54 protein-coding genes and 1 pseudogene (2 of these 55 only partly in view) are annotated in these 56025 nt (G+C 63.9%); 20 read left to right on the top strand and 35 right to left on the bottom strand.

What is annotated here, in order from left to right:
- The 4 genes from ACNA0R_RS12615 to ACNA0R_RS12600 all read left to right on the top strand — a co-directional run.
- On the top strand, positions 1 to 2036 hold the 3' portion of the coding sequence (locus tag ACNA0R_RS12615) for a P-loop NTPase fold protein (protein ID WP_415826340.1). It extends 409 nt beyond the left edge of the window; the window shows 2036 of its 2445 coding nt (coding positions 410-2445); its start codon lies beyond the left edge, outside the window; the stop codon is at positions 2034 to 2036.
- A 402-nt stretch (positions 2037 to 2438) separates the two neighbouring features.
- On the top strand, positions 2439 to 4049 hold the full coding sequence (locus ACNA0R_RS12610) for an RNA-directed DNA polymerase (protein ID WP_415826339.1): 1611 nt from the start codon (positions 2439 to 2441) through the stop codon (positions 4047 to 4049).
- Positions 4050 to 4138: 89 nt separating this feature from the next.
- Positions 4139 to 4753 carry a hypothetical protein gene (locus ACNA0R_RS12605; RefSeq protein ID WP_415826338.1) on the top strand — a complete coding sequence of 205 codons (615 nt, stop codon included), beginning with the start codon at positions 4139 to 4141 and terminating at the stop codon, positions 4751 to 4753.
- Positions 4754 to 5107: 354 nt separating this feature from the next.
- A complete protein-coding gene (locus tag ACNA0R_RS12600; protein WP_415826337.1) occupies positions 5108 to 5353 on the top strand; it encodes an integrase core domain-containing protein in 246 nt (81 codons plus the stop codon).
- Between the two features lie 150 nt (positions 5354 to 5503).
- On the opposite strand, the gene ACNA0R_RS12595 is transcribed toward ACNA0R_RS12600, so the two are convergent.
- From ACNA0R_RS12595 to ACNA0R_RS12560, 8 genes are all read right to left on the bottom strand, one after another.
- The gene (locus tag ACNA0R_RS12595) at positions 5504 to 6337 is read right to left on the bottom strand and encodes a hypothetical protein (RefSeq protein ID WP_415826336.1); all 834 of its coding nucleotides are present in this window, start codon (positions 6335 to 6337) and stop codon (positions 5504 to 5506) included.
- A gap of 160 nt (positions 6338 to 6497) precedes the next feature.
- Positions 6498 to 6788: a HigA family addiction module antitoxin gene (locus tag ACNA0R_RS12590; protein WP_415826411.1), complete on the bottom strand. Its 291-nt coding sequence runs from the start codon at positions 6786 to 6788 to the stop codon at positions 6498 to 6500.
- A 120-nt stretch (positions 6789 to 6908) separates the two neighbouring features.
- Complete coding sequence (locus ACNA0R_RS12585) at positions 6909 to 7919, bottom strand: Bug family tripartite tricarboxylate transporter substrate binding protein (protein WP_415826335.1); 1011 nt, start codon at positions 7917 to 7919, stop codon at positions 6909 to 6911.
- Between the two features lie 230 nt (positions 7920 to 8149).
- Complete coding sequence (locus ACNA0R_RS12580) at positions 8150 to 8578, bottom strand: cupin domain-containing protein (protein ID WP_415826334.1); 429 nt, start codon at positions 8576 to 8578, stop codon at positions 8150 to 8152.
- A 173-nt stretch (positions 8579 to 8751) separates the two neighbouring features.
- Positions 8752 to 9684: an allantoinase PuuE gene (gene puuE / locus ACNA0R_RS12575; protein ID WP_415826410.1), complete on the bottom strand. Its 933-nt coding sequence runs from the start codon at positions 9682 to 9684 to the stop codon at positions 8752 to 8754.
- On the bottom strand, positions 9681 to 10364 hold the full coding sequence (locus tag ACNA0R_RS12570) for an aspartate/glutamate racemase family protein (RefSeq protein ID WP_415826333.1): 684 nt from the start codon (positions 10362 to 10364) through the stop codon (positions 9681 to 9683). The genes puuE and ACNA0R_RS12570 overlap by 4 nt, the downstream gene beginning before the upstream one ends.
- Positions 10364 to 11422: an extracellular solute-binding protein gene (locus ACNA0R_RS12565; RefSeq protein WP_415826332.1), complete on the bottom strand. Its 1059-nt coding sequence runs from the start codon at positions 11420 to 11422 to the stop codon at positions 10364 to 10366. Before ACNA0R_RS12565 ends, ACNA0R_RS12570 begins: the two co-directional genes overlap by 1 nt.
- A 46-nt stretch (positions 11423 to 11468) precedes the next feature.
- Positions 11469 to 12488, bottom strand: a complete 1020-nt coding sequence (locus ACNA0R_RS12560; protein ID WP_415826331.1) for a polysaccharide deacetylase family protein — start codon at positions 12486 to 12488, stop codon at positions 11469 to 11471.
- Between the two features lie 289 nt (positions 12489 to 12777).
- On the opposite strand from ACNA0R_RS12560, the gene ACNA0R_RS12555 reads away from it, so the two are divergent.
- The 5 genes from ACNA0R_RS12555 to ACNA0R_RS12535 are packed head-to-tail and all read left to right on the top strand — an operon-like array spanning position 12778 to position 17612.
- The gene (locus ACNA0R_RS12555) at positions 12778 to 13848 is read left to right on the top strand and encodes an ABC transporter ATP-binding protein (protein ID WP_415826330.1); all 1071 of its coding nucleotides are present in this window, start codon (positions 12778 to 12780) and stop codon (positions 13846 to 13848) included.
- Entirely contained in the window at positions 13845 to 14726 is an 882-nt protein-coding gene (locus tag ACNA0R_RS12550) for an ABC transporter permease (RefSeq protein ID WP_415826329.1), read from the top strand. The genes ACNA0R_RS12555 and ACNA0R_RS12550 overlap by 4 nt, the downstream gene beginning before the upstream one ends.
- Entirely contained in the window at positions 14719 to 15552 is an 834-nt protein-coding gene (locus tag ACNA0R_RS12545) for an ABC transporter permease (protein WP_415826328.1), read from the top strand. The genes ACNA0R_RS12550 and ACNA0R_RS12545 overlap by 8 nt, the downstream gene beginning before the upstream one ends.
- 4 nt (positions 15553 to 15556) lie before the next feature.
- Positions 15557 to 16843 (top strand): Zn-dependent hydrolase, encoded by a 1287-nt coding sequence (locus ACNA0R_RS12540; RefSeq protein ID WP_415826327.1) that lies wholly within the window; start codon positions 15557 to 15559, stop codon positions 16841 to 16843.
- Complete coding sequence (locus tag ACNA0R_RS12535; RefSeq protein ID WP_415826326.1) at positions 16830 to 17612, top strand: GntR family transcriptional regulator; 783 nt, start codon at positions 16830 to 16832, stop codon at positions 17610 to 17612. Before ACNA0R_RS12540 ends, ACNA0R_RS12535 begins: the two co-directional genes overlap by 14 nt.
- Positions 17613 to 17860: 248 nt before the next feature.
- On the opposite strand, the gene ACNA0R_RS12530 is transcribed toward ACNA0R_RS12535, so the two are convergent.
- A complete protein-coding gene (locus ACNA0R_RS12530) occupies positions 17861 to 18241 on the bottom strand; it encodes a GNAT family N-acetyltransferase (RefSeq protein ID WP_415826325.1) in 381 nt (126 codons plus the stop codon).
- A 54-nt stretch (positions 18242 to 18295) separates the two neighbouring features.
- Here ACNA0R_RS12530 and ACNA0R_RS12525 point away from each other — a divergent pair, with 54 nt between their 5' ends.
- Entirely contained in the window at positions 18296 to 19303 is a 1008-nt protein-coding gene (locus ACNA0R_RS12525) for a Bug family tripartite tricarboxylate transporter substrate binding protein (RefSeq protein WP_415826324.1), read from the top strand.
- A 26-nt stretch (positions 19304 to 19329) separates the two neighbouring features.
- On the opposite strand, the gene ACNA0R_RS12520 is transcribed toward ACNA0R_RS12525, so the two are convergent.
- Entirely contained in the window at positions 19330 to 19905 is a 576-nt protein-coding gene (locus ACNA0R_RS12520) for a hypothetical protein (protein ID WP_415826323.1), read from the bottom strand.
- A gap of 166 nt (positions 19906 to 20071) precedes the next feature.
- Between ACNA0R_RS12520 and ACNA0R_RS12515 the strand changes: the two genes are divergently transcribed.
- Both ACNA0R_RS12515 and ACNA0R_RS12510 read left to right on the top strand, forming a co-directional pair.
- Positions 20072 to 20401, top strand: coding sequence for a YdcA family protein (locus tag ACNA0R_RS12515; RefSeq protein WP_415826322.1), 330 nt, complete (start codon positions 20072 to 20074; stop codon positions 20399 to 20401).
- Between the two features lie 200 nt (positions 20402 to 20601).
- Complete coding sequence (locus tag ACNA0R_RS12510) at positions 20602 to 21717, top strand: hypothetical protein (RefSeq protein WP_415826321.1); 1116 nt, start codon at positions 20602 to 20604, stop codon at positions 21715 to 21717.
- A 59-nt stretch (positions 21718 to 21776) separates the two neighbouring features.
- Here ACNA0R_RS12510 and alr read toward each other — a convergent pair whose 3' ends face one another.
- Positions 21777 to 22874, bottom strand: coding sequence for an alanine racemase (gene alr / locus ACNA0R_RS12505; RefSeq protein WP_415826320.1), 1098 nt, complete (start codon positions 22872 to 22874; stop codon positions 21777 to 21779).
- Positions 22871 to 24127, bottom strand: coding sequence for a D-amino acid dehydrogenase (locus ACNA0R_RS12500; protein WP_415826319.1), 1257 nt, complete (start codon positions 24125 to 24127; stop codon positions 22871 to 22873). Before ACNA0R_RS12500 ends, alr begins: the two co-directional genes overlap by 4 nt.
- A gap of 132 nt (positions 24128 to 24259) precedes the next feature.
- Here ACNA0R_RS12500 and ACNA0R_RS12495 point away from each other — a divergent pair, with 132 nt between their 5' ends.
- Entirely contained in the window at positions 24260 to 24724 is a 465-nt protein-coding gene (locus tag ACNA0R_RS12495) for an Lrp/AsnC ligand binding domain-containing protein (protein ID WP_415826318.1), read from the top strand.
- 21 nt (positions 24725 to 24745) lie between these two features.
- Here ACNA0R_RS12495 and ACNA0R_RS12490 read toward each other — a convergent pair whose 3' ends face one another.
- Positions 24746 to 25501, bottom strand: a complete 756-nt coding sequence (locus ACNA0R_RS12490) for an SDR family NAD(P)-dependent oxidoreductase (RefSeq protein WP_415826317.1) — start codon at positions 25499 to 25501, stop codon at positions 24746 to 24748.
- A 227-nt stretch (positions 25502 to 25728) separates the two neighbouring features.
- Between ACNA0R_RS12490 and ACNA0R_RS12485 the strand changes: the two genes are divergently transcribed.
- The 3 genes from ACNA0R_RS12485 (at position 25729) to ACNA0R_RS12475 (ending at position 27772) form a co-directional block, all read left to right on the top strand.
- On the top strand, positions 25729 to 26634 hold the full coding sequence (locus tag ACNA0R_RS12485; RefSeq protein ID WP_415826316.1) for a LysR family transcriptional regulator: 906 nt from the start codon (positions 25729 to 25731) through the stop codon (positions 26632 to 26634).
- Between the two features lie 125 nt (positions 26635 to 26759).
- Positions 26760 to 27119 carry a hypothetical protein gene (locus ACNA0R_RS12480; protein WP_415826315.1) on the top strand — a complete coding sequence of 120 codons (360 nt, stop codon included), beginning with the start codon at positions 26760 to 26762 and terminating at the stop codon, positions 27117 to 27119.
- Positions 27119 to 27772, top strand: a complete 654-nt coding sequence (locus tag ACNA0R_RS12475) for an AAA family ATPase (protein ID WP_415826314.1) — start codon at positions 27119 to 27121, stop codon at positions 27770 to 27772. The genes ACNA0R_RS12480 and ACNA0R_RS12475 overlap by 1 nt, the downstream gene beginning before the upstream one ends.
- Here ACNA0R_RS12475 and ACNA0R_RS12470 read toward each other — a convergent pair.
- From ACNA0R_RS12470 to ACNA0R_RS12450, 5 genes and pseudogenes are all read right to left on the bottom strand, one after another.
- Positions 27746 to 28447 (bottom strand): ABC transporter ATP-binding protein, encoded by a 702-nt coding sequence (locus tag ACNA0R_RS12470; protein ID WP_415826409.1) that lies wholly within the window; start codon positions 28445 to 28447, stop codon positions 27746 to 27748. The genes ACNA0R_RS12475 and ACNA0R_RS12470 overlap by 27 nt on opposite strands.
- 48 nt (positions 28448 to 28495) lie before the next feature.
- Positions 28496 to 29245, bottom strand: a pseudogene (locus ACNA0R_RS12465) (ABC transporter ATP-binding protein); the annotation flags it as partial.
- Positions 29242 to 31170: an ABC transporter permease gene (locus ACNA0R_RS12460; protein ID WP_415826408.1), complete on the bottom strand. Its 1929-nt coding sequence runs from the start codon at positions 31168 to 31170 to the stop codon at positions 29242 to 29244. The pseudogene ACNA0R_RS12465 and the gene ACNA0R_RS12460, both read right to left, overlap by 4 nt.
- A 9-nt stretch (positions 31171 to 31179) precedes the next feature.
- The gene (locus ACNA0R_RS12455; protein WP_415826313.1) at positions 31180 to 32436 is read right to left on the bottom strand and encodes an ABC transporter substrate-binding protein; all 1257 of its coding nucleotides are present in this window, start codon (positions 32434 to 32436) and stop codon (positions 31180 to 31182) included.
- A 226-nt stretch (positions 32437 to 32662) separates the two neighbouring features.
- Positions 32663 to 37138 (bottom strand): Lhr family helicase, encoded by a 4476-nt coding sequence (locus tag ACNA0R_RS12450; protein WP_415826312.1) that lies wholly within the window; start codon positions 37136 to 37138, stop codon positions 32663 to 32665.
- Between the two features lie 136 nt (positions 37139 to 37274).
- Here ACNA0R_RS12450 and ACNA0R_RS12445 point away from each other — a divergent pair, with 136 nt between their 5' ends.
- A complete protein-coding gene (locus ACNA0R_RS12445; RefSeq protein WP_415826311.1) occupies positions 37275 to 38171 on the top strand; it encodes a LysR substrate-binding domain-containing protein in 897 nt (298 codons plus the stop codon).
- A gap of 27 nt (positions 38172 to 38198) precedes the next feature.
- Here the strand turns inward: ACNA0R_RS12445 and umoC are convergent, their stop codons facing one another.
- A complete protein-coding gene (gene umoC / locus ACNA0R_RS12440) occupies positions 38199 to 38633 on the bottom strand; it encodes a UmoC family flagellar biogenesis regulator (RefSeq protein WP_415826310.1) in 435 nt (144 codons plus the stop codon).
- A 108-nt stretch (positions 38634 to 38741) separates the two neighbouring features.
- The gene (locus ACNA0R_RS12435) at positions 38742 to 39431 is read right to left on the bottom strand and encodes a 2OG-Fe(II) oxygenase (protein ID WP_415826407.1); all 690 of its coding nucleotides are present in this window, start codon (positions 39429 to 39431) and stop codon (positions 38742 to 38744) included.
- Positions 39432 to 39644: 213 nt separating this feature from the next.
- On the opposite strand from ACNA0R_RS12435, the gene yddG reads away from it, so the two are divergent.
- Positions 39645 to 40538, top strand: a complete 894-nt coding sequence (gene yddG / locus ACNA0R_RS12430) for an aromatic amino acid exporter YddG (RefSeq protein ID WP_415826309.1) — start codon at positions 39645 to 39647, stop codon at positions 40536 to 40538.
- A 23-nt stretch (positions 40539 to 40561) separates the two neighbouring features.
- Here yddG and ACNA0R_RS12425 read toward each other — a convergent pair whose 3' ends face one another.
- From ACNA0R_RS12425 to ACNA0R_RS12415, 3 genes are all read right to left on the bottom strand, one after another.
- The gene (locus ACNA0R_RS12425) at positions 40562 to 41407 is read right to left on the bottom strand and encodes an aldo/keto reductase (protein ID WP_415826308.1); all 846 of its coding nucleotides are present in this window, start codon (positions 41405 to 41407) and stop codon (positions 40562 to 40564) included.
- Positions 41408 to 41478: 71 nt separating this feature from the next.
- Positions 41479 to 41931 carry an I78 family peptidase inhibitor gene (locus ACNA0R_RS12420; protein WP_415826307.1) on the bottom strand — a complete coding sequence of 151 codons (453 nt, stop codon included), beginning with the start codon at positions 41929 to 41931 and terminating at the stop codon, positions 41479 to 41481.
- Between the two features lie 63 nt (positions 41932 to 41994).
- Entirely contained in the window at positions 41995 to 43458 is a 1464-nt protein-coding gene (locus ACNA0R_RS12415) for an MFS transporter (protein WP_415826306.1), read from the bottom strand.
- Positions 43459 to 43601: 143 nt separating this feature from the next.
- Between ACNA0R_RS12415 and ACNA0R_RS12410 the strand changes: the two genes are divergently transcribed.
- Positions 43602 to 44516: a LysR family transcriptional regulator gene (locus ACNA0R_RS12410; RefSeq protein WP_415826305.1), complete on the top strand. Its 915-nt coding sequence runs from the start codon at positions 43602 to 43604 to the stop codon at positions 44514 to 44516.
- Here ACNA0R_RS12410 and ACNA0R_RS12405 read toward each other — a convergent pair whose 3' ends face one another.
- From ACNA0R_RS12405 to ACNA0R_RS12355, 11 genes are all read right to left on the bottom strand, one after another.
- Complete coding sequence (locus tag ACNA0R_RS12405) at positions 44517 to 45533, bottom strand: Bug family tripartite tricarboxylate transporter substrate binding protein (protein ID WP_415826304.1); 1017 nt, start codon at positions 45531 to 45533, stop codon at positions 44517 to 44519.
- 44 nt (positions 45534 to 45577) lie between these two features.
- A complete protein-coding gene (locus tag ACNA0R_RS12400; RefSeq protein WP_415826303.1) occupies positions 45578 to 46669 on the bottom strand; it encodes an Ldh family oxidoreductase in 1092 nt (363 codons plus the stop codon).
- A gap of 164 nt (positions 46670 to 46833) precedes the next feature.
- The gene (locus ACNA0R_RS12395) at positions 46834 to 47580 is read right to left on the bottom strand and encodes a ribonuclease activity regulator RraA (RefSeq protein ID WP_415826406.1); all 747 of its coding nucleotides are present in this window, start codon (positions 47578 to 47580) and stop codon (positions 46834 to 46836) included.
- Between the two features lies 1 nt (position 47581).
- Complete coding sequence (locus ACNA0R_RS12390; RefSeq protein ID WP_415826302.1) at positions 47582 to 48382, bottom strand: GntR family transcriptional regulator; 801 nt, start codon at positions 48380 to 48382, stop codon at positions 47582 to 47584.
- Between the two features lie 117 nt (positions 48383 to 48499).
- Positions 48500 to 49255, bottom strand: a complete 756-nt coding sequence (locus tag ACNA0R_RS12385; RefSeq protein WP_415826301.1) for an amino acid ABC transporter ATP-binding protein — start codon at positions 49253 to 49255, stop codon at positions 48500 to 48502.
- A gap of 9 nt (positions 49256 to 49264) precedes the next feature.
- The gene (locus ACNA0R_RS12380; protein ID WP_415826300.1) at positions 49265 to 49915 is read right to left on the bottom strand and encodes an amino acid ABC transporter permease; all 651 of its coding nucleotides are present in this window, start codon (positions 49913 to 49915) and stop codon (positions 49265 to 49267) included.
- Complete coding sequence (locus ACNA0R_RS12375; protein ID WP_415826299.1) at positions 49912 to 50586, bottom strand: amino acid ABC transporter permease; 675 nt, start codon at positions 50584 to 50586, stop codon at positions 49912 to 49914. The genes ACNA0R_RS12380 and ACNA0R_RS12375 overlap by 4 nt, the downstream gene beginning before the upstream one ends.
- An 11-nt stretch (positions 50587 to 50597) precedes the next feature.
- The gene (locus ACNA0R_RS12370) at positions 50598 to 52070 is read right to left on the bottom strand and encodes an MmgE/PrpD family protein (protein WP_415826298.1); all 1473 of its coding nucleotides are present in this window, start codon (positions 52068 to 52070) and stop codon (positions 50598 to 50600) included.
- A gap of 1 nt (position 52071) precedes the next feature.
- A complete protein-coding gene (locus ACNA0R_RS12365) occupies positions 52072 to 52857 on the bottom strand; it encodes a transporter substrate-binding domain-containing protein (RefSeq protein WP_415826297.1) in 786 nt (261 codons plus the stop codon).
- A gap of 139 nt (positions 52858 to 52996) precedes the next feature.
- Complete coding sequence (locus ACNA0R_RS12360) at positions 52997 to 53410, bottom strand: RidA family protein (RefSeq protein ID WP_415826296.1); 414 nt, start codon at positions 53408 to 53410, stop codon at positions 52997 to 52999.
- A gap of 43 nt (positions 53411 to 53453) precedes the next feature.
- On the bottom strand, positions 53454 to 54425 hold the full coding sequence (locus tag ACNA0R_RS12355; protein ID WP_415826295.1) for an agmatinase: 972 nt from the start codon (positions 54423 to 54425) through the stop codon (positions 53454 to 53456).
- A gap of 194 nt (positions 54426 to 54619) precedes the next feature.
- On the opposite strand from ACNA0R_RS12355, the gene ACNA0R_RS12350 reads away from it, so the two are divergent.
- Positions 54620 to 55516 (top strand): LysR family transcriptional regulator, encoded by an 897-nt coding sequence (locus tag ACNA0R_RS12350; protein ID WP_415826294.1) that lies wholly within the window; start codon positions 54620 to 54622, stop codon positions 55514 to 55516.
- A gap of 80 nt (positions 55517 to 55596) precedes the next feature.
- On the opposite strand, the gene ACNA0R_RS12345 is transcribed toward ACNA0R_RS12350, so the two are convergent.
- Positions 55597 to 56025: the final stretch of a LacI family DNA-binding transcriptional regulator gene (locus ACNA0R_RS12345; protein ID WP_415826293.1), read on the bottom strand. It continues 642 nt past the right edge of the window; 429 of the gene's 1071 nt are visible here — the last part of the coding sequence; the start codon falls outside the window, past its right edge; the stop codon is at positions 55597 to 55599.

The following is a 56025-nucleotide window of genomic DNA, read 5'->3' as shown; positions in this document are numbered from 1 at the left end:
ATCGAATGTCGTTCCAGGACTCTTATGCACTGGTTTTTCCGACACTTCTGTCTGCGCTCTCGGATGATTTCCAAGAATTCCACGAGCTCTTGGCTCGAGACTCTGTGATCAACGGAAGCCTTGAGACAGCGCTTATCGGCCGTCAAGAGAATCAACTATCTGCTCGAACCCTTGGTAACTTGCTGGGCTCATCCGGACATACCCCACGACGCAATACGATATATCCGCTCATCCAACCGGGCATAGAACTGGCTTTTAGCGACGCCATCTCTGAGCTTGATGGTGATCTTTTAGAGAAGTCGTATGTTTCGACCCCTGAGCGCATTCGTTTTGACCAGCACATCGGCATGCATTTAGCACGCAAGGCGTCATTGTTCTCAGCTCAACCTCCGCGACCGATGAAGACGGGCGAGCAGTCTGCAATGGTGGATAAGTTGGCGAGTTCACTAAAAAGGTCTAGACCGCTCGCAGTTATCGTCCTGGGAAGCGTCGGTACGGGCAAAACGACTTTCCTCGATTATACCCGCAAGGTGAAAGCGTCGAAGTTTTTCGAAGAACGTAAGGGGGGGCCTTATCCACATTGGATCTACGTGGATTTTCGCGCCTTTACTCAGGGTGATAGTCCGAAGCAGTTCATCTTCGAACGCCTATTTGATTATGTCAAATCGAACTCCTTCCTTTCAGACTTTCACCAAGGGATTGAGCCAGCATACCGATCTGAAATTGAGGCGTTGAAACGAGGCCCCCTGTTCCTATATACGTCAAATGAAGAAAAGCTTAAAGAAAAAATCGTCGAGCTTATCGCGAACGATTATTCCGCAGTGCATCCATACGTCGAGAAACTCGTTCGCAATGCCGCCAAAAACACGCCAGTATTTCTGGTGGTGGATAATATTGATCAAGTCGAGGTTGATCAGCTTGAATCGCAACTTTTTGCAGATGTACTTGCGCTTGGCCAGTTATTGCAAGTGAACGTCGTGATCTCAATGCGAGACTCGACTTATGCTAAGTACAGAAGTGCCCCGGTTTTTGACGCATATGATTTCGATCCAATTCAGATCGATGTCCCAAAGATATCATCTGTACTGTCCAAGCGGTTTCAATTGGCGAAGTTTTTGCTTGCAGGTCATTCCGGAGAGTTTATAGCCGAGAATGGTGCCCGAGTGACGGTTGATGACTCTACGGTTTTTGTTGATATCGTGCAGTCATCAGTGCTCGGAACGGAGGTCGGTCGTATGATCGAGGTGCTGGCGAACGAAGATGTCCGCCTGGCATTGCGGATGACCCGTCAATTTCTAGAGACCGGATATACAAATCCTGGAAGAGCGCTCGAGCATTACAAAACAAATAGGCGATACACTCTGCCCAGGCACGAGGCACTTCGAGCTATTCTACAAGGCGGTGCTTCGGTTTATAAGGAGGCTTTAAGCACCATCGGTAATCCGTTTGACGCGAGACTCGGTCGTACAGAAGCGCAGATGTTACGCGTGTATATTCTCAGCGCGCTCGTGAATATGGCTAGCCTGCCTTCATTTAGATATGCTGAAGTCCAATCCATTTTGGAATCACTTAGAAGGATCGGGTTTGGCACCGAGCTGTCGATGCGTGCCGTCCGTGATATATGCGTGTTCCGTTTCGCCTTTAACGTCTCTCATACTGACGTATCTGAGTATTCGAGCTTGATGCCGAGCCGACTAGGCGGTTACGTCGTCAGAGATCTCATTACAGACTTTGTGTTCCAAGAAGCGATGATGATGGATACGTTTATCGCCGATGATGCAGTATGGGATAGTCTACGTCAATTGACACAGGAGATCGAGCAAGAGCGCGATACCGTCCGCCGTATCGAACTTCGTATCGCCCGGGTGCAGGCATTCTTCATCTTGCTCCATGGTATGACCGAACAGTTGACGACCGAGGCCACTCGTCGCGGTTTGCCAAAAGAATGGTGCATGAATCCGTTTGTGGTAACGGATATGGAACGGGAGCTCCAAACAGTTCTGGCATCAGCTAAGCGGAACTATGGCGGTTCCTAGGCGGTTAGCATGGCTCACCATAGATAAGCTAAGGCGTACGTTGGATATATCGGCTTTCAAATAACTAGTCTGTAAGGGGTCGCAGACGTCTTAGGTGCCGTCTGCTTTGGGGGGCAGGGGCCGACGTCAGCGATCGTCAGCCACTGGCAGAAGCCGTCATTCGAATCGTTGCCCCTCTACGCTAATCATAGAATACGATCTTGAATTTTTGGGTTTGTCCAAATAGCCCTGTTGTTATTATCGAAGCTCGTCTTTACGAATAAAGTATTTTTTATATAAACGGCAGCTGCCTTTTCGTGCTGTCTAAGCCTAGTGAGGCTCGGAGCCATCACCACCCAACTCGCATCAGCTCGGCTACAGCAGTACAGTCTCGAATACGAGTGACCAATAAAAGAACCCATCATGCCTATCGTTGACGATGCAGCACTGAAGCTTGCGGTCAAGAACATCGCCTCCTACGGGGATACCGACATCTTCCCCTTCCCGACTGAGAATCATATCTTCTTTGATAAAGCCAGTGAGATATGTGCTGTTCTGAGAGCGATCGACAAAAACTTTGAGGGATCGCTTATAACTATGCCAGTTTTGACGTCAAAGGAGCTTGTTGCTGTTGGATACAGCGGATTTAGGCAGGGGACGCAGATTGATCCAGTCTGGAATGCGTATCTCCTGGCTCTTGTTGCAACTATCGGAGAGGCTATCGAAGCGCGGCGCGTTTCAGCGAGCATTGTTTTTTCGTATCGATACAAGCCGGATAAAGAAACTGGTGCCCTCTTTGACAAAACAATAGGTTGGTCACAATTTCAGATAGCGGCTAAATTTTTAGCAGAGAAGCACGCATATGTGCTTCGATGTGACATCTCCGATTTCTATCCGCGCATTTATCATCACCGGCTTGAGAATGCACTTCGGCGGGCAACCGAGAAGGCTGATGTAGTCAATCGTATCCGCGACTTGGTTAGTGCGATTGCAGCGGGTCCGTCGTATGGTCTTCCGGTTGGCGGACCGGCGGCTCGTCTGTTGAGTGAGTTGCTGTTGAATAGTGTGGATCGCCTTCTAATAGCAGAAGGCATTATCTTCATCCGTTTCGTGGACGACTATCTCATCTTTGCAGAGTCTAGAGAAAAGGCGCACTCAGCCTTAATTCGTCTGAGTGAATTGCTCCTAACTAACGAGGGCCTCTCTCTCCAGAAGAATAAGACTCGGATATTGACGGCGGCCGAGTTCCTCACAACGTCGGACTTCGCCGAATCGCCGGATGGAGAATCTGCAGACGACGCCGAGGCGCGTACGTTCCGACGACTTCGAATCCATTACGATCCGTATTCGCCGACGGCTGCAGAAGATTACGAAGCGTTAGCCGAAGAATTGATCAAATTTGACATTGTTGGAATGCTTGGCCGCGAACTTGCCAAAAGCAGAATTGATGAGGGTCTGACGAGACGACTGGTTACCGCTATTAAACTGCTTCCGGCTTCTTCTCAAAATGACGCGATGCGGTCAATGCTCGACAGCCTTGACTTGCTTTATCCCATATTTCCTTCGGTGATGCAGCTCTGTCGATCACTGTCGCCCAATCTGGAACCTGAAGTACAGGGCACGCTCTATACCGCCTTGCGGCAACTGATTCAAAGCGATTCATATATTACCCAAGTCCCAGCTAATATCGCGTTCGCACTGCGCGTACTTGCAACGGACACCTCCGAGGAGACAGAACTTCTGTTCGCGTCTTTGTACAGGAAGACTTCCAGCATGATGGTCCGCCGAGATTTGATCATGTTGATGGCGCATCGACGAGCAGACTACTGGTTGTCGAATTGCAGAACCTCCTTCGCCATACTTACAGGGTGGGAGCGGCGTGCGCTGCTTATTGCCTCATACACGTTAGGTGATGAAGGAAAGCACTGGCGTGACTCTATTCGCGAGGAACAGAGTCCGTTTGACAGGCTGGTGCTGGACTGGGTGGCAGAGAGAAAACAGAAGCAGGGTTTGGCGTGGAGGGTTCCTCTGTGATCTCCGAGCATCAGTTTGCAACACACTACTTATCGGCTTGGCACGCAGTGACTCCGCTCGCCGACGGGTTCTGGACCGTGGAGAACTTAATGGTTGACCGCATCGCGCCGCCGCTAACGCCCAAGGCTCCGAAGGGTATGCGGGCAGTGGTGAATGAGACCGCATTCCTCGCTTTTTGCTCATTGCACAGCAAACCAAAGCCAGCCAAGCACGATGAAATACTCATGGCGATAGATGGGCAGCTTAGCGATTCAATAGCCTACGTTGGCCGCTTCTCATCAGCGTCGCCGCTGGCGGCTGAGGATTTTGATGACGAGTGTCGAAAAGAGGCGGAGAGTCTCGTTCTCCGCCTACTCCAATTTTTCCCGGGTGTAGAGACCACGACGCTTCGCCCCAGATTCAGCGGATGCGGTCTGGTCTCAGCGTGTGAAGGCGATCTCATTGAGGGATCGTGTCTCTATGAAATTAAGGCCGGAGACAGAGCCTTCCGAGTCGGAGACCTACGGCAATTGCTTACCTATTCGGCGCTCGCGTACGCGAAGGACAACCTCACCTTCAAGGAAATTGGCCTCTTCAATCCCCGCACTGGTGTCGCCTGGCGGAAAAGTCTTGAAGACGTCAGTCACGCCCTGTCGGGACTTAGATTAAGTGACACGCTTTCGGCGTTGGTTGAGCAGTTCTCCGGCGCGTCAGCTTCGCGATAACCTGCCCGGAGAGCTGCGCGTTGCCACATCGAGTGAAGCACTAAAACCCTAACCGCGGTCAAGCGGACGTCAACACTGGCCGTGGCTTCGCCATCTTCATGGCCAGTGTTGATGCGCTCCCCCCTTTCGGGCTCCGGTACCGGTCACTTAGGAGTTGGTATCTAACTGCGCCTTGGGAGCACGCTGTGAGCCGCGCTTCGGTACGCTGGGCGAGGTATGGGCGCCATTTTTTGCTGCGCTCGGGACGAAGGCGTGGTCTTCGCCAGTCTAGCTATACCACATTGGTCCGCTGCGCTATGGGTTGCGCCAGGAATTCATCACGCCACACTGCTGCGAACGGAATGATTGAAGGGGATGATTCGCGGGCTCAAGGAACAGTGTCCTCATCGGCACCGCTTCGAAGCCTCGCAGCATGCCAGCCGCGTGATCGGCGACCGGATACGCTCTTACAACCACCGGAACCCGCACCAAGCGCTTGGAAAAAAGGCACTGGCTGAGCCATTTGCATTAGCCGCTAATAACCTAATCAGGTTCTGCCGGGTAATTACAATTCCGCTTTGTGATAACAGGCTGCCAACGACCGGGATGTGTTGGGTATAGGTTCCCTTCACGGAAAGCGCCAGCATCGCGACTGTGATCACTACGGAAAAGCTTATGAAAACCCTCAGGGGCGGTGGAGCGGCGATGATCACATGCCTAAATACCTGAATCGGCGGGGTTGAAGGCGGTGTTTCGGAACATGACCGGGCGTCATCTGCTGATGGTCGAACGTTCGCCGACTGTCTGCGCTGCGCCACCCTGTCGCGCGAGTAGTATGAACTCTCCCTGTACGCCAGCGTGATATATGACTAAGTCCTTCAGGATATCCATGCCGATATGGCCGAAGCTTACGATGCCTTTGTCATCCAAAGTTGGCATCGGAATAACGGGATGCGACCTGAATGTCCGCCCATTAATTTCCAGGTCGACTAGGCGCATCGATCCTTCTCTCGGGACCTCGAGTCCAAAGACATCCGTTGTAGAGGGGCTTACCGGTCCCTCTGGCTTGGATCTCACTAGGGAAGAGAGGATCCTGGTGTCCGATGCGCCGGAGTCGACAATTAATGGAAGCTCGTGGTCGTCAAGCCTAACGGGGATAGCCATGATGTTGTGTGGATTTTCAACAGTCCTTCCTCGCCGTACTTGAAGGCTGTCGTCAGCACTGATCTCGAATGGCACACTCGTAAAGAGACAGTTTTTCTCGAAGTCCATCACGACCGCACCATGGCCCGCAAGCGCCTGCGGACTTAGGATGCCGGCGTAACCGTCTGCCGCGAGAGGGGAGTTGGCTAGCACATAGAAGTCCTTCTTAAGGGTGTTTCCATGATCATCACCCAATGTGACGTGAACCCTCTGCGCCTCGGCTGATCCGACATGCGCATCGATCTGATAGGGGCCTGGCCGCGGCGTCGCGTCCGCGAGAGCGGCGTCCAGCAAGATATTTACGTTGGAGCCCGAATCAAGCAACATCTTCGCGACCTTCCCGTCGATCCGAACCAGAACGGTAGGAAGGGTTTTACTTTGCGTGTCTTCGTAGCTGATCACGGCCTCAAACTGTGGGCGGTGAGTCGTCAAACCGGCAGTGCAACGTTCTGTACGTCCGTATGCGTGGATAGATGCACTGAGTGCTATGAAGGTAAGGAGCGCGCGAGCGATTTTCGAGATCTTCATCGGTCCGGCACAACGTCGCGAAGCGACTACCATGTCAGTGCGCGTCGGCCGGACCGGTCGACCGTTGTACCGGCGGGTGTTCATCTTGCAGCGCTTGCCACGAGTCATAGTTGGCCTGCATAGCAACCCATGCCTCGGCAGTACCGGCGCCGGCCCGCTCCAGGCGTACGGCTAGGTTGGGACTGATGCTCGCCTTGCCGTTAAGAATCCTCGAGAGTGCCGCCCGGGACATAGCCAGCCGTTGAGCGGCGTCGGTCACGGACAAACTAAGGGCGCCAATGACGTCTTCCCTGAGTATTTCGCCGGGATGCGGAGGGTTATGCATCATGCTGCGACTCCTAATGGTAAAGCTGGTAATCGATCGGTTCGACGCCGGATTTGCGAGGAATGTTCTGTGCTCGGCGATGGAGAGAGCCTCACCGTAGGCTCGTCCGACGATGGCCGCTCAGTGGAGCGGCTTTATATTCCGCATCTGCAGAATCCGGTTCCAACGATCAGTCTCTTCCGCGATCAATTCTTTGAATGCCATCGGCATGTTGGGTTGGAGCGGCATAGCAAAGCCGTGTTGCCCCATTGCGCCCTGCAACGCCGGGTCCATCAGCGCGGCGTTTATCGATCGGTTGAGTTTTTCGACCACATGGCCGGGTGTGCCGACTGGTACTACCAGTCCGCTCCAGCCCCCCAGTTCAAGCCCGGACAGTTCCGATACGCCAGCTTCATCAATCGTTGGCACATAAGGCATTGCCGGTATTCGTGAGGTAGACATTGCGGCAAGCGGCCTGAGTCTACTCGCTTGGATGTGCGGGAGCGCTTCCGAAACCGTCGCTATATAGATATCTATCCGGCCGCCGATTACGTCCGTCAGCGCCTGCGCGCCGCCGCTGTACGGGACATGCTGCAGATCGATACCGGCTTCCTGTTGTAGGAGCTCACAAAGCAGATGGGATGTTGTTCCAACCCCGGAAGATGCGCAGCTTAAAGCACCTGGATACGTTCGCGCCAGGCTCACCATATCCTGGACGCTGGAGATTGAGCTGTGGCTGCCGCTTACCATGACAAACGGTACCCTCGCGACTAGTCCCACGGGAACCAAGTCCCGTGCGAAGTCATAATTCATGGTGCCGTACATCGTCTTATGGATCGTATTCGGTCGGCTGCCAAGAAATACCGTGTAGCCGTCCGGTGTTGCGCGTGCGACATATTCGGCGCCGACATTACCGCCGGCGCCAGGTTTGTATTGAATGACGATTTTTTGCCCTAACGCTTCTCCCACGTAACGCGAGAGAAGGCGGGCCAGGGTATCGGCGCCACCCCCCGGCGGGTAGCCGATCACGAGGGCGACTGGTCTCTGCGGGTATATCGCCTCCTGGTCAGAGGCCATTGCTCCCCAGGGTAAGGCCGCGCTCACCAGAGCAATGGCCGCAAGCTCTCGCTTGAGATGGTATAGGCGGTGCATCTCGTCTCCGTTCTACTATTGTTGGCGACATGCCGGTGTGACTGCGGGAAGAGTCGGCGGCACGATCTTTAGAAGATGAATCTGTCCTGGTCGAGGACCGGCCGTAGGTAACGTTGACTGCAACCATGTTCCAAGCCAGTAGGTGGCTCGGAACGTTGTGCCGCTTGGGCTGGAAAGCGGTGTCGCCTCGTCGTGTCCGATGTGCGTGACGAATCAACCGGGCTGATTTTTCAGACCCACTGGTCGTTAGCCACGGTTAACGCACTGGGTGCGTGGTCGCCGGTGTTGGCTACTCCGCGCGGCTCGATGAGCAATAGCTTCACTTCGCCCACCGCGCAGGGCTTGTGTTCGACGCCCTTTGGTACGACGGCCATCTGGCCGGCTCGTAAGATGATCTCCGAAGTATTGCCGAAAGGTCCGCGCACTTCGATTCTCATCTCGCCTTCAAGGACGATGAAGGTTTCGTCCGTGTCGCCATGGCTATGCCAGATGAAGTCGCCTGCGATCTTCACGACCTTGAATTGGTAGTCGTTCATTTCCGCGACGACGCGAGGCTGCCAGTGGCCGTGGATGAGGTTGATCTTTTCGATGAGATCGATGGTCTGGCCTTGGCCGCGAGATGCGGGGGCGGAGCCGGATTGTTGGGATGGCTGGTTCATCGTCGCTCCAGTGGTTAGGGGAGAGCGGCGAGGATACGAGGCTGGCGTCTTTAGGTATTGAACGTTTGTGCGTGTGACGACCATTGACCGTGATCGGGGGATTTCTATGGCGGTCAAACCCTATAACACCAGAAATGGATATCAGATGCGCGTTTCGAGGCACACCATCCGGCTTACGCCGGATGCCGCCTCGCCCAATGCCGTGCGATATCGATGCGCCGGCATACCCACACCTTGTCATGGCGCTGCACATGATCCAGAAACCGCTGCAAGGCAAGGAACCGCCCCGGCCGTCCAAGCAGCCGGCAGTGCATTCCTACCGACATCATCCGCGGCGTTTCGGCGCCTTCGGCGTACAGCACATCAAAACTGTCGCGTAGGTATTCATAGAAGTGCGTTGCGGTATTGAACCCCTGCGGTGTTGCGAAGCGCATGTCATTGGTGTCCAGTGTGTACGGAACCACCAGATGCGGCGACACTTTCCCGTCCGCGCTTTTTACCCGCGTCCAGAAGGGCAGGTCGTCGCCGTAATAGTCGCTGTCATACTCGTAGCCGCCATGCTCGACCAGCAGGCGGCGCGTGTTCGGGCTGTCGCGGCCGGTGTACCAGCCCAGCGGCCATAGGCCGCCGGTCAGTTGGCGCAAGCTTTCCGTAGCCAACCTCATGTGCTCGCGCTCGGTGGTTTCATCGATGTTCTGGTAATGCAGCCATCGCCAACCATGGCATGCGATCTCATGGCCGAGTTCGACGCAGGCGCGGGCGACATCCGGGTTGCGCTGCAAGGCCAGGGCAACGCCGAAGAGCGTCAGCGGCAGTCCGCGCCGCTCAAACTCGCGCAGGATCCGCCATACGCCGACCCGGGAACCGTATTCGTATATCGATTCCATGCTCATGTGACGTGCGGGATAGGCCTCGGCGCCGACGATTTCCGAAAGAAAACGCTCGGATAAGGCGTCGCCATCCAGGACAGAGCTTTCAGCGCCTTCCTCGTAATTGAGGACGAACTGCACGGCGACGCGTGCGCCGCCGGGCCAGTCGGCCAACGGTGGCTTGGCCCCATAGCCGATAAGGTCGCGCGGGTAAGGGCCAACCTGAGAGCCTGTCATGGTTGTGATTCCCGATGCATCAGTTCGCGCGCCACGTGGAGTCCGCACATGACGCTATCCAGTACAGAGATTCCGTTGCGCCCCACGGGAGCAGTGGGCGCCAATCCGCCCAGTCCGGCGCCACCGACGATGACGACGTCGGCGTGGTCCTCGTCCGCGCAAAGCTGCGCGAGCCGCGTGATTTCGGCCTGCATGCGCAGCGGGTCGCCGGCGATGGCGGGATCCTGGGCTTCGAAGGTGCGCACGCTGACTAACGATCCCTGTACCCCTTGAGCCTTTATCGCCGTGGCAAACATATCGAACAGCAGCCCACGCCACCCCGCGCCGGCCGTGACGACGGCCCAGCGCTGGCCCGCCCGGGCGGCCAACCTGACGGAGGCGCCCAGCAGACTGACGGCAGGCCGCTCCGCCAACGCCTGCAAGCCCGCGGTGTCCAAGTCCGCAAAGCAGCCGAGCAACACCACGTCGAAGGGGCTGGCCTCGGCCATGACGTCCCGCAGGCGCGCACGCGCCGCCTGGGCGCCGACCGCCATGGCGGCGACATCGCCGATATAGGGCAGTCCGCTGGCGGCGGTCTCGACGCGGAGCTGTTCGCCCCGCGTCAGGCCGGACGACAACACCATGCGCAAGCGGGCGCTGACCGCCTCCGACGTGTTGGGGTTGAGGACGAGCAGGCGCATCAGCCGCGGCGGAATTCGCGGTTGAAGCGGTCGATCAGCTCGCGGCGCTGTGCCGCGATGGGCGCCCAGTTCATATTGCGCGACTTCAGCAATTCCTCCAGATTGGGCGCGATTTGCGCCAGCAGTCCGGAGAAGGCCACATCGCGGTTGCTCGGCACGTTGTAGTAAGGCTCCTTCGCCAACTGCGCCTGTACCGTGGCGTCGATCTGGGTGTTGATGTAGGCGGCGGCCTGCGCTTTGTTCTTCGAACCTTTGACCAGGTGCGCGATATTGCTGACGATTCCCCAGCCTTCCTTCGGCTTGGCCAGCGCGATGTCCACGCCGCGCGCACGCAGCGGCTCGACGACGCTGAGGAATCCCACCGCGATGTCGGCTTGCCCCTGCTGGAAAAGCGGCCCCACCGCGCCGGGATTCGGCGGGATGGTGGCGAGATTGGGCTTGAGCTTTTCCAGGGCTTTCCAGGCCGGTTCCAGGTTCGTTTCGCTGCCACCGTGCATTTTCGCCAGCGCCACCATCCACGTCGCACCGATAGTGGTGTCGGGCCCGTTGATCAGCACGCGGCCCTTGTATTCGGGGCGCCACAAGTCTTCCCAGGATGTCGGCACGTTCTTGACGGTGCGCGGGTTGTACGCGATGCCGAAGACCTGCAGCGCGGCCATGGCGCCGTAGCCGTCCTTGCCGACCAGGCCGGGCGGCAGCTTCGCCAGATTGGGCATCTGCGCGACGGGCAGCGGTTCCAGCAGGTCCTGGGCGCGCGCCACGATCTCGGCGGGCTCGTCGATCAGGATCACATCGTAGGGTGGGGCATTCTTGGACGCCGCCAATCGCGCCAGCGCATCTACCGCCAGCACGGGGCTGATCGTGACTTCTCCCTTCGCGGCCTTGGCATAAGCCGGCACGATGACGCTGCGCGCGGCCTGCTCCCAGGTGCCGGGAAACGTCTGCACGACGATCCGTGAGTCGGATTGCGCGCGCGCCAGCTTGGGCAACGCAGCGCTAAGGGCCAGGCCGGACAGGCCGGCCATCAAGTGGCGGCGGGACAGATTGATGTCTTTCATGAAGCGTTTCCTTGCAGAGAGAGGGACAGACGCCAAAAGATGCGCATTAGCGCGCGGGGAAATGTTCCTGCCAGTAACGGGCCAGGTCGATGCGACGAGGGGTCCAGACCTCGTCGCCATAGCTATCCAGCAAATCCAGGATGCGCTTGACGGCGGCAAAGCGCCCGGGGCGGCCAACGATGCGCAGATGCAGGCCGATATTGAGCAGTTTGGGCACGCCGCGGCGGCCCTCATCCAACAGCACTTCGATGGCGTCCTTGATGTAGCCGACCATGTCGTCGGCGCGGACGAATCCATTGGGGTGGAAGAACTTCATGTCGTTGCTGTCGAAGGCATAGGGGACGACCAGCAGGGGACGGTCACCCGCTGCGCCGGCGGTCGCCCAATAAGGCAGATCGTCGTCCAGTCCGTTGCTGGTATAGAGGAAACCTTCCTCGCGCAGCAGTTCGCGCGTCCAGGGGCTTTCGCTGCCACGGCAAAAAAAGCCGGCGGGAGCTGCTCCAGTGACCTCGCGCAGCACCTGCACGCAGCGCCGCAGGTCGGCTCGTTCGGCCTCGCGGTCCTGGTAGTCCGCGTGCGGCCGCCAACGCCAGCCATGGCAGGCGGCCTCGTGTCCGGCCTGCACGATGCGGCTGGCGATCTCCGGCGAACGCTCCACGGCCTGCCCGCACATGTAGAAGGTGGCGTGGCGCTTGTGCTGTTCCAGCGCGTCCAGAATGCGCCAGATGCCGGCACGCATGCCATACGCGAATTGCTGTTCGGTGCCCTGGTCCCAGCGGCCGGCCGGCACGACGCTATGGATTTCGGCGACGCGCTCGGCGGTGGCGTCGCCATCGGCGATGGCCCACTCCGCGCCTTCCTCGAAGTTCACGGCCAGCGAAACCGCCACGGCGGCGCCGTGGGGAAAGCGGGCCCGCGGTGGATTGCCGTTGTAGCCATGCAGGTCGCGAGGTATCACGCGCTCGTTCATTTTCTGTTCCAGATTCCAGAAGGGCAGGGCGGCGCGCAGCGTGGGCTTAACGAACCGCGGCAGCCAGATTGCATCCCAGGGTTGTATGCAATACATATGCCAGCTTCGGTTCGGGAAAACCCGCGGCGATGCCCAGCTATCCCGGCGCACGGTTTCCCTATGGAGAGAGGGTATTCCGCACGCCTGGCACACTTTCGGTGCGCCCAAAATCAGTGCACATCCATGGCAAAAATGTGCACATTTCTATCTAAGATGTGCACGATATTGGGCAAGAGTGATATGCCGCCCGCCGACTCGCAGGGAAGTAAAGGGCGCAAAAAATGGCATGGATATTGCATTGCCCTAGGCGCTTGCTTTCCACCCGCCATCTGAAAGGACGCCACGCATGGTGACCGACAGCGCCTTCCTCACCCTCGACGACATTCAAGTCCGCTACGGCGATGCCGTGGCCGTCGACCATATCGATCTGGAGATCAACGCGGGCGAATTCGTCGCCTTGCTCGGCCCCAGCGGCTGCGGCAAGACCACCCTGCTGCGGGTGATTGCCGGTTTTGTCCGCGCCAATGGCGGCGCCGTGCGCCTGGGCGGCGTGGATATTTCCACGCTCGCGCCCGAGGCGCGGCGCATCGGCATGGTGTTCCAGAACTACGCCTTGTTTCCGCACATGACCGTGGCGGACAACATTGCCTATGGACTGCATTCTCATCGGGCGCCCAAGGAAAGCATCGCGCCCAAGGTGCGGGAGATGCTCGACGTGGTGCGCATGAATGGTTTTGAGAAGCGCCTGCCGCGGCAGTTATCCGGCGGGCAACAGCAGCGCGTCGCCCTGGCGAGGGCATTGGCCATTTCACCGCGCCTGCTGCTGCTGGACGAGCCGCTGGGCGCGCTGGACAAGAACCTGCGCGAGGAAATGCAAAGCGAATTGCTGCGCATCCAGCGTGAGCTGGGCATTACCACCATCATGGTCACGCATGACCAGGAGGAGGCCATGAGCATGGCCGACCGCATCGCCGTGCTGAATGCCGGCCAGGTCATGCAGTTCGGTACCGCCACCGAAATCTACGACGCGCCTACCACGCCCTTCGTCAGTGGTTTCGTGGGCAATTCGACATTCCTGGATGGCGTACTGGGCAGGAGCGATGGCGAGCATTGGACGCTGCGCACATCCGGTGGTGTGGAGCTGCGCTTCCAGTCGGCGGGGCCGTGCCGGCGCGTGGGCGCGGCGCGTATTGCCCTGCGTCCTGAACAGATCGAGCTATGCGACGACGGCGCCGCCGCCGTGGTGCGCTATGCCAGACCCATGGGGCCCAGCACCCGTGTGGGCGTCACGCTGGATGATGGTACCGAACTGCAGCTTGCGGCGCCTCGCGCGCGCGGCGCCGATAACTTGTCCGCGGGCGCGCGCGTACAGGTGCGCATCAACCCGCGTGCCGTTTGCCCGGTGTTCCTGCCATGACCAGCGCCACCGTGCCCATGCCGCTGCCCACAATAATGCGTAAACGGCGACCGGATGCCGACGTCCTGCTGGTGCTGCCGCTGCTCGTGTATTTCCTGGTCTTTGTGCTGGCGCCACAAATCGTGTTGCTGGTCATGAGCATTCGTGGACAGGAAGGCGCATTGACCGCGGCGAATTTCGCGCGCGCGTTGTCCGATCCCATGACCTATGGCGTTTTGTTCGGCACGTTGCGGCTGGGTGTCTATGCCACCGTGGCGACCATACTGGCGGGTTTTCCGTATGCGCTGGCCATGGTGATGGTGGGGCCTCGGCTGCGTTCGGCCATGCTGCTTCTTGTGATCCTGCCCCTATTGGTCAGCGCGATCGTGCGCACTTTCGGATGGCTGGTGACCCTGGGCAACCAGGGTCCCATCAACGCGCTGCTGCTGTGGCTGGGGTGGATCGATCATCCGATCCGGATTCTCTTCACCGAATCCGCGGTCGTGATCGGCCTGACGCAGATCGAACTGCCCATGATGGTGCTGGCGCTGTATACGGTGCTGTCGCGTGTCGATAGCAGCCTCGCGCTGGCTTCGCGATCGCTGGGTGCGGGGCACTGGCGTACTTTCGTGCGGGTGCTGCTGCCCTTGAGCGTGCCGGGGCTGATAGGCGGGGCCGCGTTGGTGTTCGCCTCGGCCGTGGGGGCATTCGTGTCGCAGACCATCCTTGGCGGTGGCGGCCTGCTGTATATGCCGATGTACATCTACCAGCAATCCATCCTGAACCAGGATTGGGGCTTCGCGGCGGCGCTGGCGGTGATCCTGATGGTCACCGTAAGTGCCATCATCTTTGCCGGCACCGTGCTGGCACGACGGTCGCAGGGGTACATCCATGGCTGAATCCACCATCGGCGTCCACATTCGGCGACGCGTCGACGCCGTCACCTGGCGGTTCGCATCGTTCGCCACACTGGCGCTGGCGATCCTGTTGCTGCTGGTGCCGACCTTCATCGCGTTGGCGGCTTCCTTCAATGGCGGCGAGTCGCTGCGTTTTCCTCCGCGTGACATGTCCTGGCGCTGGTACCAGGCCTTGTGGAGCGAATCGGATGACATTTGGGATGCATTCGCCATCAGCCTGCGCGTGTCCCTGCTGGCGACTCTGGGAGCCAGCCTGATGGCGACGCTGGCCGCCTTGTATCTGTCCAGGCAGCGCACGGCGTGGGCCCGCGCACTGGAAACGTTCTTTCAGTCGCCGATGATGCTACCCGGCATCAGCTTGGGATTGGCCATGCTGGTCTGGCTGCAGACGATAGGGGTACCGTTGTCCTATTGGAGCCTGGTCATCGGCCATATGGCGATTTCCACGCCTTACATCATCCGTACCGCGCTGATCGGTTTCGGCCAGATCGATCCCAGCCTGCTGGAAGCCTCGCGCAGCCTGGGCGCCAATGGCGCGCGGACGTTCGTCCGGATCACCTTGCCGCTGGCCATGCCCGCCGTACTGGCGGGAAGCTTCATCGCTTTCATGTTCTCGTTCGATAACGTGCCGATCTCCCTGTTCCTGTCAGACGCCCGTAGCGAGGTACTGCCGATCCGGCTGTGGAACTTGATAGAGAATCTGCTGGATGTGCGTGCGGCGGCGGTCGCCGGTGTCCTTATCGTCTTCACGATTGTTTTCGCGCTCGTCATGGAACGGGTGCTGGGGGTTTCCCGCTATGTCCGCTGAGTCCATGGCTGCCGCGCTGAGTACGGACCTTGCCGCCGAAACCGCCTTGGCCGCGGAGCTGTTCGACGCCTTGCGCAGTGGTTCGCGCAGCGCCCTTGGGGTGACCAGGGCTTCTTACGGCGAAGGCGAACAGATGGCGCACGACCTGATGCGTGACCTGGGCCGGCGCCTGGGGCTGGAAGAACGGATCGATGCGGCTGGAAACCTCTATCTGACCTTGCCGGGAATGGAGCGCGACCTGCCCGCGATCATGACGGGATCGCATCTGGACTCGGTGCCGGATGGCGGCAATTACGACGGCGCGGCCGGCGTGGTCGCCGGCATGGCGATGCTGGCCCGCTGGCGCCGGGCGGGACGTCTGCCCCGGCGCGACATTACGGTGATGGGCGTGCGCGCGGAGGAACTCTCCTGGTTTCCGGCGCCCTATATCGGCAGCCGTGCGGCGTGGGGCCTGCTGGAAGCCGAGGCGCTGGACCAGTGCGTGCGGCCCGACACCGGCCGTACGCTGGGCGAGCATATGGCGCAAGCCGGTTTCGAGCCTGAACGCATACGCCGGCAAGAGCCCCAATTGCGTGCCGGGGACATCGCGTGCTTTCTTGAGCTGCATATCGAACAGGGGCCGCTGCTGGTGCAGGAAAGCGTGCCAGTGGGCGTAGTGACCGGGATCCGGGGCAATCTGCGCTACAAGCATTGCCATGTGATTGGGCGCTACGGTCACGCGGGCGCCGAGCCGCGGCGTTCGAGGCAGGACGCGGTGCTGGCGGCCGCCGAGTTCCTTAACAGGCTGGAGGCGATGTGGATCGAGTATGAGTCGCGCGGGCTGGATTTGGTCTGTACCGTGGGTCAGTGCCATACGGACGCGAAAGTGCATACGATGACCAAGATCCCTGGCGAACTATGGTTCAGCATGGACATCCGTAGCCAGGACAACGATCTGCTCATGCAGGTCGATCGGACTGTGCGCGAGATGGCGCAGGAAATCGGCGTCCGGCGCGGCGTAAGGATCGACCTGGGCGCGTACACCAACGCATTGCCCGGCCCGGTTGCTCCGGTTCACCGCGAGCGCCTGGTCCGGCTGGCGAGCGGGCTTGGAATCAAGCATATCCAGATGGCCAGCGGGGCCGGCCACGACGCCGCCGTCTTCGGCATCAGCGGCGTGCCCACGGCGATGATCTTTGTGCGCAATGAGCATGGCAGCCATAATCCCGACGAGGCCATGGAGATCGCGGATTTCGCCGAAGGCCTAAAACTGCTGGTTGCTGCCGTGGAGGATATCGATGCCAGTCAATGAGGGAACCAGGTCCAGCACCAGCGACGCCGACGAGACCGTCTACAACCAGATCCGGCGCGCCATTTTTTCCGGATTGCTACGCCCGGGTCTCAAGCTGCAGGAACCGCGCATCGCGCGGGTGCTGAATGTCAGCCGCGAGCGGGTGCGCAAGGCGCTGCAGCGTTTGACCCATGAGAAATGGCTGGACTCGATTCCCAATCGGGGGACCTTCATTCCGGTGCCTACGGTCGAGGAGTTGCATGCGATCTACGATGCGCGCAAGATTCTGGAGCTGGGCGTGACGCGCCAAGTCGCCGAACGGCGGCGTGTGTTGGCGGTGCATCGGCTTGCCGAGCACGTTGCCGCTGAACGGGATGCGGCTCAACGCGATGATCGGGGGCTGGCGTTTCGGCTATCGGCTGAATTCCATTTCCTGCTGGTCGAGCTGACTGGCAATCCTTATCTCGTCGATATGCATCGGGGCTTGATGCAGCGCTCTTCGCTGCATTTCTCCTTGTTCGCGCCCGCGTCGCTGCACGAATGTACATCGCATAATTGCGCGGGGCCGCACGAGCATGAGGGCATTATGCAGGCGATTCTCGACGGTAACGGCGCGCGGGCAGAGAAGCTCATGACGCATCACCTGGATGAATTGGAAACGCTGCTTGCGTTGCGTCGGCAAAAGTTCGATTTCCTGGAGATCGACGAGGCGTTTGCTCGCCTGGTGCTGCAGGATGAGGAACGCGAGGCCCAGAGTAAGCGCGGGCTGGACGTAAATCATGCGATATAGAAAGCCTTCCGCCGTGTCGTCTTGGCCGTCTTGGGCTTTGTCGCGAAAGCGCACTTCATGAGCGTTGGGGCGAGCCTCTATCGTGGACCGATGGAGGTCGGGGACCACAAACGAATGTGCAGGCTGTGCGACCCTTGGGGAGATTGTTTTCGCCTTTGCGGTTGAAGACTACTTTCAGGCGAGCGCGCCGCAATGTTCGTAAATCCTGCCGGCGAAGCGGTGGTCGCGGCGCGCTTACGACTCTTCTGCTATTCGCCACCGGCGATCGGCTTACCTGGGCAGATCGCCTCCGGGCGCCAGATGTACTTCCCGTAAGGTGCGATTTCTTTGCACCCATGCCTTATATAGAAGGCGACTGCACGGGTGTTCACCCGCCGGGTTTCCAGCCAAGCCTTCCGGTATCCCGCTTCGGCGGCCCGGGCCTCCAGATACTTCAGAACCGCGCTGCCCACGCCCTGCGTCCCCGGCTTTGCGTACATTCGCTTGATCTCCGCGATGTCGCCATGTAGTAGCCGGAAGGCGCCGCGGCCGACCGCCGCGCCATCCGGGGTCCGGCTGAAAGGGAGTGCTGCGCTTGGAGCCTGTGTCGTAATAGCGGAACAACTACGGTGTTTGCCGTTACAGAGCACGCCGGACCTGGGATTACATGCGACAGGTCAGTGTGGAGACAACTAAAAGCGGAGATGGAGATGCGCGTTCTGTGTAGGAAAGAAGTCCTGGCTTTTGCTTTGCTCAGCGCAACTGTGCCGATGAGCGTGATGGCGGGCGATGAAGACAGCAAACAGGCGTATCCCGAGCGTCCTGTCACGCTGGTTGTGGGTTATCCGCCCGGGGGAACTCCGGATACTCTTGTTCGCGTTCTCGCCGATTATCTCGAGAGGGAGATGGGGCAGAGACTGATCGTCGACTACAAACCCGGTGCGGCCAGCAATATAGGAGCGCAAGCCGTGGCGCGTTCAGTGCCGGATGGGTACACGGTCTTCCTCAGCGCTCGGCCGAATACAACGCACAAGGTCATGTATGGGAATCTGGATTATGACTTTGCACGTGATTTGGTCCCGGTAGGGCTCCTGGCGACGGCGCCGTACGTTATGGTAGTTAGCGCTGACGCCCCTATAGCTTCTGTAGGCGATCTTGTGCAACTGGCAAGAACCTACCCAGGGGCAATGACTTGTGCTTCAAGCGGGATAGGATCGACACCGCACTTGCTTTGCGAGTTGCTGCAGCAGGAAACCGACACCGCGATGTTGCATATTCCCTACCAGGGGTCTGCACAGGCTCTGCAGGATGTAGCCGGTGGCAGGGTGGACATGCAGATCACCAACGTTTCAGGTACGTTGCAACAGATCCAGGCGGGGAAGCTCAGGCCAATTGCCGTGATGTCAAGCACGCGGGTAAGTTCGTTGCCTCAGGTTCCGACCATCGCGGAAGCCGGGTTTCCAAGCCTGACTTCCGCTGCATGGTTTGGACTGATGGCTCCGAAGGGGACGCCGTCGTATGCCATCGAGAAACTTAACCGTTCGGTGAACGTGGCGATGATGAATCCCAATCTGCGTGAAGCAATGGCGCAACTGATCTACGATCTTCCGCCGCAACCTAATACGCCAACGGCGTTCGAAGATCTAATCGCAGAGGAAACCCAACAGTGGACCGCGTTGCTCCACGCTCGGAACATCAAACCTTTGCATTGATCTGCGTACGAGTCTTTAGTGGGGCGCTACGTAAAGAGCAGGACCGCTTTGTGTTGAATCGAGCGCTGGCAGCCATGTATTAGCCGGATCAGCCCGCAAGCCTCCAGTCCATAGATCTGCCAAGGTTCACCCCTGCCGGGAGGGTTCTCCGCATTGGTCCAGAATTCCTCGGCCTCATGATCCATGTCCGTGGGCAGGGAGATGGCTTGGGCCAAAGTCAGGCATTCTTCCAATAGCCGTACGGACGACCCGACCATGCCGCCTATGCCTGGGCGCGACTCTTCACTATCGAACAACACGTGCTCGAAATCCTGTGGCACATAGAAGCCGTCGGCGTCGGAATGACATAGCAGATGTTCGTAGGCAGGCGTGGCTGGCGTTTTGGATTTGAAGGAGAAGCGGAAAGGCCTGCGCTTTGCATGGCGCCTTTTGTATGCTTCCAGAATCATTTGGATCAGCCGCCCGATCATAGGGTCATCGGTGGGGTGGTCCTGGTGTGTGCCCGGAGACGGCAGCCAGCCCTCGCAGGCGAGATGAGCGGCCATCCGCCGCACGTAGCGCAGACCGCCATAACCCCACATCCCATTGCTGCTTTCCGTCATTGCGGATTGGTTTGCGGGCGGCAAGCTTATGGCAGCATGCAGCCGGAGTGGCCAATTTGGGGCGATCTTGCTTCTGAATCCCAGGCCATGCCTATACCGCGCGTCGGGAACGCCTTGACCGTGATCCATTTCCAGACGTTATTATCCCGCCACGCATACGAGGGGGATGACGATGCGTCTGATGCTGCTATTGCTGGTAGCGTGTTTCGCAACGACGGCTTATGCGTCGAATTACCCCTGCTCGGGGAGCAAGGGCGGGGTCGATCATTGCCTGGGCGAAAAGTTTCTTTGCCGCGATGGCTCGATCAGTGCCTCAAAGCGCATTTGCTCGGGCCCCGGCGCCGTTGAGCCGTCGGCCGGCGCATCCGCGCCAAAGTCCCTGGCGCCAGGTTCGAGTGGGGAGTGCAGTTGCCGCTCCGGCCAATACTGCACTGGACCGCGAGGCGGTACCTTCTGCTACTCCGATAGCGGCAAAAAGTCATATCTCCGGAAATAAGCAAACCGCATTGCTATGGCGGTTGAAGAATCGTCGTTCGGGCAAGTCGACAACCATGTCCCTTGCGGCCACGACCGCTGCGGCCTGGACGCTGGATTACTACTTAACGGCGGTTCCCTGTAGCGCATCCGTGCTTTATTGTGCGCGAGCAGGCATGTGCAGTCGGAAGGTTGTCGGTTCCAACGGTTAGGGGAATAACAATGGCCTTACGCAACTTGCTGTCCGCGGGTGATCGCTCCATGAACTTTTGCTGGCTGGGTGCCGGGCTGACGGTCGTGATCGGTGGATGCGCGTCCATGCCGTCTGTGAAGACCAACTATAGTTTGACGCGTGCGGCGGTGGATTTTGAGGTGCTGCGGTCTGTGACTTGCGATGCGAAAGGGAATGTTTTCATAGTCGATAAAGCGAGCGCGCTGGCGCGTTTCTATCCGGATCCGGTTTCCGTCGGGCAGATTGATACCAGGATGCTCAGTGGGAGCGGATCCGACACGACGTTCAGTCCAACCTGGTATCCCGGAGGGCGGTTGAAAGGCATAAACGCCACCTCGACCGGCCGGGGCGGGGAAGTTGTCGAGAGCGCCGTGAAGCTTGCTTTGCTGGCGGCCGGTACCGGTGCTCCGGGAACGGCGGGCGCTACGCTCAGAGTCAAGCTACCGTCAGCGACATGCGCCCTGGTTGGAACGGCCGAACAGAAGGAAGCCAAGACGTTCAAATACCTCTTCACCTGGACCCCGGACCGCGCCGCAGATCCTACGAACTGGAGCCATAAACTGGATGTGACCGACGAATCAGAGAGCTTCGCCATGCTCTTTACAGCCTTACCGACAATTTGTGCATATGCCTTTCCGCACAATGCCGAGCGCTTCAAACCCATTGAAGCCGAGAGTGACGTGAAGGAAAGAACCATCAAGGCGCGTGAGCCTTCGTTGGTGAGGCTTGCCTTGTACTCCATCGACCCGAAGCAGCAGCCCTGTCCGGCCAGGACTGAACAATCGACACAGGGCATTCTTTGGCAAGGTTATGTGCCGGTGAGTCAATGGGGCCTAGACTACGAAGTTCCCATCCCCGCCCCAGCTCTTTTCGGCTCGACCAACTTCGAAGTCGCGTTCGACAAGTCCGGAGCGCTGGAAAAGCTGACGTACGGCAAGGGCGACGGGATGGCGGCGGCTACAGCGGCGGCGGCGAATGCGGCGCAGCAATATGCCGATAGATACGCCGATCAGGCGGCACGCGCCGAAGGGGAAATTAACGCGATCATCGCAAACGAGAAGCTGGTTCGATGCCGGGCCGATCCAAAGCAATGCGCTGATCTGTGAGAAGCGCATTCGCGGTCAAGGGAAATCCCACCGCGGGACATCCCGCCGCGGCAACCGTTTCAGGTTTCATAGACGCGCCGTACGCGCTTGACGTTGCTCAATATCTCGTAGGCGATGGTCCCGGCCGCTCGCGCGACGTCCGATACGGGCACTTGCGCGCCCCATAACTCCACGCTGCTGCCGATGCCTGCTTGCGGATGGTCGGTCAGGTCCACGGTCAGCATGTCCATGGAGACGCGCCCGATGAGCCGGCCCGGCCGGCCATCGATGGCCACCGGTGTGCCGTTGGGCGCATTGCGCGGATAGCCGTCGGCGTAGCCCATCGCCACCAGGCCTACGCGAGTAGCCCGTGATGTGATGAACGTGGCACCGTAGCCGACGGGCTCCCCGGCGCCGAGTTCCCGCACGCCGATGATCTCGCTGCGCAAGGTCATGACGGGGCGCAGCCCGGGTGTGGCGGTTGGCAGCGGATCCACCCCATATAGCATGATGCCGGCGCGGCCCCAGTCCTGCCGGGCGTCCGGCCACGCCGCCAGGCCGGCGGAGTTGCACAGGCTGCGCGAGCCGGCCAATCCGGCAGTCGCGGCATGGAAGGCCTGGGTCTGGGCGGTCGTCATCTCGCTGTCCGGCTCGTCGGCCCGGGCGAAATGCGTCATCAGCGTGATGCCGGATACCGCGGGGATGGCTTGCAGGGCATGGTACGCGGCCTGGACTTCCGCGCCGATGAAGCCGGCGCGATGCATGCCGGAATCGACCTTCAGCCACACTTGGAGGCCGGTTGCGGCGCAGGCCGGGATAGCATCAGCCACGGCATCACCGGCGGCCTCGGCGATCCAGGCGATCTGGTCGTGGCGATGCACGACCAGCCAGACGCCATGGCGCAGCGCCACGCGGGTTTCCTCCGCGTCGAATGCGCCTTCCAGTACGAGGATGGGCGCGTCGATGCCGGCCTCGCGCAATGCGAGTCCTTCGTCCAGGAAGGCGACGGCGTAGCCATCGACACGGCCCGCAAGCGCCCGCGCGCATGCCGTCGCGCCGTGGCCGTAGGCATCGGCCTTCAATACGGCGAGTACCCGTCCGCCGTGCACGCGCTTGGCCACGGCATAGTTGCCGCGCAGGGCGTCGAGGTCGATGCTCGCATAGGCGGGCCTGCTCATGATGCGTACCTGGAGAACTCCAGTCCTTCCATGGGAATTTCCGGCTGGCGGCCGCATATCAGATCGCTGACGACGCGGGCCGAGCCGCAGGCCATGGTCCATCCCAGCGTGCCATGTCCGGTGTTCAGGTAAAGGTCGCGGTAGCGGGTGCGACCGACGATGGGCGTGCCGTCCGGCGTCATGGGGCGCAGGCCGGTCCAGAATTCGGCGCGCGGGAGATCGCCGGCGCCGGGATAGAGATCCTGCAGGACCATGGACAGGGTTTCCTGGCGCCGCGGATTCAGGCGCAGGTCGTAGCCCGCAAGCTCCGCCATGCCGCCGACGCGGATACGCCGGCCCAGCCGCGTGACGGCGATCTTGTAGCTTTCATCCAGCAGGGTGGAGGTGGGCGCGACCGTTGAGTCGGCGATAGGCACGGTGATGGAGTAGCCCTTGACGGGATAGACCGGCAGATCCAGATGCAGCGGCGCCGCCATGGCGCGCGACAGGCTGCCCAGCGCCAGTACCGTGCGATCGGCGGCGATCACTTTGCCGTCGACGCGAACGCCGGTGACGCGGTCGCCCTCGGTGGCCAGGCCGTCGGCCTGCGTCATGAACCGGAATTCCGCGCCATGCCTGGCGGCCAGCACTGCGAGTTCCCGCGTGAACAGATGACAGTCGCCCGTTTCGTCGTTCGGCAGGCGCAGGCCGCCGGCCAGCGAGCAGCGGGCATGGGCGAGCGCGGGTTCCGCTTTCGCGACCTCGGCGCCGGGCAATAGTTCATAAGGCACGCCCGCTTCCCGGAGCACGGTGATGTCGCGCTGCGCGGCTTCGAACTGCTCGGGGTCGCGGAACAGTTGCAGCAAGCCCAGGCTGCGGCCTTCATATTCGATGTTCGTGTCCTCGCGCAGCCCTTGCAGGCAATGGCGGCTGTATTCGGCCAGGCGGAGCATGCGCGCCTTGTTGACCGCGTAGCGCGATGCATTGCAATTGGCGAGCAGCCTGGCCAGCCAGCGCAACTGGAACAGGCTGCCGTCGCAGCGCAAGGCCAGCGGCGCGTGCCGTTGGAACATCCACTTGAGCGCTTTCAGCGGGATACCCGGCGCGGCCCAGGGTGTCGAATAGCCGGGCGATATCTGGCCGGCATTGGCATAGCTGGTTTCCAGCGCGACGCCGGGCTGGCGCTCCAGGACCGTGACGCGCACGCCGGCGCGTGCGAGGTAATACGCGGTGGTGGTGCCTATGACGCCGCCGCCCAAGACGACCACATGCATGGCCGGTGCCCCTTGTTGTATAGAGAAAATGCGATTCTATCTACGGGACAACAGGGTTTTTCACTATATTTTTGTTGGAACACAGGGTTATAAACTGAGCTGTGATGTCTTATCCGTCAATAACAGAGAAGAATGCGCCCCCTCGACCGCACCGATTACAAGATTCTGGATGTCCTGCAGAAAGATGGACGTATCGCCATTACGGAACTCGCCGGCAAGGTCAACCTGTCCGCCACGCCTTGCGCCGAGCGTGTGCGCCGGCTGGAGCGGGAGGGCGTCATCCTGGGCTACCACGCGCGGCTGAATCCGCGGGCGTTGGGACGAGAACTGCTGGTGTTCCTGGAGATCAAGCTCTCCGCGAAATCCGGCGATGTCTTCGACAAGGTGCGGGCGGAATTGCTGAAGGTGCCGGAGGTGCTGGAATGCCATCTGGTGTCGGGGGAGTTCGACTACCTGGTCAAGGCGAGGCTGACGGCCATGAGCGCGTACCGGCGCCTGCTGGGCGATCTGCTGAAGCGGTTGCCGGCTTCCGCTTCGTCGCATAGCTATGTGGTGATGGAGGAGGTCAAGGAGACGTTGGAGCTGGTTCTGCCATGACCCATCGGCGCGCCGCCGGACTCAGATCACCTGGCCGCCCGAAACTTCTATGCGCTGCGCCGTAATCCAGCGGTTGTCTTCGGACAGCAAACTGGCGACCATCGGGCCGATATCGTCCGGCACGCCGACGCGGCCCAGGGCGGTCATGTTGGCGAACTGTGTGTTCAGGTCCGGCATGTCGCGTACGGCGCCGCCCAGGAAGTCGGTTTCTATCGCGCCGGGCGCGACGGTGTTGACGGCGATGCCCCGGCTGCCCAGTTCCTTGGCCATGTAGACCGTCAGGATTTCGATCGCGCCCTTGGCGGCGGAGTAGGCGGAGAAGCCGGGGTAGGAGACGCGCGTCAGTCCGGACGAGTAGTTGACGATCCTGCCGCCGTCGGCCAACAGGGGAAGCAGCGCCTGGGTCAGGAAGAAGACGCCCTTGACGTGGACGTTGAACAATCCGTCGAATTGTTCTTCCGTCGTGTCGGCGAAGGCGGCCATTTCGCCGTGGCCGGCGTTGTTGACGAGGTGGTCGAAGGTGTCGCGGGACCATTCCTGTTTCAGTACGCCGTGCAGGGTCCGGGCGAAATCCTTGAGGCTGGCTACGTTGGCGACGTCCAGGCGCAGGGCGGCGGCCTTGCGGCCCAATTGGCGGATCTGGTCGACGACGGCTTGGGCTTCGGCTTCGCCGTTGCGGTAGGTGACGATGACATCGCCGCCGTGGCGGGCGATGCTGAGCGCCGCATTGCGGCCGAGGCCGCGGCTGGCGCCCGTGATCAGGGCTATCTTGGTCATGTGGATCTCCGGAATGAAAAGGTCGTGGATGGATTTGCCCCGGGCTCACGCGCCCCGTACGGTGCGACGGCGGGCCGATAACGCGCTTGACGATATTCACGGCGGCTGGGACTATCCGCGGCGTGGCGGGATTGCGCCGGGTCGGTGATGCGTAATCTATCGGCCCGCCGCGCGCATGAAAAAGACTTTGTTTATCTGCCACCGATACGTGCGGAGTATGGGGATCCATGGAACTGCGCCATCTACGCTATTTCGTCGCCGTAGCCGAAGAGGGCAATGTCACGACGGCCGCGTCGCGGCGGCTGCATACGGCGCAACCTTCGCTCAGCCGGCAGTTGAAAGACCTGGAGCTGGAGGTTGGCGCGGATCTCTTGATCCGGAATGCGCGCGGCGTGGAGCTTACGCCCGCCGGTGTCGCCTTTCTGGAACAGGCGCGGCTGGCATTGAGTCATGCCGCCGAAGCCGTCGCGGCCGCGCGGCGGGTAGCGCGACCCGCGAAAGAGAGCTTCACGGTAGGGTTTCTGACCGGACAGGAAGTCGATTGGCTGCCCGGCATCACCGAGTTGCTCAGGGATGAACTGCCCAGGCTCGAATTCAAGGTCACGAGCCTACAGTCACCGGCGCTGGCGGACGCTTTGCAGCGCGGCGAGGTCGATGCCGGCGTATTGCGGGTGGAGCCCAGACCGGACCTGCGCTATGAAGTGATCGCCCAGGAGCCGCTGCTGGTGATTATGCCCAGCGGCCATCGCCTGGCGAGCCAGAGCGACATCGATCCCGCCGATCTGGCCAGCGAAACCTTCATCGGCTATTCCGACGTTCCGCATGTGCTGCGCGACGTGGTGACCGCGTATCTGGCAAGGTACGGCGTGAAGATCAATCCGCGCTACCGTCTGGATGACTACGGCACCGGCCTGACGCTGGTGACCTCCACCGGGGGCATCACCTTGCTGCCCGCGTACGTGGAGCCGCTGCTGCCGTGGTCGGTGGTCGGCCGGCGTTTGAAGGGCGTTCAGCCGACGATAGACATCGCGCTGGGCTACCGCGCCGATAATCCGTCGCCGACGCTAAGGATGCTGCTGTCCAGCCTGACGCAGCTGAAGATATGGGGGCCGAAAGGCCCGCGGCGAAAGTAGGGCGGACGCGCCGGGATTACCGGCGCGCCGGCCGATACGCGCAGCTTCTGGCAGGCGCGCCATCCGTCCATGTCGACAAATAGGGAAATTTGGGTAAAATGGCCTTATTCCTATGGAGCTCCGCCATGGCCGCCCATTCCCGCGCTGTACAGACCTTGGATACCTTGCCAGTCACCCCTGCCTCCGCCGTGAAAAAAGACGGCTGGCGCGGCATGATGCGAACGCTGGCTTCCACCGGCAAGCTGGTGGTCACGAACCACAACCACCCGGAAGCCGTCATCCTGTCCACGGCCGAATATACCAAGCTGGTCGAGGCGGCCGCGGCGTTCGAGCAGACCGCTCCCGACCCCTTGGCCGACCTGCGCCGCAAGTTCGACGAGCGGCTGGCGGCACTCGATGAAGCGGATGCGGGCGACCGGCTCCGTGCCCTTATGACGGGCCCGGCCAAGCTCAACGGCAAGGTAAAAGCCGGATCCACGTATTGATGTCCAGGCCTGTTTTATATGTCCTGGCGGGCATCAACGGCGCCGGGAAGAGTTCTATTGGCGGGCATTTGTTGAATGAAGCCGGACTCGCGTGGTTCAACCCCGACACCTTTGCGCGGGAGCTGGTCCGCCAGCTCGGTTATGACCAGCCGGAGGCGAACATCGCGGCCTGGACCGAAGGTGTCCGGCGCCTGGACGAGGCTATCGCGCTCCGCCGGACATACGCCTTCGAGACGACGCTGGGCGGCCGCACCATCGTAAAGAAGCTGATTGCCGCGGCCGCGACGCATGACGTGCTGGTCTGGTTCTGCGGCTTGCGCGACGCCGAGCAGCATATCGCCCGTGTGCGGCTGCGCGTGGCCCAAGGCGGCCACGACATTCCTGAAGAACGCATACGCCAACGCTGCCGCACGTCGCTGCAGAACCTGCTGGGCTTGATGCCGCATCTTTCGCTACTGAGCGTCTATGACAACAGCGTCGATGCGGCGATAGGGGCGGCGGTGCCGGACCCCAGGCTGGTGCTGCGCATGGAGGCCGGCCGCCGCGTATTTCCCGCCACTATCGCGCAGGCGCGCCAGACCCCTGACTGGGCGAAGCCGCTGGTCGAGGCCGCGTTCCAGGACGATTCAGGGCTGAGCCGTGATCGGCACTGACGCAGTTCGGGTGTCCTGACCGGTCATCTCGCCTTTCTCCAGCACGTACTCCCGATCCGCCACCATCTCGGCGAAGCGCGCGTTCTGTTCGGACAGCAGCACGCTGGCGCCTTGCTTTTTCAGTTCGACGATGGCCCGCGCCATCTGTTCGACGATGACGGGCGCCACGCCTTCGGAGGGCTCGTCGAGCAGTACAAGATAGGGATTGCCCATCAGCGTGCGCGCGACGGTCAGCATCTGCTGCTCGCCGCCGCTCATGCGGCCGCCCAGGCGGGTTCGCATGGCGGCCAGGTTGGGGAACAGGGCGTAGAGCTGCGCGGCGGTCCATTGCGGCGCCGGCTGTCCGTCGGGCCATGCCCGCGGCGGCTGCCGGCCGACCTGCAGGTTTTCTTCGACGGTCAGGCCGGCGAAGACGCGCCGGTCTTCCGGCACGAAGCCCAGGCCCAGCCGGGCGATCTGGTGCGGGCGTTTGCGGGAGATGTCGCGGCCCATGAATTCCACCTGGCCGCGGCGCTTGTCCAGCATGCCCATGATGGCTTTCAAGGTGGTGGATTTGCCGGCGCCGTTGCGGCCCATCAGGGCGACGACCTCGCCGCGGCGGACTTCGAGGTTGATGTCGTACAGGATGTGCGCGGCGCCGTACCAGGCATTCAGGTTCTGTACGCGCAGCAGGATGTCGGCGTCGGGTGCTGGAGGCTTATCGCCGCCATGCGGGGCGACAGTCTCGAACGTCGACCCTGAGCCGAAGTAAATCTCCTGCACCTGCGGATCGGCCCGGACGTCCGCCGCGCTGCCTTGCGCGATGATCTTGCCCCGTCCCAGCACGATGACCCGGTCCGCATGGGCGAACACCACGTCCATGCTGTGCTCGGTGAACAGCACCGCCATCTTGCGCTCGACGACCAGTCGCTTGGTCAGCGACATGAGTTCATTGCGTTCGCCGCCGGCCATGCCGGCGGTCGGTTCGTCCATCAGGAGTAGCTTGGGCGCATTCGCCAGGGCCATGGCGAGTTCGACGCGCTTGATGTCGCCATAGGCGAGTTCGCTGCATGGACGCTCCGCCTGATCGGCCATGCCTACCTGGTCCAGCAGCGCGAGCGCATCGGAGCGGTATTTCGACGCCGCCGGCTGCCATGCCGAGTAGATCTGTCCATGATGCGACAGCAGCGTCATCTGCACGTTTTCGACCACCGACAGGGACGCGAAGGTCTCCGTGATCTGGAAGGTGCGGCCGACGCCCAACCGCCAGATGTCGCGCGGGTGCAGGCCGGTCAGGTCCCTGCCGTCCAGGACGATGGATCCCTGGGTGGGCTGGATCTGCCCGCCCACCATGTTGAATGTCGTGGACTTGCCGGCGCCGTTCGGGCCGATCAGGGCGACCAGTTCGCCCGGCGCGACATCGAAATCGATGCCGTCGACCGCCGCGATACCGCCGAAATGCTTGCTGAGATGGCGGACCTGCAGCAGGCTCATGCGGATCTCCCGAACGAATCCGCACCGCCGTCTGCCGCGCGGCGGGCGCGCAAGCGATCCGCCACGTCGCGGATGAATCCGGCGATGCCTTGGGGGAAGGCCAGCACCAATAACAGGATCACGCCGCCCAGCGTGGCGCGCCAGTATTCGGTGGCGCGCATGACGTTGTCCTGCAGCCAGGTAAACGCCGCGGCGCCGACGATGGGGCCGGCCAGGGTCTGGATGCCGCCCAGCAGCACCATGACCAGGCCGTCCACCGATTTGCCGACGGACATGACGTCAGGCGCGATGCTGCCCTTGGAAAAGGCGTACAGCGACCCCGCGAGTCCCGCGAACAGGCCGGCGACAACGAAAGCGGCCCACTGCACGCGCCGCACGTCGATGCCGATGGCGTCGCTGCGCAATACTGAATCGCGGCCCGCGCGCATGGCATAGCCGAAGGGCGCGAACAGGACGCGCCGCAGCATCAGTACACCGATGACGGTCAGGATCAATGTGACGTAATAGTAGGCATAGCCCGCGGACAACCATGGCGATGGCCACAGTCCGGTGATGCCGTTCGACCCGCCCGTCAGTCCATCCCACTGGAACACCACGGACCAGACGATCTGCGAAAACGCCAGCGTCAGCATGGCGAGATAGACGCCGGATAAACGTACGCAGAACCAGCCGAAGATCAGCGCCCCCAGCGCGGCGACCAGCGGCGCGCATAGCAGGGCGGCCTCCATCGGCAGGGAGAGGCTTTTCAGCAGCAGGGCCGCGCCATACGCGCCCAGCCCGAAGTAGGCGGCATGGCCGAAGGAATGCATGCCGGCCGGCCCCATGATGAAGTGCAGGCTGGCGGCGAACAGGATGGCCGTAAGGACGTCCGTGAGCAGCACGGTCGCATAGGGGAAGCGATCGCCGAGCGCGGGCATAAGAATCAACAAGGCCAGGATGCCGGCGGCGAACCAGCGCAGCCCATGCGTAGATGCGCGCAGGGGCGCTTCGATCGGCGCCGCGCTACGCGCCAGGATGGCGGGGCGTCCCAGCAGGCCCCAGGGCCGCAGCGCCAGTACGATGGCCATGACCAGGAATTCCGCCACCAGTGTCAACGGCGACAAGGACACTTCGACGCCCGCGATACTGAACGAGCCGATGGCGATGCATAGCGCCTTGATTTCCGCGATGAGCAGCGCGGCGATATAGGCACCGGGAATGGAGCCCATGCCGCCGACGACGACCACGACGAAGGCGTCCCCTATGACGCGCAGGTCCAGCGCCAGGCTGGCGGGCTCGCGCGGCAATTGCACCGCGCCGCCCAGCCCCGCCAGCGCCGCGCCCAGCGCGAATACGCCGGTGAACAGCCAGGCCTGATTGACGCCCAGGGCGCCGAGCATTTCCCTGTCCTGCGTGGCCGCGCGCACCAGCGTGCCCCAGCGGGTCCGGGTCAGCAGTAGCCACAGCAGGCCCAGCACGATGGGGCCGATGGCGATCAGGACCAGGCTGTATGCGGGAAACTGCCGGCCCAGGATCGACACGGCGCCGCCCAGCCCCGGCGCGCGCCGGCCGAGCAGGTCTTCCGGGCCCCAGATCGCCAGGGCGGCGTCGTTGATCACCAGCACCAGCGCGAAGGTCGCCAGCAACTGGAACAGTTCGGGCGCGCGGTAGATGCGGCGTAGCAGGACGATTTCAATGGCCGCGCCGAGCACGCCGATGACGGCGGCGGCCAGCAATACGCTGCCCCAGAATCCCGGGCCCGTCGCGCCGTATCGCTCGGTCAGGCTGTACGCGACGTACAAGCCTGCCATATACAGCGATCCATGCGCGAAGTTGACGATGCGCGTGACGCCGAAAATCAGCGACAGGCCGGCGGCAACCAGGAACAGGGTGGACGCTTCGGCCAGGCCGTTCAGCAGCTGGACGATCAGCGCATTCAGGCTCAAGCCGGCCATTCAATTCGCCGGACGCAGCTTCTTCACTTCCTCGTCGGAGGGCAGGAAATTCGCGCCGTTCATGTACTGATAGTCGACCATGATGCCCTTGCCATCCTTCTGCGCCAGTTTGCCGACGTAGGCGCCCATGGTGGACTGATGGTCGATGGCGCGGTATTCGATGGGACCGAAGGGCGTGCCGACCTTCAGGCCTTCGAAGGCGGCGACGAGTTTTTCGGTGTTGGCGCCGCCGGCTTTCTTCAAGCCCGCGGCCATCGACATGACGGAGCTGTAGCCGATGATGGAGCCCAGCCGCGGATAGTCTTTGTAGCGGTCCTGGTAGGCCTTGAGGAAGGCGGCGTGTTCCGGCGTCTGGATGGAGTACCAGGGATAGCCGGTGACGATCCAGCCGCTGGGGGTTTCATCCTTCAGGGGATCCAGGTATTCCGGCTCGCCGCTCAGCAGGCTGACCACGGGCGTCTTGGGGAACAGGCCGCGTGTATTGCCTTCGCGTACCAGCTTGGCGAGGTCGGCGGCGAACAGGACGTTGAAGATAGCATCCGGCTTGGCGTCGGCCAGGGCCTGCACGACGCTGCCGGCGTCGACCTTGCCCAGCGGGGTGGCTTGCTCGGCGACGAACTCCACGTCGGGCTGGGCCTTTTTCATCAAGGCCTTGAAGGTGGCGGCGGCCGATTGGCCGTATTCGTAGTTGGGGTAGACGATGGCCCAGCGCTTCTTGTTCAGCTTGGCGGCTTCCGGCACCAGCATGGCGGTCTGCATATAGGTGGAGACGCGCAGGCGGAAGGTATAGCGGTTGCCGTCCTGCCAGACGATCTTGTCGGTCAGCGGTTCGCTGGCCAGGAAAAACACTTTCTTCTGCTTGGCGAAGTCGGTCAGCGCCAGGCCGATGTTGGATAGGAAGGAACCCATCAGCACGTCCACCCGCTCGCGCGACAGCAGCTCCTCGGCGGCGCGCACGGCGTCGCCGGGATTGGCGTTGTCGTCGCGCGTGATCAGCTCCAGCTTCTTGCCATCGATCCCGCCGGCGGCGTTCACCTGCTCGACGGCCAGCTCCATCCCTTTGCGGTAGGGTTCCAGAAAGGCCGGCTGGGACTTGTAGCTGTTGATCTCCCCGAGCTTGATGGTGCCTTGCGCGGCGGCGGGAGCGGCGACGCCCAGGGTAAGGCAGGCGAGAGCGAAACCGACGAAGGCGGACGCGGCGCCGCGTGCCAGGCGACCGGCGGCGTCCTGCTGCCGCGCGGCTATTTGCATGTTCATGACTTCCCCTAGGTTGCGATACAGATCGATGTCGGGCAATAAACGACGTAGCCGACAATATAAATTGCTTTTGGCTGTCCGCGCGCCGGTACGCAGCGTGGAGTGGGCCGCACCCCGTTGAATGTCTGAAAACGGCGTGGCGGCTAAGCCGCAGTTCTCAACAGTTCTTACGGAATTTGAGAAGTATCAAGATCGATGAGAATTGCTGATACTTCCCCGTGGGCGGTCAGGCTTCTTCCGCTTCGGCGCTGTAGGTTTCCCCGGCGATCAGCACGCGGAGCAGGCGCTCGCGTTCGGGCCCTTCCAGGGCGGGGTCATAGATGGGCTTTCTGGCGATCCAGCTGGCGATGGGCAGGCCGTCGCGGAACAGGATGCGGTTGCCGGCCAAAGCGGGGACTTTTTCGCCGGGCAGCAGGGTGCCGCAGAGGTTCAGCGGGTCGACCGCGGAGATCCGTACCAGGGCGCCCTCCAGGGGGCGGCGGCGGACCTGGCGCAGCAGGGGAATGGCCTCGGGCAGGGCGAATTGTTCGCCGGCCAGGCCGTCGACGAAGCGACCGCCACGAATTTCGCCGCGGGCTTCCATGCGGTGCAGAACGGGCAGCCATTCGCGCCATGGGGGCAGCCAGGCGGCTTCGCGGTCCAGCAGGCGCCAGAAAACCACGCCGTAGCGGCGCAGAAGCACACGTGCGATGTGTTCGAGCGTGTCAGCCGGGATGGCCGGGCGGCGGCCGGGCCTGGCGCCGCCGGCCGCGTCCGCGACGGCGGCAGTCACGGTTTCGGCGGGACGCCGCACGGGGGCCCAGCGGCCGGCGGCTTCCAGCGGGTCGGGCATGGCGCCGCGCCGGCGGCGGGCGGCGTGGGCGGTGCGCTTGGCGGCCGGCACAAGCAGGGCGCGCAGGCCGGCGTAGCTGTCGGCGGCGATCAGGCCGGCCGCCACCAGTTCGCCCAGCACTTCTTCCAGCTGGCTGGGCAGCAGGCGCGTTTCCGCCAGCAGTTCGTCGAAAAACATGGCGCCGCCGTCCAGCAGTGCCGACAGCGCCAGCCGCGCGCGCGGGGTAACGTCGATCGGGCCGTCCAGGTGCGGCAGCGCCTGCCACAGGCGCAGCTGGCGCCGCGGCAGGATCACCATCGGCGTGGCGCGCACCGGTCCGGCGCCCGGGCGGCTGCCGGCGGCGCGCACGGGATGGGACAAGCGGGTCCAGGCAATCTTGCCGGCGCGGGACAGTTCGTCCAGCCAGTCCGGCGCATAGTCGGTGATGCGGGCGGACAGCAGCTCGCTTTCCCAGGCGCCGGCGGGCGCTTCATAGCCTTCCAGCTGGTCGAGGACGGTGGGCAGGGCATGGGGACCGCTCAGGCGTGTGTCGGCGGACAGGTGTTGCCAGTCGAACAGGAAGCGCATGAAGTCCTGCCGCGAGACGGGCTCCACTTCGCTGCGCAGGCGCTTGATGGTGTAGCGGTGGATGCGGGCGAGCAGGTGGCGTTCGCACCATTCTTCGGTGCTCGCTCCCGGCGTGAAGCGGCCACGCATGATGCTGCCTTCGGTTTCGAGCCGGGCCAGGATGATGGCGGCTTCGGATGCGGGAACGCGCATCAGCGTGGCCAGCGCATCCGTGGTGATCGGGCCGCTGGTAGCCAGGCGGGCGCGGGCGATCTCCACGCGGGCCTTGTCCACGTCCCAGTTCGTGTCGTCGGCCAGCGGCGCCAGCGCGGGTTCATGCACTGCATCGGAATAGGCGGCCAACAGGGCGCCCAGCCGTTCCAGCGCCACCCAGAACACCGTCGCCGTCTCGTCTGGCCGGGGAGGCAGCGCGCCTGCCGCCCGTACGCGCAGGCGGCAGGCGCGTCCGGACGCCGCCAGGGACCGCAGCCACGCATTCCAGTGCTCGCGCGCATCCGCCTCGCAGGCCGTGATGAACGCCAGCTCGTTCAGCGCCTCGTGCATTTCGTCGATGTCGCGCGGTTCCGGCCAAGCCTCTTCACGTACGCGCCGGATGGCGTCGGCGTCCAGCGCCCCCAGGTCGTCCACGCTGGCGGGATCGGTCCAGCGCCGCGCCATGACGGCATGCGCGCGGCGCTCCTCCAGCGGCGCGTCGTCCAGGAAGGCGTAGGGTTTCGCGCTGAGGATCTCCATCGCCAGCGGCGAGGGCGCCGGCAGATCGCGGGCCAGCAGCCGGCACCCGCCTTCCTCGATGCGCTTCAGGATGGATAGCCATTGTTCGGTGTCCATCGCTTCGTGCAGGCAATCGTCCAGCGCCTGCGCGACCAGCGGATGGTCCGGCACTTCGCGTTCCCCCTGGATGTTCTCCAGGCAGGCCGCCTGGTCCGGGAAAACGGAGGCCAGCAGATCGTCGCTGCGCATGCGCTGGATGGGCGGCGCCACCTTGCGTCCGCCGGAAAAGCGCGGCAGCGCCAGCGCGAAACCCGCCGCCCAGCGCCATCGCACATTGAATAGCGGGGCGTCCAGCAGGGCCTGGATCAGCACCTGTTCGGCCGTGGCCGAACGCAGATAGGTCCAGACCTCGTCGAGCGGAAAGCTGTGCGCGTCCGACAGCGACAGCACGATGGCGTCTTCCGTGGCGGCGGCCTGCAGTTCGAAATTGAAGCGGCGGCAGAAGCGCTTGCGCAGCGCCAGGCCCCAGGCGCGATTGACACGGCTGCCGAAGGGCGCGTGCAGCACCAGCTGCATGCCGCCGGATTCGTCGAAGAAGCGTTCCAGGATCAAGGTGTCCTGGGTGGGCAGTTCGCCCAGCGAGGCACGCGCGCGGGCCAGGTATTCGACGATCTGCCGGGCCGAGGCGAGGTCGATGCCGATCTCCGCGGCCAAGGTTGCCGACGCATGCCGCGGCGCGTCGGCGCCTGTTTCGGACGTCGGCGGTGGCGCCGCATCCCCGGTTTCCGCCGCCGGGCCATGTTCGAGAAGATCATTCACCCGCGCCCGCAGCCGCGCGACGCCGGCCGACAGTTCATCGCTGCGCCCGGGCGCCTCGCCCATCCAGAATGGAATATTCGGCGGCACGCCGTGCGCGTCTTCCACGCGCACCCGCCCGGTCTCCACGCGGAGGATTCGGTACGACGTATTCCCGAGCTGGAACACATCGCCGGCCAGGCTTTCGACGGCGAAATCCTCGTTCACCGTGCCGATGTTCAACCCCTGCGGTTCCAGCACCACCGCGTAATCGGCGTTCTCCGGGATGGCGCCGCCGGACGTGACGGCGGTGAGCTGGCTGCCCCGCCGGCCGCGCACGGTATGCGCGACCGCATCACGGTGCAGGTAGGCGCCGCGCTGCCCATTGCGGCCCTGATGGCCGTTGGTCAGCATGCGCAGCACGGCGTCGAAGCGCTCGCGCGGCAACTCGGCGTAGGGCGCCGCCTGGCGCACCATGTCGAACAAGGCGTCTTCCTGCCATTCACGACACGAGACGTCGGCAACGATCTGCTGCGCCAGCACATCCAGCGGTGCGCGCGGAATATGCAGCAGGTCCAGCTCGCCGCGCCGCACGCAATCCAGCAGCGCCGCGCATTCGATCAGATCGTCGCGCGACGTCGGAAAAAGCCGGCCCTTGGGGATGCCGCCCACATGGTGTCCCGCGCGGCCCACGCGCTGCAGCAAGGCCGCGATGCCACGCGGCGATCCCACCTGGCAGACCAGGTCGACGTCGCCGATATCGATGCCCAGCTCCAGCGACGCCGTCGCCACCAGCACTCGCAGCTGGCCGCGCTTCAAGCGCTGTTCGGCGTGCAGGCGATGCTCCTTGGACAGGCTGCCGTGATGCGCCGCCACCGCGTCCGCGCCCAGGCGTTCGGCCAGGTGGCGCGCCGCGCGTTCCGCCGTGCGGCGCGTGTTGACGAACACCAGCGTCGTGCGATGCTCCGCGGCCAGCGCCGCCATGCGGTCGTACAGCAATTCCCACACGTCGATGGCCATGACCGCCTCCAGCGGCACGGGCGGCAGCTCGATCGCCAGGTCGCGCTGGCGCGTGTGACCGATGTCCACGATGGCGCAATCCCGCGCCCGGTCCGTGCCAGCCAGGAAGCGCGCGACCGCGTCCAGCGGTTTTTGCGTGGCGGACAGGCCGATGCGCGCCGGCGGCGTCGGGCATAGCGCATCCAGGCGCGCCAGGCTGAGCGCCAGATGGCTGCCGCGCTTGGTGCCGGCCACCGCGTGGATTTCGTCGACGATCACCGTGCGGGTCGTGGCGAGCATCGCCCGGCCGCTGGTGGAGGTCAGCAGCACGTACAGCGATTCGGGCGTCGTGACGATGATGTGGGGCGGCCGCTTGCGCATGGCGGCGCGATCCTGCTGCGTGGTGTCGCCGGTGCGGACTGCCGTGCGTATGCCGTGATCCGGCAGGCCCAGTTGCCGCAGCGCCTGGCCGATGCCGGCCAGCGGCGCTTCCAGGTTCACCTGGATGTCGTTGGAGAGCGCCTTCAGCGGCGAGACGTAGACCACGGTGGTTGCGTCGGGCAGCGCGCCGCCGGCCGCGATACTGTCGCGCACCAGTTCGTCGATCGCGGCCAGGAAGGCGGTCAGGGTCTTGCCGGAGCCGGTCGGCGCCGCGATTAGCACCGGGCGGCGCTCGCGGATCAGCGGCCACGCGGCTTCCTGCGCCGGGGTCGGCGACGGAAAAGCGTGACGGAACCAGGTGGCAACAGCGGGATGGAAGGCGTCCAGCGCATCGGCGCCGGCACGGACGTCGGTCATGCCCTCTTATATCGGGGCGTGAAACGGGAAGTCAACCGGGGCCGGACGCGGGATCGATGCGGCGCCGCGGGAAGGCGGCGGTACGGGGGGCGCGATCCGCCACGCCGTGGATCCCTTGTCCGGCTAACATCCCGTCATGAAGACGACCCTGGACGAAATGCAGACCTTCATCGCCGTGGTGGACACCGGCTCCATTACCGCGGCATCGGCCCAGCTCGGGCAGACGGTGTCCGCCATCAGCCGCGCGTTGGGCCGGCTGGAACGCAAGCTGGACACCACGCTCTTGCAGCGCACGACCCGCCGCCTGGCGCTGACGCAGGAAGGCCAGCTATTCCTGGACGATGCCCGCCGCATCATCGAGTCCGTGGACGCGATGGAAGAGCAGATGGCGGTGCGGCGCCAGGTCCCCGCGGGCCTGTTGCGCGTCAATGCCGCCTCGCCTTTCATGCTGCACGTGGTGGTGCCGCTGGTCGGCGGCTTCCGCGAGCGTTATCCGGAAATCACGCTGGAGCTGCATACCAGCGACCAGATCATCGACCTGCTGGAACAGCGCACGGACATCGCCATCCGCATCGGCCCTTTGCGCGATTCGACGCTACACGCGCGGTCGCTGGGCAGCAACGCCTTGCGGATACTGGCCAGTCCCGCGTATTTGAAAGAGCGCGGCAAGCCGCGCGGCCCGGCCGACCTCGCGCGGCACAGCCTGCTGGGCTTTACGCAGCCCGAAACGCTGAACCATTGGCCGCTGCGGCATGAAGGGGAGACGTCCCTGCCCATCACGCCCACGCTGTCGGCGTCCAGCGGTGAGACCTTGCGGCAGCTGGCGCTGGCGGGACAGGGCCTGGTCTGCCTGGCGGATTTCATGACGCGCGAAGACCGCCGGCGCGGCGATCTGGTGCAGGTACTGGCCCGCGACACGGTGGAACTGCGCCAGCCGGTACATGCCGTGTACTACAGGAATACGCAGTTGGCGTCCCGCATCGCGTGCTTCCTGGATTACGTCGCGGAGCAGATGCGCGCGCAGGGCGATTGATGGGCGCGCGTCTGCCCGCCGCGATGCCTACTTCTGCAGCAGTTGCGCGGTACGCCACCTGGTGAGCGCGACCTGGCAGGCGACTTCCATATCGCCGGCGCCCGTGCCGCCCATCATTGCCGCGCCCTGGCGCTTGCATTCTTTGTGCAGGAAGCTTTTGAAGCCGTCCTGCGAATGCTTCAGCGTGTGCAGCGCTTCCGGCGTGGAGGCGGAATCGATCTGCTTGAGGCCGGATTCGACCTGTGCATAGGCGGCCGCCATTTGTTCCTGGGCCTCCTTCAGCCCGGTGTTCAGGCACCCCCGCACCGCCGTGCGGGGCTGATCGGCTACGGAGCTCGCGCAGGTATTGAGGACGCTGGACGACGTCACCGGCTCCGCCGCATGGGCGCCCGATGCGGCGCATAGCATCGCCGCGCATGCCGCCACACCGCCGATAACGGTGCGCAGGGTTGTTGTTTGCATTGCCTACTCCTTTCGAGCACGAGATAAAACGTGCGGACGATTGTAGGCATGGTCGGCGCCGCCGGTGTCGGGCGGCATTGAATGAACGTTGAGTCCTAGCAGGGGGCGTTACGTCGCGTCGTGAAAGATTACGCCCGCGACATGCCGTCGGCCTTCGCGTACACGGCTGACGCCATGGCGCAGCTTGACGCGATAGACGCCGCGCGTGCCTTGTACAGGCCGCTCGTTCACGGCGAAGATCACGGCGTCGCCTTGGTTCAAGGGCACGACCTCGACCCGCGACTGCATGCGCGGACGCTGTTCGGTCAGCACGAATTCCCCACCGGTATAGTCTCGTCCCGGCCGCGAAAGCAGGATCGCGATCTGCAGCGGAAAGACATGTTCGCCATACAAATCCTGATGCAGGCAGTTGTAGTCGCCGGGCTCGTAGCGCAGCAGCAATGGGGTAGGGCGGGTCTGGCCGGCCTGGTGGCACCGGCGCAGAAAGCCCGCGTGCGTGGGCGGATAGCGCACATCGTTGCCCATCGCCGCATTCCACCGATTGGCGATGGGCGCCAGGTGCGTGTACGCCTGTTCGCGCAGGGCCTGGATCAGGCCGGGCAGCGGATAACCGAAATACTGGTATTCGCCGCGACCGAAGCCATGACGGCTCATCACGATACGGCTGCGAAAGCGGGCCTGTTCATCGTAAAGCGCGGCCAGCGCATCGCACTGGGCCGCGGACAGCAGGCCCGGGAGCAGCGCCCAGCCCTGGGCATCCAAGGGTTCGTCCAGGGCCGACCATGGCTGCGCATCCAGGCCGGCAGGTTCGGTATCGCAGGGCGCGGAAGAAAACAAGGCTGACCTTGCCGTTTGGGCGGTAATGGCTGGAAGGAGTTGCCAGTCTAGACGCGCCTTGCGCGGTTGGCACTCCGGATGTTGCGCGAGCACGCCGGTTTTTCGTTATGCTCGACGGTTTTGGCCATCGTTTCCCGCGCCGCGGGAGGCGCGAAGCAGAATGGAGCAAACGATATGACGGCGCCGAGCACGACGCGGGCAGCCCGGGCCACCGCCTTCGGCGTGGTGGCGATTCTGTTGTGGGCGGCCCTGGCGCTGCTGACGGTACGCGCGGGCGGCCTGCCGCCGTTCCAGCTGCTGACGCTGAGCTTCGGCGTGGCCTTCGTGGGCGGTGTTTGCGTACTGTTGCCGCGGGGCCGCGCGGCACTGGCCGAAATGCGCCAGCCCTTGCGGCCGTGGCTGCTGAGCGTGGGCGGCATCTTCTCCTATCACGCGCTGTATTTCTATGCGCTATCGCATGCGCCGGCAGCACAGGCCAGCTTGATCGCTTATCTCTGGCCTTTGCTCATCGTGGTGTTCTCCGCGCTCGCGCCCGGCGGGCGCTTGCACGCGCGGCATGTCGTCGGCGCCGTGCTGGGCTTGGCCGGCACCGCCTTGATCGCGTTGCAACGTCCAGGCGCCGATGATGCCGTGTGGCCGGTCGCCGGCATCGCGGCGGCGTTCGGCTGCGCGCTGATCTGGTCCGGGTACTCGGTATTGAATCGCCGCTATGCCAATGCGCCCAGCAGCATGATGGTGGGCGTGTGCGGGCTGGTGGCGCTGGGCGGCGCCGCCTGCCATGCCGCGCTGGAGACGACGGTACCGGTCAGTGGCGCGCAATGGGGCGCGATCGTATTGCTCGGCCTGGGGCCGACCGGGCTGGCTTTCCTGGCATGGGATTACGCCACCAAGCATGGCCACCTGGCCTTGCTGGGGCCCTTGTCGTACCTGGCGCCTTTGCTGTCGACGCTGCTGCTCGTGATTACCGGGGAAACGCCGGCCACGCTGACGCTGCTGCTGGCGGCGCTGCTGATCATCGGCGGCTCGATGGTGGCGACGTTCGGCGGACGACGCGCGGCGCGAGGCTAGGTGGCTGTCGCGCGCTAACCCGCCTACAGCATCTCCAGCGGGCGTTTCCGCTTGGGCGGCGGAAACGCCTGATCCAGTTCGGCCAGGTCCTTCTCGGTCAGCGCGACGTCCAGGCAGGCCAGGTTTTCCTTCAGATGCTCCTGCGAGCCCGTCTTCGGTATGGCCATGACGCCGGGTTGGCGCAGCACCCAGGCCAGGGCCGCGGCCGCGGCGGTAATGCCGTGGCGTTCGCCGACCCGCTTGAGCGTCGGATCGTGCAGCAGCCGCCCTTGTTCGATCGGCGAGTACGCCATGACGGGTATGCCCCGCGACTGGCACCATGGCAGCAGATCGAACTCGATGCCGCGCCTGCCCAGGTTGTACAGGACCTGGTCGGTCTGCACACGGTCGCCCTGGGGCAGGGCGGCCAGCTCGTGCATTTCATCGCTGTCCAGATTGCTGACGCCCCAGCGGGCGATCTTGCCCTGGCCGACCAATTCTTCGAAGGCCTGCACGGTCTCTTCCAAGGGATGCGGCCCGCGCCAATGCAGCAGATAGAGATCGATGCGATCCGTGCCCAGGCGACGCAGGCTGGCCTCGCAGGCGCGCGCCACGCCGCGGCGCGACGCATTGCCCGGCAGGACCTTGCTGACCAGGAAGACCTGATCCCGCCGGCCCTGGATGGCGCGGCCCACGATCTCCTCCGCGGCGCCGTTGGCATACATCTCCGCCGTGTCGATCAGCGTCAGGCCGGCGTCGATGCCGGCCTGCAGCGCGTGGACTTCGGCTTTGGCGCGAGTCTGCGATTCCCCCATGAACCAGGTGCCCTGGCCCAGGGCCGGGACGGTGTGCCCGTCCGGGAAGGTGATGGTGCGGCGCGTAGCGGTCATGGCTGGCTCCTTCGTCATGATCCCCTTGCCGGCCGGACGGGGCGGACCGATCCGCCCGCGGCCGCCGTGGATCAGCCGCAGCGCAGCGCGGTCAGCGCGCCCTGCTGGTCGAGGATAAGGTTGATGCGCTTGGGGTCGTACTCCATCGTCATGACTTCGCCAGGCTTCAGCACGCGGGTCTTGCTGGACGTGGACGCCTGGCGGATCTGGGCCTCGACGGAGGGCGTGAGCTTGGTGCCGATCAGGTTCTGTACAGGCTGGGCGTCGCAGTCCTGGCCGGAGGAGAACGACGGGCTGTAGCCGCCCCCGGCGCCGCCATACGAAGACCCGTCATAGGCGCCGCCCGAAGATCCGCCCGACCCGCCATAGCCGCCGCTGCCCGTGGCGCCGCTGGAACTGTCCATGGAACTGGAAGACGTGGAGGAGGTCGTGCTGTCCCCGTCGGTGGATGAGGCCTGCCGGCCGGTATTGGCGCAGGCGGCCAGGCTGGCGACGAGAACGAGCGGGATGAGCTTACGGATCATGCGTACCCCTAAAGACTGCGTTGATAGTCCGTGTAGAAACGTTCGCGCGGGCGAACCCGTACATCATAGTTCAGTGCGCACGGGTTGCGCCGCGGCGCGCGGCGGCGCGTGTTCGACGCCCAGCGGCGTGGCGACTTCTTCCAGCGGCTTGCGCTCGGCGTCCACGCCGTGCCGCAGCGCCAGCAGGCCGGCCCCGATAACCAGCAGCGCGGCGATCGCATAACCGATCCCCACCGCCGGACGGCTGCCGCTCTCTATCAGCGTACCGAAGAGCACCGGCCCGACGAAGCCGCCGGCGCCGGTGCCGAGCGCGTAGAAAATCGAAATTGCCAAGGCGCGGGTCTCCAGCGGGAAGACCTCGCTGACGGTCAGGTAGGCCGAGCTGGCGGCCGCCGATGCCAGGAAGAACACCGCCGACCAGCACAGCGCCAGCGTGAAGGCGTTCAGCAGGCCGGCCGTGAAGGCCCAGCCGGTCAACGCCAATGCCACGCCGGCGGAAACATAGGTCACCGCGATCATCCGCCGCCGGCCCACATGATCGAACAGCGGTCCCAGCAGCAGCGGCCCCAGCACGTTGCCCGCCGCGAAGGGAAAGATGTACAGCGCCACCTGTCCCTGCGGCACATCCATGAAGCGGGTCAGCACCAGCGAGTAGGTGAAGAAGATGGCGTTATAGAAAAAGGCCTGCGACACCATCATGGACAAGGCCACCACGCTGCGCAGCCGGTAGCGCCGCGTCAGCACCTGCCCCACCTGGCGCAGCGTCGGCGCCGCCTGGCGGGCGAAGGTGACCACGCCCGATACCGCGGGCAGGGGGCCTTTGACGGCGGTCACTTCCGCTTCGATGGCCTCGATGATGCGGCGGGCTTCTTCTTCGCGGCCATGGGACAGCAGCCAGCGCGGGCTTTCGGGAACGTGACGCCGCACCAGCAGGATGGACAGCGCCAGCACGGCGCCCAGGGCGAACCCGACGCGCCAGCCGTATTCAGGCCCGAGCACGCGCGCGTCGAGCAAGGCCAGGCTGACCGCGGCGCCCAACGCGGCGCCGATCCAGAAGCTGCCATTGATGGCCAGGCTGACCCGTCCGCGCACGCGCGCGGGAATCAGTTCGTCGATGGCGGAATTGATGGCGGCGTATTCGCCGCCGATCCCCAGCCCGGTGGCGAAGCGGCAGATCGCGAAGAACGCGAAATTCGTGGAAAAGGCGGTGAGCAGCGTAGCCGCCATGTACAGGGCCAGCGTCATCAGGAAAAGCCGCTTGCGGCCCAGGCGATCGGCCAGGCGGCCGAAGACGAGCGCGCCCACCACGGCGCCGGCGATGTACAGCGACCCCGACCAGCCCACCTGGATGGCGTCCAGTCCCAGCGTGTCCGGTCGTTCCAGTATGCTGCCCAGCGAACCGACCAGGGTGACCTCCAGACCGTCCAGCACCCATGCCACGCCCAGCGCGAGCACCACGCGGGTATGCCAGGGGGACCAGGGCAGGCGGTCGAGGCGGGCAGGGATGTCGCTCTGGATGACGCTCATGAGCCGGCGGGCGGATGGCTGGGCTGATGCCCGGGATTGACGTTCGTCCGAGTGTGAGGGCGGGAAGCCCCTCGCGGACGTGTCAAAATCCTTGTGACAGATACCAATGGAGACACGCCGCCGCGCCGCGGCCCAGACGCCCGATGCTAGATCTGAATGAGTTTCTGACCTTTTCGGTGATCGCGGAGGAAAAAAGCTTTTCGCGGGCGGCGGAAAAGCTCGGCATTTCCAAGGCCCTGGCCAGCAAGCATGTCGCCGATCTGGAACATGCGCTGGGCGTGAAGCTGTTGCATCGCACCACCCGCAAGATCGGCCTGACGACGGCTGGCGCGCTGTTCTACGAACGGTGCCGGCAACTGGTCGCGCATGCCGAGGACGCGCGTCACGAGATCGAACAATTCCGCAGTTCGCCGGGCGGGCTGATCCGCGTCAGCTCCGCCATGGCTTTCGGCCGCCGTCATCTGGTGCCCGCCATCACCCGCTTCCTGGAGCAATATCCCGACGTCTCCATCGACTTGGACCTGAGCCAGCGGTTTCCCGATCTGGTGACCGCCGGGGCCGATGTAGTCATACGCCAGGCCGATGAGCCCTTGCTGATCTCGCTGGTGGCACGGCGCCTGGGGCCGGTGCGCTGGGTCGCCTGCGCCAGTCCGGCCTATCTGGCGCGGCATCCCGCGCCGCGCACGCCGGCCGAGCTGGCGGCGCACAACTGCCTGGTGTATTTCCTGAACAGCAAGGGCGAATGGTCGTTCAGCGGCCCGGGCGGCGTGCATGCGGTGCGGCCCAAGGGCAACTTCAAGGCCAACAGCGCCGATGCGGTATTGCACGCCGCGCTGGGCAATCTGGGCATAGGCGTGGTCCCCACCTTCGCCGCCGGCGACGCGCTGCGCAGCGGCCAGTTGGTGCGCGTGCTGCCGGAATACCGGCTGCCCGACCGCGGCTTGTACGCCGCCTACCTGCCCAATCCGACGATGGCGCACAGCATGCGCCTGTTCGTCGGTTTCCTGGGCGAGTACTTCGGTGAGCAGCCGTATTGGGATGACGGCCTGGCGCCGTGATCAGTCCGCCTTGACGTTGTTTTCCTTGATGACGCCGGCCCAATAGACGGTCTGCTCCCGCAGCCATTGGCCGAAATGTTCGGGCGTTTCGTTCAGGGGCTCGCAGCCCAGCTCGCGCAGCCGGGCCATGACGTCCGGCTCTTTCAGGATCAGCGCGACCTCGTCATGAAGCTGTTGGACGATGGCCTTGGGCGTGCCCGCGGGTGCCAGCAGGCCCTGCCACGTACCGGTGACGAAATCGGGAATGGTCTGCGCGATGGTGGGCGTGCCCGGATACATGTAGAAGGGCTTGGCGCTGGCCACGGCCAGCATCTTGACCTGCTGGCTGTCCACCAGCGCATAGGTACCCAGCACGCTGTTCATGATGACATCGATGTGCCCGCCCACCAGGTCGGTCGTAACTTGCGCGCCGCCCTTGTAGCCGATGTAGGTCCACGAAATGCCGGCCTTCTGGGCCAGCAGGACGCCGGCCAACTGCGTGATGGTGCCGGGCGTGGCGCCGAAGCTCAGGCGCCCGGGGTGTTCCTTGGCATAGGCGAGCAGCTCGCCGACATTGTTCACGGGCAAGTCCTTCCGCACCACCAGCAGATGCGGCGAGAAGGTCACCATCGATACGGGCGCAAGGTCCTTGGTGGGCGTGTAGCTGAGTTTGGTGAAACTGGGCGAGATCGCCAGCGTGGTCAGGTCCATGAAGGCAAGGGTGTAGCCATCGGGCCGCGACCGTGCCACGTGCGCGGCGCCGATGTTGCCGCTGGCCCCTGGGCGGTTCTCCACCACGACGCTCTGCTTCCATCGCTCGCTCAGTTTCTGCCCGATCAAGCGCGCCAGGATGTCCGATGCGCCGCCGGCGGGGAAGGGCACGACAATGGTGATCGGCTTGGCCGGATAGTCGTGCGGCGCGGCCAGGGCCGGCGCGGCGCCGGTCGAGCCCAGCGCCAGGCCGGCGGCCAGGCCCGCGAGCACGCGACGGCGTTGCGGCATGGCCAAGAGGACGTTGTCGGAAAAGCGAAGTGGCATGAGTGTCTCCTTTGGATGAATTGGGTAAGCCGGAGGCGCGGCGCCTACAGTACGAAGGCGGCGCCGGCGCTGTCGGCGATTTCGCGCAGCCTTTCCATCAAGGTCGCCGGCAGCGGAATGCCCGCGCGGGCGCGTTGCGCATGCGTGGCCCGTTCGGGATCGCCGGGCACCAATACGGGCAGGGCCGGATCGGCGGGACGTGATTGCGTCAGCGCGTCGATCACCGCGTCCACATCCTGGGTGTAGTCGTCCAGCGGCCGGAACGCGGCGGGGTTCAGCACCAGGAAGAAATGGCCGATGTTGTCGGGTTCGCCGGGACGCTGGTCGCGATTGCGGATGGGCGAAAACGATCCGCCGCCCAAGGTGCTGCCCAGCAGTTGCGCGAACAGGCTCAGGCCATAGCCCTTGTGGCCTCCCAGCTCCGTGCCATGGCCGCCCAGTGGCGCCAGGCCGCCGCCCTGCTTGTCGAAAAGCAGGCGATAGGCCAGCGCCGAGTCGGTCAGCGGCGTCCCGTCCGGCGCCAAGGCCCAGCCGGGCGGCAGCGGCTTGCCTTGCAGCGCATATACCTTCACCTTGTTGGACGCCACCACGCTGGTCGCCATGTCCAGGATGACCGGCTCATGCCGGCCCGCGGGCGTGGCGAAAGCGAAAGGGTTGGTGCCCAGCATGGGCTCGACACCACGGGTGGGCACCACGGTGGCCAGGCGGGTCGAGCACGACACCATGGCGATCAATCCCTGGCGCGCGGCCATCTCCGCGTAGTAGCCGGCGGCGCCGAAGTGCTGGCTATTGAAGACCGAAACCGCGCCGATATCGGCAGCCTGGCATTTTCGGATGGCCAGCTCCATGGCCATCCGGGCGGTGGGATGGCCCATTGCGGCCGCGCCGTCGATCAGCGCGGTGCTGGCTGTCTGCCGCACGATGCGTGGCTGCGCATCCATGCGCATTTGCCCCGCGCGGAATATCTGGTCGTAGAAGATCAACATCGAAATGCCGTGCGAGTCGATGCCTTTCAGGTCGGCATCGACGAGAACGTCGGCGGTGATGCCGGCATCGGCTTCGGACATGCCCCAGGCGCGGGCGATCAGGACTATCTGCCTGTGGGCGGATTCGGCGGGAACGGGAGTGAATTCCATGGTTTTCGGTCTGGTTGTGGCGCTGCTGGCGCGGCGCCCAGCCTGACGCCAGGCGAGCGGCATCGGCCCGCGCGGGTGGCAGGAGTTGAAAAATCGGATATTGGAAAAACGCCCGGCGCGGCATGCGGGCCGGCTGAGGAACGGGCGCTTGTTCCGCGCGTTCCTCAGCTTGCGGCTGAAGCCGCCGGTGCGTGGATGGCCGCGGCCGAGGCGCGCCACCGTTCGTATTCGGCGCGCGTGGCCTCGTCCGGCGGGTACAGCCCGAAGGTGCTGCGGCCTTCACGCACGCGGGCCTCGACCCAGTCTTCGAAGTCCGTCATGGCCGCGGCCTCGGCGGCGATTTCATTCGCGATGGCCGCCGGGATCACCACTACGCCTTCACCGTCGCCGACGATGACGTCGCCGGGATACACGGGCACATCGCCGCAGGAAATCGGCATGTTGATATCCACCGCATGGTGATGTATCAGGTTAGTGGGCGCGGAGGGGCGGGCGCAATAGACCGGGAAATCCAGTTGCTCCAGGTCGGGGCAGTCGCGGAAACCGCCGTCCGAAACGATGCCGGCCGCGCCGCGCATCATCATGCGGGTGATCAGGATGCCGCCGGCCGACGCGGCGCGCGGATCCTTGCGGGAATCGATCACCAGGACATGTCCCGGCGGGATTTCCTCCACGGCGCGGCGCTGGGGATGCGTGCGATCCTGGAACACGCCGATGTGGTCCAGGTCTTCCCGCGCCGGGATGTAGCGCAGCGTGTAGGCCATCCCCACGACGCGCGCGGCGGCGCGGTTCAGGGGCAGGACCCCCTGGATCGCGGTGTTGCGCAGGCCACGCTTGAACAGTGCCGTGGTGAGCGTGGCGGTGCTGGCACGCAGCAGGCTGGCCCGGTTTTCCTCGGTCAGCACGGACATACTAGTCATCCAGTTTCCTTTTGTGTTTTTGGGTGCCGGCACGGACCATGACGTCGGCCGGTGGCGATTTTTCGCGTCCGCCAGCGGGGCGCGAAGGCAAAGGCATGGGGCGGTCCACCGTCTCGAAGTATTCGGGATGCTGTTCCATCACCGCTTCGACTGACTTGAAGACGCCGCGCAGGTGCTGCTTCATGGTTTCCACGGCGCCCTGCGCATCGCGCCGCAGCACGCAGTCGAGGATGGCCGCGTGTTCCTGGAGCACGGATTCGCGTTTTAGCGGGTTATGGACGTTCAGGCGCCGCACGCGATCGTGCTGGGCCTTCGCCGCCTCGACCACATGCCATGCACGTTCGTGCCCGGCGATCTTCATGAACAACGAATGAAAAACTTCGTCCGCCTCGAAGAAGGGCGCCGGATCGCCGGTCCGCGAACGCTTCTGGATCGACAGCGCGGCCTGCAAAGCTGGCGTATCGCGCGGGTCCATCATCTCCACGGCTTTCACCAGGGCGGCGCATTCCAGGGACTCCCGTACGAACTGGCCGTCATAGACGTCGCTTACGCGTATGGGGGCGACGAAGGTGCCGTACTGGGGATAGACCGTCACCAGTCCTTCTTCCTCCAGTTTGATGATGGCTTCGCGTATGGGCGTGCGGCTGACGCCGAGCTGCGCGGCCAGCTCGTTTTCCGACAGCGCCTCTCCGGGCAGCAGGCTGCCTTCGATGATCTGCCGGCGCAGGTATTCCCGCACGCCGCTCGCCACCGTGGGCCGCTTGCGTGTGGATTGGATAAGGATTTTGCTCATGTCTGGACAGGCCTTGTATGCTTGTATACAAGTATATGGCTGTTGCGGCGAATTTGTCCAGCCGCCCTGGGCCGCTGGCGCCGGATGGCGCCGCCTGCCTTGGGCCGCGGAAGAATTTCAGCGGGCAGGGAACGACAAAAAGCTGCGCAGCTCCGCCGTACGAGGCGCTTCGAAGATCTCCCGCGGCGTGCCCGTTTCATGCACGCGCCCATGGTGCATGAAAACCACGCGGTCGCTGACCTTGCGCGCGAATGCCATTTCGTGGGTGACGATGATCAGCGTGGCGCCGTCGCGGGCCAGTTGCTCGATAACCTGCAGCACCTCGCCGACCAGCTCGGGGTCCAGCGCCGAAGTCATCTCGTCGCACAGCAGCACTTCCGGATCCATCGCCAGCGCGCGCGCGATGGCCACCCGCTGCTGCTGGCCGCCGGACAGTTGATGGGGCGCGGCGTCGAACTTGCCTTCCAGGCCGACGCGCGCCAGGAGCAGGCGCGCCCGTTCCTGGCATTCCTGGCGCGAACGGCCATGCACAAGCCGGGGCGCCAGCATGATGTTTTCGCCCGCGGTCATGGACGGAAAAAGATTGAACTGCTGGAAGATCATGCCGACCTTCTGGCGCAGCTCGCGCAGGGCGGCGGCATCGGATGCCTGCACCGGCTGTCCGCCCACCACGATGCGGCCCTGGTCGAAGGACTCCAGGCCGTTGATACAACGCAGCAGCGTGCTCTTGCCCGAGCCGCTCTTGCCGATGATGCAGATTACTTCGCTGCGCGCGACCTGCAGGTCCACGCCCTTCAGGACTTCGTTGTCGCCGAAGCGCTTGTGCAGGCCGCGGATGTCGACCAGCGGCACGGGCTCGCCGGATGTTCTCATGTGTTGTCCTCAATTCCTGATGCGCATGCGCCGCTCCACCCACGAGCCCAGCAGCGAGCAGGGAAAGCACAGCGCGAAATAGAACAGGGCAACCAGCCCGTAGACGGTAAAGGGCTGGAAGGTGACGTTGGCGATCATCTGGCCGGTGCGCGTGAGTTCCACGAAGCCGACGACCGAGGCCAGCGAGGTGTTCTTGATGATCTGCACCACCAGGCCCACGGTGGGCGGCACCGACAGGCGCAGCGCCTGCGGAAAAATAACGTGCCGCAACTGCTGGCGGAAGCTCAGGGCCAGGCTGGCGGAGGCTTCCCATTGCCCCTTGGGTATGGACTCCACGCAGCCGCGCCAGGTCTCGGTCAGGTAGGCGCTGGCGTACAGGGTGAAGCACAGGATCGCCGCCGTCATGGGCGAAGTTTCGACACCCGCCAGGGCCAGGCCGAAGTACACCAGGAACAACTGCATCAGCAGGGGCGTGCCCTGGAAGACCTGCACGTAGGCGGCGACCGGCCGTTCGAACAGGCGGGGCCGTCCCAGGCGCAGCATCAGCAATAGCAGGCCGACCAGCCCCCCGCCGGCGAAGGCGATGGCCGACAGGGCCAGCGTCCAGGGCAGCGACAACAGCAGGTTGCGCAGGATATCCCATGTGGAGAATGTGATCATCGGCTGGCTCCCACCGGCGCGCAGCCAAAGAGAAAGCGTGGTCCCAGCCATTGCAGCAGGCGCCGGAAGCAGATGGAAAGCGCCAGGTAAAGCACCGTCACCACGATGTACGACTCGAACTGGCGGAAGGTCTGGGCGGCGATGCGATTCGTCACATAGGAAAGTTCGGCGGTGGAAATCAGGCTGCAGACGGCGGTGGCCAGCATGATGATGACCAGTTGGCTGGTGACGGCGGGCCACACGCGCGAGAGCGCCGGCGGCAGCACCACGCGCGTGAACGTGTGCCAGCGGCCCAGGCCCAGGCACTGCGCGGCTTCATGCTGCCCCTGCGGCGTGGCCTCGATGCCGGCGCGTATGATTTCGCAGGCATACGCGCCCAGGTTGATGGTCAGCGCCAGGATGGCGGCGGGAAAGCTGGCGAAGCGCAGGCCGATCGCGGGCAGGCCGAAGTAGATAAAGAAGATCTGCACGATGAAAGGCGTATTGCGGAAGAACTCCACGTAACAGGCGACGGCCAGCCGGGCGCCGCGGGGGCCTTGCACCCGGCACCACGCGCAGGCGATGCCGACCAGCGTGCCTAGCGTGCATGAGATCACGGTGAGCAGGGCGGTGATCGCCAGTCCCTCCAGGAAGACGGGCCAGGCGGCGAGCACGCCGGAAAAATCGAGCATAAGGATTTCCTTTATTCGTGCCGCGCACCGACCGTAGAGGCGGAAGAAGCTGATGCCAGGGTGTCGAACAGCGCCTGTACCGGCATCGGCCCATCCAAGGCGCGCAACTGCGACAGCAGGCGCGCGGCGGCAGGCTCGCCGATGACGGGGGCGGTGCAGTCCTGGAATTTGCGCGTCGCCTGGGCCTGGGACATGGGATCGCCGGGGCCGCCGATCGCCTTGTCGCGGCTGCCTTGCAGCACCGTGCCGTCTTTGAGCTCGACGTAGACGATGGCGCCTTCCGGCGCGTCGCGGCGCCGCGACGCATCGTTCCAGGATGGCCCTGTCCGCATCCGTACCCTGCGCATCGCGTCACGCAGATCGGTTCGCGCGAGTTGCCGCGGCGTCAGCGCGCCCAGGCCCCAATCCGGTTCCAGCAAGGTCATGGCGATGGCGTAGGGCATACTGAAGCGGGCCTGCGCGGGGCTGTCCGGCATGCCGTGGCAAAGATTGGCCGCCACGACGGGCGGCACGTCGCAAAGCACCGAGGCGACGTCGTCCGCTCCCAGGCCGTGGCGCGCCATCAGATCACGTAGCGCATCGACGGCGGCATGGGAGGACAGGCATACGGGAATGCGCTTGACGTCCAGGCCGGGATCCAGCAAGTACCACCTGTCGCCTGGCATCTCCAGGGCGGCGGTGTCCAGCACACCCTGGTTGTAGCGCGCCGCGAAGCCGTAATCGTGGCCGAACGGGTCGGCGGGTCCGCTCGCGCCGGCCCGCGCCAGTAAGGCCGCCTGCACGCCGGCTTCCGCCGCCTTGCCGGCCATCAAGGGCTTGGCGTCCGAACCGAAACAGGATTTGGTGCCGGCCGCCATGCCGACGGCCAACGCCAGTGCGTGGGCGATGCGCGGGGCGTCCAGATCCAGCAGCTTGCAAGCGGCCATGGCGGCGCCGATGGGGCCCAGCACGCCTGTCGTCCACCAGCCCTGGTCGTAGAGCAGGCCGCGCGTTGCGGCACCCACTGCATATTCGCATTCGGCCCCGGCGACCAGGGCGGTGACTGCCTGAGCGCCATTCGCGCCGGTCGCCTGCGCGCAGGCCAGCGCCGCCGGCACGATAACCGCCGAGCCGTGCACGAAACCGGCGTAGCAGTTGTCGTCGAAGTCCAGCGCGTGGGCCGCCGTGGCATTGGCGAAGGCCGCCTGCTGCGGCGTGGCAAGGGCGTCTTCCGGCTTGCGCGGCGGCAGCCCGCTTTGCGGCGGGCGGCGGACCGTGGCCGCCAGTACCGTGCTGCGGGCGCCAGGGCCGGTCGCGCACAGCGACAGGGCGGCCATGGCCGGCGGTGTGATGCTGCCGGCCACCGCCACGCCCACGGTATCGAGGATGCAGGACACCGCCGCCTGGCGGACGGCGTCCGGTATGTGCTCAGGCGACAGCTCGCCCACCCATTGCGCCATGCGCAGGCCGGCCCCTGCCGGCGCCGCCAAGGTGTTGCTTCCCACCTTATTCGGGCAGATCGCCCGCCGGCGCGCCCATCCAGCGCTTGGACATTTCATCCAGCTTGCCGTCGCGCTTGGCCTCGCGGATGATGTCGTTGACCTTGGCGAGCAGCTTGGGCTGGTCCTTGCGCACCCCGATATAGCAAGGCGAATTGGCCAGCACCACTTTCAGCGCCATATCCAGGCTGGGATTGCGTTGCGTGAGCGCCGCCGCCACCGGCGTGCCGCTGGCGAACAACTCGGCCTGTCCCGACATGAAGGCGGCAATGGTGCTGTTGTTGTCTTCGTAGCGATGCACGACCGCCTTGGGGGCCAGTTGCTGCAGCTCCTGGTCCTGCATGGAGCCGCGGGTCACGGCGATGGTCTTGCCGGCCAGGTCGTCATAGGTCTTGGCCGGGTTTCCCTTGGCGCCGAAGATGGCGTCGAAGAAAGGCGCGTAGGCGATGCTGAAGTCGATCACCTGCGCGCGCTCCGCCGTCTTGCCCAGCGAGGAGATCGTCAGGTCGGTCTTGCCGGTCTGCAGATAGGGCACGCGGTTCGGCGCCGTGACGGGAACGAGCTCCAGCTTCACGCCCAGCTTGCTGGCGATGAGCCCGGCCATGTCCACATCCAGGCCCTGCGGCTTCATGTCGGGTCCGACAAAGCCGAACGGCGGGTAGTCGGTGGGTACCGCCACGCGGATGGTCCCGCGCTGCACGATGTCATCGAGCAGATCGGCGGCGTGGGCGCTGAGCGTCAGCGCGCACGAGATGATGGTCAAAGCCCCGAGTATCCATTGTTTGAGTCGCATGTCGACGTCCTTGGTCAATATTGCCGTTCAAAGTCCCATTGGCCGGGCACCCGGCTCATGCGGGCGTCGCGGCGCTGCGATGTGACTCCTCGGCTTCCCCTTGAGGGTCCTGGGTGGGGGCTGATGCCCCTCTGTGTGTTCAGTCGGGAATGACGGCGGTGGCGTCGATCTCGACCAGATACTCGGTGCGGGCGAAGGCGCTGATGACCAGTCCGGTGGACACGGGGAACACGCCTTTCAGCCATTTGCCGACCACGTTGTAAACGGCTTCGCGATAACGCGGGTCGGAAATATAGATGGTCAGCTTGCAGATGTGATCGAGCTTGCTGCCGGCTTCCTTCAGGAGCATATCGATATTTCGCATGGCCTGCTCGGCCTGGCCGGCCACGTCGCCGATGCTGACGCATTCGGACGTGTCCAGGTTCTGGCCGATCTGGCCGCGCAGGAAGACCGTGGTGCCGCGGGCCACGACGGCCTGGCAAAGATCGTTGTCGATCTTCTGCTCCGGGTAGGTTTCGCGGGTGTTGAACTTGCGTATGCGTGTGTGTGCCATGGTCGTGCGTGCGTGGTGGGTGGAATCAAGGAAAGCGGCGGTCTCAGGCGCGGTCGAAATAGCCGGCCCGGATGGTGCTGCCGATCAGGTTGACGATCAGCCGGCCGGCGGTCACGCAGGTCAGCCGCGTGGGCGTGTCCTTGGCGGGCTGGATCTCGACGATGTCCATGCCGACCACGCGGCCCTTGCGGACCAGCCCGTGTATCAGCTTGCGGGCCTGCAGGAAGGTGACGCCGCCCGGCGCGGGGCCGTCGACGGCGGGCATGATGGTCGGGTCCATGCCATCCGCATCGATGGACAGGTAGTAATTGCCGCCGTCCGGTATGCGTTGCAGCACGGCGTCCATGCCGATATCGTGCAGTTCGTAGGCGCTGATCAGGTCGGCGCCATAGGCCTTGGCGGCTTCATAGTCGGCGGGACGGCCGCTGCCCTGGGCGCGCAGGCCGATCTGGACGATCTTGCCGACGTAGGGCAGCTCCGAAGCGCGCCGGATCGGGCTGGACAGGCCGTCGCGCACGCCGTTGACTTCGTCGCGCCAGTCCAGATGCGCGTCGATGTGTACCAGCGTGATCTCCTTGCCCAGTTCTTCGTAGCCGCGCAGCACGGGGTTGGTGATGGCGTGGTCGCCGCCCAGGACGATGGGCAGGCCGCCGCCGCGCAGGATATGGCGCACCGCCAGCTCGCAGCGGCGGTAATGCTCGCCGGGCACGTGGATGTCCGGCATGACGTCGCCGCAATCCACGAAACGGATATCGGTCCGTCCCTGCAGCAGCGGCCCGTCGATGTCGAAGTCGTAATGTTCGGGGGCTCGCACCATGCGGTCGGTGACCTCGCGGATCGCCTGGGGGGCGCGCGTCTGGTCATTGCTGAAGGCCTGCGGCGTATAGGGCGCTCCGAAAGGCATGCCGAGCACGGCGATGTCGGCGCGCAGGCCTTCCAGTTCGGTGACCAGTTCGGAATACAGCAGGGTCTTGTGGCCGGTCTTGGGCGGGACGGTAAGAGGAGAAGTAGCCATGGTCGGGTTGATCGTCCGCTGAGGCGGCGTCGAGGTTTGCATGGCGGCTACTTTACGAAGCGATACCAGGACCCGGAAAATGATATTTTTGCGTCCCTAGTCTTGAAAAACGAAACTTGTCACCGGGTTTTCCCGCGCTCCCTGGCGAGATGGCGCCCGGGTTTTCCCGCGGTGCCACGCGGTCCAGGACGGTCATGCTGAAGCTCGATTTCGATGAACGCAATCTGCGGTCCCTGCGCGTGTTCTGCCATGTGGCGGAAGCCGGCGGCTTTACCGCCGCCGAACGCCGGCTGCTCATGTCCAAGGCGTCCATCAGCCGCCACATCCGCGATGTCGAGGAGCGCCTGGGCGTGCGCCTGTGTGAGCGCGGGCCCGGCGGGTTCCGCCTGACCGCCGAAGGCGTGGTGGCGCTGAACCTGGCCACCACCGCGCTGCGCGCGCTGGCCCGCATCCAGCCCGAGGTCGATGCCGCGCATGGCGTGCTGTCGGGCCCGCTGTCCATCGGCCTGGGCGAGCACACCCTGACGCATCCCGATTGCCACCTTCCGGAAGCGCTTGGCGAACTGCATCGCCAGGCGCCCAACGTGCGGCCGGAAATCGTCGTCATGTCCTTCAACGAGCTGAACCAGGCGCTGCATACGCAGCGCATCGATATCGCGATCCGCGGCAAGTACAGCGAGGACCGCGATTTCAACTACCTGCCGCTCTACGTCGAGACCCATCGCGTCTACGTATCGCGGAACGTCACGCTGGCGCGCGACCAGGCCAGGCTGCCGCTGGTGTACCGCTCCCATCCCTATGTGGAACGTGCCCTGGCCACGGGCCGTTTCGAACGCGGGCCGGAGGCCGGCGGACTGGACGCCGTCGGCGCGCTGGTGGCGACGGGGTATTACCAGGGGCTGCTACCCACGCACTACGGCGAGCTGCTGCAGGGCCGGTACGGACTGCGGCTGGCGGCGCGCGGCGTGCGCTATTCCCATACCGGGTGCGCGGTGACGCTGGCGTCGCGGCCGCTGAGCCACCGCGCGGAGCTGTTCCTGAACGTGTTGCGTCAACTGCACCGGCAGCAGCGCCATCACGCTACGCCTTGATGTATTGTCCGCGCCGGCCTCACGCGCCCGCTTAATGCACCGTCAGCGGCGGCGTCGCGCGGCGGCTTGAGCGCGGAAGCTCAATCGCGACGCCGGCGCGGGCGCGACCCGCGCGCGGCCGCCGCCGGCGGCGCGCTGGATGCGCGCAAGACGAACTCGGTGGGGACTTCGATGCGCGTGCCGGGCGGCACGGTTTCGCCATGCATGCGGCGCAACAGCAGCAGGGCGGCTTCGCGGCCCAGCGCATAGCCGTCGTAGCGGATGACATCGACGGCCGGCGTGACCAATTGCGCCAGCTGGCTGTCATTGGACGCCACCAGCGACACGTCGCGCGGGACCTGCAGGCCTTTCATGCGTATGCCATGGAGCACGCCCGGCAGCAGGTGCATGCCCGCCGCCACGATGGCGGTGGGCGGATCGGGCAGGTCCAGCAGCAGCTGGACTTCGCGCTGGCCGTACTCCGGGCTGAAGCTGTCCAGCCGCAGCAAGGCGGGATCCAGGGGAACGCC

This window comes from Bordetella sputigena, from assembly GCF_965137885.1.
GTDB lineage: Bacteria > Pseudomonadota > Gammaproteobacteria > Burkholderiales > Burkholderiaceae_B > Bordetella_C > Bordetella_C sputigena.
This window is presented reverse-complemented; position numbering and strand designations above follow the sequence as displayed.

Bases quoted from the DNA above. Each gene is read 5' to 3' on its own strand.
- ACNA0R_RS12500 (WP_415826319.1), bottom strand. From the start codon at position 24,127: ATGCATGTGGTCGTCTTGGGCGGCGGCGTCATAGGCACCACCACCGCG.
- ACNA0R_RS12565 (WP_415826332.1), bottom strand. From the start codon at position 11,422: ATGAAAGACATCAATCTGTCCCGCCGCCACTTGATGGCCGGCCTGTCC.
- ACNA0R_RS12360 (WP_415826296.1), bottom strand. From the start codon at position 53,410: ATGGCACACACACGCATACGCAAGTTCAACACCCGCGAAACCTACCCG.
- ACNA0R_RS12425 (WP_415826308.1), bottom strand. From the start codon at position 41,407: ATGACCGCTACGCGCCGCACCATCACCTTCCCGGACGGGCACACCGTC.
- alr (WP_415826320.1), bottom strand. From the start codon at position 22,874: ATGAGCAGGCCCGCCTATGCGAGCATCGACCTCGACGCCCTGCGCGGC.
- ACNA0R_RS12540 (WP_415826327.1), top strand. From the start codon at position 15,557: ATGGCTGCCGCGCTGAGTACGGACCTTGCCGCCGAAACCGCCTTGGCC.
- ACNA0R_RS12600 (WP_415826337.1), top strand. From the start codon at position 5,108: ATGATTCGCGGGCTCAAGGAACAGTGTCCTCATCGGCACCGCTTCGAA.
- ACNA0R_RS12485 (WP_415826316.1), top strand. From the start codon at position 25,729: ATGGAACTGCGCCATCTACGCTATTTCGTCGCCGTAGCCGAAGAGGGC.
- ACNA0R_RS12380 (WP_415826300.1), bottom strand. From the start codon at position 49,915: ATGATCACATTCTCCACATGGGATATCCTGCGCAACCTGCTGTTGTCG.
- ACNA0R_RS12355 (WP_415826295.1), bottom strand. From the start codon at position 54,425: ATGGCTACTTCTCCTCTTACCGTCCCGCCCAAGACCGGCCACAAGACC.
- ACNA0R_RS12545 (WP_415826328.1), top strand. From the start codon at position 14,719: ATGGCTGAATCCACCATCGGCGTCCACATTCGGCGACGCGTCGACGCC.
- ACNA0R_RS12420 (WP_415826307.1), bottom strand. From the start codon at position 41,931: ATGATCCGTAAGCTCATCCCGCTCGTTCTCGTCGCCAGCCTGGCCGCC.
- ACNA0R_RS12560 (WP_415826331.1), bottom strand. From the start codon at position 12,488: ATGTATTGCATACAACCCTGGGATGCAATCTGGCTGCCGCGGTTCGTT.
- ACNA0R_RS12515 (WP_415826322.1), top strand. From the start codon at position 20,072: ATGACGATGCGTCTGATGCTGCTATTGCTGGTAGCGTGTTTCGCAACG.
- ACNA0R_RS12610 (WP_415826339.1), top strand. From the start codon at position 2,439: ATGCCTATCGTTGACGATGCAGCACTGAAGCTTGCGGTCAAGAACATC.
- ACNA0R_RS12415 (WP_415826306.1), bottom strand. From the start codon at position 43,458: ATGAGCGTCATCCAGAGCGACATCCCTGCCCGCCTCGACCGCCTGCCC.
- ACNA0R_RS12520 (WP_415826323.1), bottom strand. From the start codon at position 19,905: ATGACGGAAAGCAGCAATGGGATGTGGGGTTATGGCGGTCTGCGCTAC.
- ACNA0R_RS12375 (WP_415826299.1), bottom strand. From the start codon at position 50,586: ATGCTCGATTTTTCCGGCGTGCTCGCCGCCTGGCCCGTCTTCCTGGAG.
- ACNA0R_RS12580 (WP_415826334.1), bottom strand. From the start codon at position 8,578: ATGAACCAGCCATCCCAACAATCCGGCTCCGCCCCCGCATCTCGCGGC.
- ACNA0R_RS12410 (WP_415826305.1), top strand. From the start codon at position 43,602: ATGCTAGATCTGAATGAGTTTCTGACCTTTTCGGTGATCGCGGAGGAA.
- ACNA0R_RS12450 (WP_415826312.1), bottom strand. From the start codon at position 37,138: ATGACCGACGTCCGTGCCGGCGCCGATGCGCTGGACGCCTTCCATCCC.
- ACNA0R_RS12350 (WP_415826294.1), top strand. From the start codon at position 54,620: ATGCTGAAGCTCGATTTCGATGAACGCAATCTGCGGTCCCTGCGCGTG.
- ACNA0R_RS12455 (WP_415826313.1), bottom strand. From the start codon at position 32,436: ATGAACATGCAAATAGCCGCGCGGCAGCAGGACGCCGCCGGTCGCCTG.
- ACNA0R_RS12385 (WP_415826301.1), bottom strand. From the start codon at position 49,255: ATGAGAACATCCGGCGAGCCCGTGCCGCTGGTCGACATCCGCGGCCTG.
- ACNA0R_RS12490 (WP_415826317.1), bottom strand. From the start codon at position 25,501: ATGACCAAGATAGCCCTGATCACGGGCGCCAGCCGCGGCCTCGGCCGC.
- ACNA0R_RS12550 (WP_415826329.1), top strand. From the start codon at position 13,845: ATGACCAGCGCCACCGTGCCCATGCCGCTGCCCACAATAATGCGTAAA.
- yddG (WP_415826309.1), top strand. From the start codon at position 39,645: ATGACGGCGCCGAGCACGACGCGGGCAGCCCGGGCCACCGCCTTCGGC.
- ACNA0R_RS12445 (WP_415826311.1), top strand. From the start codon at position 37,275: ATGAAGACGACCCTGGACGAAATGCAGACCTTCATCGCCGTGGTGGAC.
- ACNA0R_RS12605 (WP_415826338.1), top strand. From the start codon at position 4,139: ATGGTTGACCGCATCGCGCCGCCGCTAACGCCCAAGGCTCCGAAGGGT.
- ACNA0R_RS12555 (WP_415826330.1), top strand. From the start codon at position 12,778: ATGGTGACCGACAGCGCCTTCCTCACCCTCGACGACATTCAAGTCCGC.
- ACNA0R_RS12400 (WP_415826303.1), bottom strand. From the start codon at position 46,669: ATGGAATTCACTCCCGTTCCCGCCGAATCCGCCCACAGGCAGATAGTC.
- ACNA0R_RS12475 (WP_415826314.1), top strand. From the start codon at position 27,119: ATGTCCAGGCCTGTTTTATATGTCCTGGCGGGCATCAACGGCGCCGGG.
- puuE (WP_415826410.1), bottom strand. From the start codon at position 9,684: ATGACAGGCTCTCAGGTTGGCCCTTACCCGCGCGACCTTATCGGCTAT.
- ACNA0R_RS12525 (WP_415826324.1), top strand. From the start codon at position 18,296: ATGGAGATGCGCGTTCTGTGTAGGAAAGAAGTCCTGGCTTTTGCTTTG.
- ACNA0R_RS12405 (WP_415826304.1), bottom strand. From the start codon at position 45,533: ATGCCACTTCGCTTTTCCGACAACGTCCTCTTGGCCATGCCGCAACGC.
- ACNA0R_RS12590 (WP_415826411.1), bottom strand. From the start codon at position 6,788: ATGCATAACCCTCCGCATCCCGGCGAAATACTCAGGGAAGACGTCATT.
- ACNA0R_RS12480 (WP_415826315.1), top strand. From the start codon at position 26,760: ATGGCCGCCCATTCCCGCGCTGTACAGACCTTGGATACCTTGCCAGTC.
- ACNA0R_RS12535 (WP_415826326.1), top strand. From the start codon at position 16,830: ATGCCAGTCAATGAGGGAACCAGGTCCAGCACCAGCGACGCCGACGAG.
- ACNA0R_RS12390 (WP_415826302.1), bottom strand. From the start codon at position 48,382: ATGAGCAAAATCCTTATCCAATCCACACGCAAGCGGCCCACGGTGGCG.
- ACNA0R_RS12395 (WP_415826406.1), bottom strand. From the start codon at position 47,580: ATGTCCGTGCTGACCGAGGAAAACCGGGCCAGCCTGCTGCGTGCCAGC.
- umoC (WP_415826310.1), bottom strand. From the start codon at position 38,633: ATGCAAACAACAACCCTGCGCACCGTTATCGGCGGTGTGGCGGCATGC.
- ACNA0R_RS12585 (WP_415826335.1), bottom strand. From the start codon at position 7,919: ATGCACCGCCTATACCATCTCAAGCGAGAGCTTGCGGCCATTGCTCTG.
- ACNA0R_RS12365 (WP_415826297.1), bottom strand. From the start codon at position 52,857: ATGCGACTCAAACAATGGATACTCGGGGCTTTGACCATCATCTCGTGC.
- ACNA0R_RS12570 (WP_415826333.1), bottom strand. From the start codon at position 10,364: ATGCGCCTGCTCGTCCTCAACCCCAACACGTCGGAGGCGGTCAGCGCC.
- ACNA0R_RS12510 (WP_415826321.1), top strand. From the start codon at position 20,602: ATGGCCTTACGCAACTTGCTGTCCGCGGGTGATCGCTCCATGAACTTT.
- ACNA0R_RS12495 (WP_415826318.1), top strand. From the start codon at position 24,260: ATGCGCCCCCTCGACCGCACCGATTACAAGATTCTGGATGTCCTGCAG.